Raw genomic sequence first — 57355 nt, 5'->3', positions numbered from 1 at the left:
CATCACCGGCTCGTGGCCATGTTCGATCAGGCTGACGATGTCGCGCACCCACAGGCACCGGCCATCAGCGGTGATTACCCGGTAATCGAGGCTGTGATCCCGTCCGGCGAGCACTTCGTGATCGCAGAAACTCTGTGCGCGGGTCAGGTCCGCCGGGTGGATGATGTTGCGCCAGAAGCCGGGAATCAGCCAATGGGACAGGGGATAACCCAGCAAATCCTCGGCGTGGGGCGATACGTAGCTGTAGGTGAAATCGCTGATTCGTGCTTCCCAGGCAATGGCCGACAGGCTCTCTACCAGCCCGCGATAGTGGTATTCGCTGCTGCGCAGTTCCTGTTCGAGGTCGATGCGCCGGGCGATTTCCGAGCTCAAGCGGCGGTTGATGCGGATCACCACTGCCAGGATGATCACCAGCAACAGCAGGCCTGGCAGGCCATAGATCAGCAGATCCGACCAGAATGTCCGATGATCGAGGACGTTGCCCACCCAGTGTTCCTGGATACTGCTGATCTGCTCCGGGGACATGTCGGCCAGGACTTTATCCAGAATGCCCACCAGCATTTTGCTGTCTCGGGGAACCCCCATTGCCAGTTGATAGCGATAAGGGGTTTCGCCGCTGACATACAGCCCGTCGAGCTTGAGCTGGCGCAGGCTCCAGACACTTGAGGCGAGATCGCCGACCACCGCGTCCACCTCATCGGTCGCCAGGGCCTGCAGTGCCGAGCTGACATTGGGCATGGCAACCAGATTCAGATCGGGATGATGGGTGCGCAACAGTTCATGGGGAGCATAGTTTTCGACGACGGCGATCTTCAACCCGTACAGATCCTCGATCTTTCGCGGTTGCGGCCCGCCGACATGGGCGAGGATGACGATCGGAAAATCCAGGTAAGGGCGGGTGAAGGCCAGGTAGTTCTGGCGTTCCGGGGTGGACATGATGCCCGGCAGCAGATCGATCGTGCCGTTTTTGGCCTGTTCGAGCACGGCTGTCCAGCTCGAGGGTTCGATGGGCGTAAGTTTGATGGCCAGACGCTGGCGGATCACGTCGATATAGTCCGCCGCCAGGCCCTGATAGCGGTTCTGCTCATCGCGAAACTCGAAGGGGGGCCACGATGCATCGACACCCAGGCGCAAGTCCGGGTGAGCCGCCAGCCAGCTACGTTCTTCATCGGTCAGAGTCAGCGCGTCAGCCGTTGCGGTCCAGATCATCAGTGACAGCAAAAAAAGCACGGACGCCAGTCTGGGCATAACGGTCTCGTTATGGCACGGGGGAATGTTTCGAGTGTAGACGGGCTGTGCGCGGGGGAGGGTGGTGCGAGGTATTTAATCTGCCCGATAAAACAAAACCCCCGGCCTGGGCCGGGGGTTCTGGTATTACTCGTCGAGGAACGAACGCAGGTGTTCGCTTCGCGTCGGATGGCGCAGCTTGCGCAGCGCCTTGGCTTCGATCTGACGGATCCGCTCACGGGTCACGTCAAACTGTTTGCCGACTTCTTCGAGCGTATGGTCGGTGTTCATGTCGATACCGAAACGCATGCGCAGTACCTTGGCTTCACGGGCAGTGAGGCCGGACAGCACTTCGCGGGTCGCTTCTTTCAGGCTCTCGACAGTGGCGACATCGATTGGCGACTGCATGGTCGAGTCTTCGATGAAATCACCCAGATGAGAGTCTTCGTCATCACCGATCGGGGTTTCCATGGAGATCGGCTCTTTGGCGATCTTCAATACCTTGCGGATCTTGTCCTCAGGCATCTCCATGCGCTCACCCAGCTCTTCCGGGGTCGGTTCGCGACCCATTTCCTGCAGCATCTGGCGGGAAATGCGGTTGAGCTTGTTGATCGTCTCGATCATGTGCACCGGAATACGGATGGTGCGGGCCTGGTCGGCGATCGAGCGAGTGATCGCCTGACGGATCCACCAGGTGGCATAGGTCGAGAACTTGTAACCACGACGGTATTCGAACTTGTCCACCGCTTTCATCAGACCGATGTTGCCTTCCTGGATCAGGTCGAGGAATTGCAGGCCACGGTTGGTGTACTTCTTGGCGATGGAGATCACCAGACGCAGGTTCGCTTCAACCATCTCTTTTTTCGCGCGGCGGGCTTTCGCCTCACCGATCGACATGCGACGGTTGATGTCCTTGATCTCGGCAATAGTCAGACCGGTCTCGGTTTCCAGTGCGGTCAGCTTCTGCTGGCAACGGATGATGTCCGGTTGCACGCGGCCGATGGCTTCGGCGTACTTGCTCTTGCCTTTGGCCAGGGCGTCGGACCAGCTTTCGTCGACTTCGTTGCCCGGGAACTGGCGCAGGAAGTCGGCACGCGGCATACGTGCATCACGTACGCACAGCTGCATGATCGCGCGCTCTTGCTGACGCAGGCGATCCAGGGCACTGCGAACACGTTCGACCAGGGCTTCGAATTGCTTCGGCACCAGTTTGATCGGCATGAACAGATCAGCCAGGGCCAGCAACTCGGCAACCGCTGCCTTGTTGTGACGACCGTGCTTTTTCAGGGCCTTGCGGGTGATTTCCATCTGGTCGGCCACGGCGCCGAAGCGCTGGGCAGCAATGACCGGATCCGGACCGCTTTCGGCTTCTTCTTCGTCATCGGAAGCTTCGGCGTCATCGTCCTCGGAATCGTCGTCCGCTTTCGCGGCTTTCGCGTCGATCGGCGGTGGCACTTCGGCAGCCGGCGGCGTAATACCGTCGTCCGGGTCGATGTAACCGCTCAGGACGTCGGACAGGCGACCGCCTTCGGTGGTGACCCGAGTGTATTCGGAGAGAATATGGTCAACCGTGCCGGGGAAGTGCGCGATTGCGCTCATCACCTCACGGATGCCCTCTTCGATACGCTTGGCGATTTCGATTTCGCCTTCACGAGTCAGAAGCTCGACCGTACCCATTTCACGCATGTACATGCGCACTGGGTCAGTGGTGCGACCGATATCGGTCTCGACCGCTGCCAACGCGGCGGCTGCTTCTTCCGCAGCGGCCTCGTCGGTATCGGCGTCGGCCAACATAAGGGCGTCCGCATCCGGAGCACTCTCGTGTACGGGGATCCCCATGTCGTTAATCATGCGGATGATGTCTTCCACCTGCTCCGGATCTGAAATATCCTCGGGCAGGTGGTCGTTGACCTCGGCGTAAGTCAGATACTTCTGCTCACGACCCAGTTTGATCAACTCAATAATACGAGACTGCTGTTGCGCTTTTCCGGACATAACACCCTATCCACTGAAGGTCTTGGCGGGCAAAAAACAAGCCGAGGATTATACCTGAGCTATGACCTCACGCGCCAGTTGAGGTCGGGTTTGATGCAGGAACATCCCGTTTGAGCAATTCGAGCAGCAAAGATTTTTCTTCGGTGCTCAGATCGCTTTGACGTGATTTCCTGAGAAGTTGTTCCAGCTTTCGCTCGCGCTGGCGGGCTGACAAGCTAGTTATGGTGTCGAAAAACTGTTGTTCAAGGTTTTCTCCGTTGATCAACCACTCCTTTTCTGCCAGGCGGGTCAGCAATCGACCTTGTTCGGTGCCATGCCATCGCGAGATCAACTGAAAAGAGTTTAGCTGAGGATTCTTTTGCACGGCTTCCAGTGAGGCCACCAGCAGCTGAGTGTTGGTATTGTCTTCGTCCGCAAAATGGCTGGCCGTCTCGACCTTCAGCGCCAGTTGCGGGTGATGGATCACCGTTCGCAGGGCGGCCATGATCGGTGGCTCGACGGGAGCCGGCACTCTCGGGGCGCGCGGTTGGTCGCGATCACCGCTACGCTTGCCGTTCTTGTCCCACGGCTTTTTATCCCATTTCTTGCCGCCGGCGCCGGGTTTCTTTGGCGTCCATTCCTGCTGCGGCACATACATGTCCTGTGCCTGCGGCTGATGGTAGTCGCTGAAGTCCGGCATCGCGTCGTAATCGATGCCGGGGTCGTAGGCGGGCGGCGCTTCCTGCGGTGCGCTCTGGGCCAGCTGACTGACGGTCTCGCTGCTCAGACCGGTGATTTCGGTCAGGCGCTGACGCATCAGGATTCGCAGGTTGGCCCCTGGTACTTTATCGATCAACGGCGCGGCAAGCGTCGCCATGTGCGCCTTGCCTTCGAGTGAGCGAGGGTCGGCCTCTTCGGTCAGTTGCTGGAAGAAATAGTCTGCCAGCGGTTGCGCGTGCTGATTGATCCGCGCACGGAAGGCGTCGGTGCCTTCGGCGCGGATCAAGGTGTCCGGGTCTTCGCCTTCGGGCAGGAACAGGAAGCGTGCGCGGCGACCGTCCTGCAGGCTGCTCAGCGTGGCTTCCAGTGCGCGCCATGCGGCGTTGCGGCCGGCCTGGTCGCCGTCGAAGCAGAACAGCACGTTCGGTACGACCCGAAAAAGGCGCTTCAGATGCTCTTCGCTGGTGGCTGTGCCCAGGGTCGCAACGGCGTTTCGCAGGCCTTGCTGGGCCAGGGCGATAACGTCCATGTAGCCCTCGACGACGATGATTTCGTCGAGGTTGCGGTTGTTCTTGCGGGCTTCATAGAGGCCGTAGAGTTCCTGGCCTTTATGGAATACCGGGGTTTCCGGCGAGTTCAGGTATTTCGGCTTGTCGTCGCCAAGGACTCGGCCGCCGAAGGCGATAATGCGCCCCCGGGTGTCGCGGATCGGGAACATCACGCGATCACGGAAGCGGTCATAGCGCTTGCCGGTTTCGGCGTTCTCGATCAGCAGGCCGGCGTCGATCATGGCTTTCTGCTGCAAGGTGTCGCTGCTCAGGTGCTTGAACAGATTGTCCCAGCCTGGCGGAGCGAAACCGAGGCCGAAGTCCCGGGCAATTTCACCTGTCAGTCCGCGGCCCTTGAGGTAATCCACGGCAGCCTTGCGTGCCGGGTGGCTCTTGAGCGCCTGGCGGTAAAAGTCCGCAGCGGCAGTCAGCAGTGGATAAAGCGGCGAATCGGTCGGCTGTCGCGGTTTGTGCGAGCGGCCACTTTCTTCGCGGGGCACTTCCATGCCGGCGGCTTTGGCCAGGTCCTCGACTGCCTGGGGGAAGTCCAGGTTGTCGTGGTCCATGAGAAAACCGAGCGCGTTACCGCCGGCGCCGCAACCGAAGCAGTAATAGAACTGCTTGTCGGGGCTTACGCTGAACGACGGGGTTTTCTCTTTATGGAACGGGCAGCAGGCGGTGTAGTTCTTGCCGGCCTTCTTCAGTTGCACGCGCGAGCTGACCACGTCGACGATGTCGGTGCGGTTCAGCAGGTCGTCAATGAAGCTCTGGGGAATCAGCCCGGCCATGGCGTTCTCGTCGTCTGCGCTGTAATGAGTCCGATGCGATGGGCGGCCGGACGCGGGTCATGCTTGAAAGCGCACAAAGAGTGCGGCTCGACCGGTGTCGTCTGCGTAATCGCTGTCGGGAAGTGTATCTGCCGAAAATCCACTGACGTTAGTACCTATCAGTCTTCGACTTTATGAAAGTGTTGCGCTGAATCCGCTGACGGCCGGTTGAGGCCTCGGATAGCTCATGAAGCGGGCACGCAAGCAGGTGCCTTGGGCTGATCGTCGTAAGAGGAATCAGTGGGTGTGCTCGTCAGTAGCCTTGAAAGGCTCGTCAGAAAAGACGTGCACCGCTGGCAAAAGAGCCAGGCCTGACGCGGTGAAGCGGATTTGTCTCGGTCGCGTGTGCGGCTTCGACGGTGAAGCATCAAGCGTTTTACGCAAATGCCATTAGCCCGGCTGAGGGCCGGGCTTGGCAGAAGCTTGCTACGATCGTCTGTGTATTAGTACAGACGAACGGCGCGGCGCTGTTCGCGCTGAACTTTCTTGGCGTGACGCTTAACAGCGGCTGCTGCCTTGCGCTTACGCTCGGAAGTTGGCTTCTCGTAAAATTCGCGGCTACGAACTTCAGCCAGTACACCGGCTTTTTCGCAGGAGCGCTTGAAACGACGCAGAGCTACGTCGAAGGGTTCGTTCTCTTTAACTTTGACGGCTGGCATCCAGAGCTACCTTCATTCATTACCGGGGTCAACATCCTCGCGGCAAAAGAGCACTTGAAGACGTCGGTTTTTAAGGGTTGCGGATGTTAACCCCTCAACGCTCGGAATGCAAAGCCTCTGATCGAAAACCGCTGGTCGGGGCATCCAGTGGCGACTATTATGCGCGCCTTCGAATTCAGCCTAAACAAGGCGCAAACCCATGCTAGTACTGGGATTAGAAACTTCCTGCGACGAAACCGGCGTCGCTTTATACGACAGCGAGCGCGGTCTGCTGGCCGACGCACTGTTCAGCCAGATCGACCTGCACCGCGTCTACGGCGGCGTGGTGCCGGAGCTCGCCTCGCGCGATCACGTCAAGCGCATGCTGCCCTTGATCCGTCAGGTGCTGGCCGAGGCTGACTGCGTACCGACCGAGATCGACGCCATCGCCTACACCGCCGGTCCTGGCCTTGTCGGCGCCTTGCTGGTGGGTGCTTCCTGCGCTCAGGCGCTGGCGTTTGCCTGGGGCATTCCGGCCCTTGGTGTGCACCACATGGAAGGCCATTTGCTGGCGCCGATGCTGGAGCCAAAACCGCCGGAGTTTCCGTTCGTCGCTTTGTTGGTCTCCGGTGGTCATACGCAGCTGGTTCAGGTTGATGGCATCGGCCAATACAGCCTGCTGGGCGAGACCCTCGATGACGCGGCAGGCGAAGCTTTCGACAAGACCGCGAAGATGATGGGCCTCAATTATCCGGGTGGTCCTGAAATCGCCAAGCTGGCAGAGAAGGGTGTCGCAGGACGTTTCACCTTCCCGCGTCCGATGTGCGATCGCCCGGGCCTGGATTTCAGCTTCAGCGGCTTGAAGACTTTTGCCCTTAACACCTGGCAGCAGTGCGTCAGCGCCGGGGACGACAGCGAGCAAGCCCGTTGCGACATCGCGCTGGCGTTCCAGCAGGCCGTGGTGGAGACTTTGACCATCAAGTGCAAGCGTGCGTTGAAGCAGGCCGGCATGAAGCGTCTGGTGATCGCTGGCGGCGTCAGCGCCAACAAGGCATTGCGGGTTTCTCTAGAGAAAATGCTCGGCGACATGAAGGGCGATGTGTTCTACGCCCGCCCCGAGTTCTGCACCGACAACGGCGCGATGATTGCGTTTGCCGGTTGCCAGCGTTTGCAGGCCGGCCAGCAGGAAAGCCTGGCGATCAGCGTGCAGGCGCGCTGGCCGATGGAGCAGTTGTCGGCGCTGTGATGAACGGTGCTCACGTACGGTATTTAAAAATGCCGTTCGCGCCCGGCAAACAGGTCGCGTAGATTGCCCCGGTGGCGCCAGACGATCAGCAGCGTGAGCGTGCTCATCGGCAACAGCGCTTCCGGTTCCTGCCAGGCCAGCAATGGCAGGGTCAGGGGGGTGGCAATCAATGCTGCCAGCGAGCTGGTGCGGGTCAGGTAGAACGTCAGCAGCCAGGCGCACACCGCCAGCAGTGCGGCGGGCGGATACAGGCCCAGCAGCATGCCGGCCGCGGTGGCGACGCCCTTGCCACCGCGAAAGCGGAAGTACAGCGGGAACAGGTGACCGATCACGGCGCAGACGCCGATCCACGCCTGATCCTGCAGCGAAAGGCCAGCTGCCGATGCGATCAGTACCGGCAGCAGGCCTTTGCACAGATCACCCAGCAGGGTCAGGATCGCGAGTTTGCGACCGGCCAGGCGCAGCATGTTGGTGGCACCGGCATTACCCGAGCCACTCATTCGCGGATCCGGATTTCCGGTCAGGCGGCTGAGCAAAATGGCGAAGGACAGCGAGCCGAGCAGGTAGGCGAGAATCGCCAGTAACCAAAACATGCTAACTATTCCGGGCGAGGACGCCCTGATTCTAACGGCGCATTGCGCCCTTGTCGTGCAGCGGAGAGAAGTGCTTGGACAGAGTGTTTATCGAGGGCCTGGAAGTCGACACCGTGATCGGTGCCTACGACTGGGAGCGCGGCATCCGACAGTGTCTGCGTCTTGATCTGAGCTTCGCCTGGGACAATCGCCCGGCAGCCGCCGGTGACGACCTGACCCTGGCACTCGATTACGCCAGTGTTTCCACACGGATCCAGGCCTTTGCCGAGCAGGCACAGTTCCAGTTGGTCGAGACCTTCGCCGAGCGTCTGGTCGAAGTGCTGATGGCCGAATTCAAGATCACCTGGGTGCGCCTGAAGCTGACCAAGCCTGGCGCAGTTCCGGCCGCCAAGGGTGGTGTCGGTGTGGAGATCGAGCGCGGATGTCGCTGACTCAGGTCTACCTCGGGCTCGGTAGCAATATCGAGCGCGAAACTCATTTGCGAGCCGGTCTGGATGCCTTGGCCGGTTTTCTGGTGGATATCCGCTGTTCGGCGGTTTTCGAAAGCCAGCCGGTGGGGATCAAGAGCGGCCCGTTCTTCAATTTCGTGGTATCGGCCTACACCGATCTGCCGCTGATGGAGCTGGATCGACGGCTGAAGTTCATCGAGGCGGATAACGGCCGTTATGCCCCGGATCGCAAGGGATTGCCGCTGGACATCGACGTCCTGTTATATGGCGAGCTGGCCGGCAATTTCGACGGGCTGATCCTGCCCCGGGCCGAGATTCTGAAAAATGCCTTCGTGTTGTGGCCGTTGTCGCTGATTGCGCCGGATCGGGTGCATCCAGGTGTGGGAAAAAGCTTTGCCACGCTGTGGTCCGAGGCGCAGATCGATCAGGTGTTGGCACCGGTCGGGTTTGAATGGCGTGGTATTCAGCTCACGCCTCCAGATCTGTTGAACTGACTGACGCCATCGCGACCGGTTCGCGATGGCGTCAGGTGTTCTCAGGACGACGCTGATTCCTTGTAAGCCTTCAACGCCTTGAGCCGTTCGCGCTTGAGCGCTTCGCCCAGTTCCGGGCCCTTGAAACCTTTCTCCAGCAGCGGCTGTACCGCAACGCCCCGAGCAGCGCTGGCTGCACCGCGCAGGTAATCGGCCTGTGGATAACTGCGCTGCTCAAGTCCTTTGCGACCTCGGGCATCCATCTCGCATGCGACGATAAATTCTTCGAAACGCTGCGGCCGGCGATAAACATCAAAGCTCTGCAGCAATTCCAGCAAGGTAGAAGCCTTCAGTTCCAGGGCGCGATGGCCGTGGGTGTGGTACTGACCAACCAGCAGGGCCAGTTCCTGGCAGTCCTTCGGTGCCTTGAAGCGTTCGTTGACCGCTTTGATCAGCTTCAGGCCCTTGTGCTCGTGGGCGATATGCCGTGGCCATTTCTCTTCCGGGGTCAGGCCCTTGCCGAGGTCGTGCAGCAGGCAGGCCCAGCGCACCGTCAATGGTTGCTGGTGCAGGGCGGCTTGCTCAAGCACGCTCAGTGTGTGAATGCCGCTGTCGATTTCCGGGTGATGAACTTCCGGTTGCGGTACGCCGAACAGGGCGTCGACCTCCGGCATCAGCACTTTCAGTGCGCCACAGTCACGCAGTACCTGAATGAACACCTGCGGCTGACTTTCCATCAGTGCGCGGGAAATCTCTTTCCAGCTGCGTTCGGCGGTCAGGGCCTCCAGTTCACCGGATTCGCTGAGCTGGCGCATCAGCTCAAGGGTCTCGGGTGCAACCTTGAAACCGAGTTCTGCGTAACGAGCCGCGAAGCGGGCAACACGCAAGACTCGCAGGGGATCTTCGGCGAACGCGGGGGAAACGTGACGCAGGATCCGGTCTTCGAGATCGCGCTGGCCGTGATAGGGGTCGGTCAGGTTTTGCTGATCGTCCTCGGCCATGGCGTTGATCGTGAGGTCGCGGCGGATCAGGTCTTCTTCAAGCGTGACCTCGGGGCTGGCGTGAAAGGTGAACCCGCCGTAACCGCGACCGCTTTTGCGTTCGGTGCGGGCGAGGGCGTACTCCTCGCCGCTTTTCGGGTGAAGAAACACAGGGAAATCCGCACCGACCGGGCGAAACCCTTTGGTGAGCATTTCTTCTGCGGTTGCGCCGACCACCACCCAATCGATATCGGTGACCGGTTTGCCCAGCAGGCGATCACGTACCGCGCCGCCGACCTTGTAAATCTGCATAAAAAACCTCCGTTGGCCCGACAGGATAACCCTTGCGCCGGACTTTCGGAGGCCAGAACGGGATCAAAGATGAATGACGGCCAGATCGAGCCGACCGTAATCCCCCTCGCCGTGTTCGCTGCGGGGCGGTACATGATGGGTTTTCATGATCTGGTCGCCCTGCAGGGTCTCCAGATGAATGTCGAAACCCCATAACCGGTGCAGATGTTTGAGTACCTCATCGGTGGAGTCGCCCAGCGGTTTGCGGTCGTGCTGCTGGTGACGCAGGGTCAGTGAGCGGTCGCCGCGCCGGTCGATGCTGTAGATCTGCACGTTCGGTTCACGGTTGCCCAGGTTGTACTGCGCGGCCAGGGTCTCGCGGATGATCCGGTAGCCGCCCTCGTCATGGATGGCGGGCACTAGCAGATCGTCCTTCTGGTCGTCATCGAGGATGCTGAACAGTTTCAGGTCGCGGATCACCTTCGGCGAGAGGTACTGCAGGATGAAGCTTTCATCCTTGAAGCTGCTCATGGCGAACTTGATGGTCGACAGCCAGTCGGTGCCGGCGATCTCCGGGAACCAACGACGATCTTCTTCCGTCGGTTCTTCGCACATGCGCCGGATGTCACGGTACATGGCAAAGCCCAGTGCGTAAGGGTTGATGCCGTTGTAGTAGGGGCTGTCGAAACCTGGCTGGAACACCACGCTGGTGTGAGACGTCAGGAACTCCATCATGAAGCCGTCAGTGACCAGACCCTCGTCGTAAAGGTCGTTCATCAGCGTGTAGTGCCAGAAGGTTGCCCAGCCTTCGTTCATCACCTGGGTCTGGCGCTGTGGATAGAAATACTGGGCGATCTTGCGCACGATGCGCACGATCTCCCGCTGCCACGGCTCCAGCAGCGGCGCGTGTTTTTCGATGAAGTACAGGATGTTTTCCTGGGGTTCGGCCGGGAACCGTGCGTTGTCCTTGTCGCTGAACTTGTCCGCGCCTTTGGGAATGGTGCGCCACAGGTCGTTGATCTGCTTCTGCAGGTGCTCTTCGCGATCCTTCTGCCGGCGCCGCTCTTCCTCGGCGGAAATCGGATACGGGCGTTTGTAGCGGTCGACGCCGTAGTTCATCAGCGCATGGCAGGAGTCGAGCAGGTCCTCGACCGCGTCGATGCCGTGGCGCTCCTCGCACTGCATGATGTACTGCTTGGCGAACACCAGGTAGTCGATGATCGAGCTGGCGTCGGTCCAGGTGCGGAACAGGTAGTTGCCCTTAAAGAAGCTGTTGTGGCCATAACAGGCATGGGCCACCACCAGTGCCTGCATGCAGATGGTGTTCTCTTCCATCAGATACGCGATGCACGGGTCGGAGTTGATGACGATCTCGTAGGCCAGCCCCATCTGCCCGCGACTGTAGGATTTCTCGGTGCTGAGGAAGTGTTTGCCATAGGACCAGTGGTGATAGCCCAGCGGCATGCCGACCGAGGCGTAGGCGTCCATCATCTGTTCGGCGGTGATCACTTCAATCTGGTTGGGATAAGTGTCCAGGGCATACCCGGCCGCGATCCGGGCAATTTCGCGGTCGTAGGTCTGGATCAGCTCGAATGTCCATTCGGAGCCGGTGGAAATGGGTTGGCGCTTCTGCTCTTTGGCGGTCATGTCACTAACCTGCGCTGGAAGAGTTCACGGAAGACCGGATAGATATCTCCGGCCGAGACCAGCTGCTGCTGGGCAAAAGTGTCGGAAAAGGCTTCGGCGATGCGTTCGTACTCGTACCACAGAGCCTGATGTTCGCGCGGGGTGATCTCTACGTAAGTGTAGTACTGCACGAACGGCATGATCTGGTTGATCAGGATGTCGCGGCAGATCGGCGAGTCGTCGTTCCAGTTGTCGCCGTCGGAGGCCTGGGCGGCGTAGATGTTCCATTCGTTGCTGGGGTAGCGCTCGGCCATGATCTCCTGCATCAGTTTCAGGGCGCTGGAGACGATGGTGCCGCCGGTTTCGCGGGAATAGAAAAACTCTTCCTCGTCCACTTCCCGGGCGCTGGTGTGGTGACGGATGAACACGACGTCGATCTTGTCGTAGTTCCGCTTCAGGAACAGGTACAGCAGGATGAAAAAGCGTTTGGCGATGTCCTTGGTCGCCTGGGTCATGGAGCCGGAAACGTCCATCAGGCAGAACATGACGGCTTTCGAGCTGGGGTTCGGCTGCTTGATCAGCAGGTTGTACTTGAGGTCGAAAGTGTCGAGGAAGGGCACGCGATGAATGCGCGCACTGAGTTTCTCGATTTCCGCTTCCAGGTTCTGAATATCGCCGAAATTATCCGGTTCTTCGCGTTTCAGGCGTGCCAGTTCTTCCTTGGCCTCGCGCAGCTTGGCGCGGCTGCTGCCGGACAGCGCGATCCGCCGGGCATGGGCCGAGCGCAGGGTGCGGATGATGTTGATCCGGGACGGGTTGCCCTCGTTGCTGATCCCGGCACGAACCGTCTTGAAGGTATCGGTACCGGTCAGATTGCGTTTGACCAGGTTCGGCAGTTCAAGGTCTTCGAACATGAACTCGAGGAATTCTTCCTGGGTGATCTGGAAGACGAATTCGTCCATGCCTTCGCCGGAGTTACCGGCCTTGCCCGGCCCACGGCCTCCGCCACCTCCCGGCGGGCGGGCGATGTGTTCGCCGGCGGTGAATTCCTTGTTGCCGGGATGAACCACGGTCTGCTTGCCGCCACGACCATGGTGAAGCACCGGCTCGTCGATGTCGCGACCGGGAATGCTGATCTGCTCGCCGTGCTCCATGTCGGTGATGGAGCGCCGGCTGACCGCCTCTTCGACAGCCTTCTTGATGTGGTCACGGTAACGTCGCAGGAAGCGCTGACGGTTCACCGTACTCTTGTTCTTGCCATTGAGACGTCGGTCGATCACATAGCTCATGACTGCTCCTTAGAAGCTGTCCTGCAAAGGGCGAGCGGTCATGCAGCGTTTAACCGAATGCCTGGGGACGCAAACGCTCCCCCAAGCGCTTTGGGTGCTGCTTGAACCTCGCTACCGCCTTTCGAACACCTTCCAGAGGCCTGTGTAGCAGAAAATGCGCACACAGGCCTCGGGCTGACGACAACCGGTCTGACCGGCCGCGGTTTACTGTGATTTCCTGACCCGCAGATACCACTCGGAGAGCAGTCGTACCTGTTTGTCGGTGTAGCCGCGTTCGACCATTCGTGTAACGAAGTCGTTGTGTTTCTGTTGATCCTCTTTGCTGGCCTTGGCATTGAAGCTGATGACCGGCAGCAGGTCCTCGGTGTTCGAGAACATTTTCTTCTCGATGACCACCCGCAGTTTTTCGTAGCTGAGCCAGGTCGGGTTCTTGCCGTTGTTGTTGGCCCGGGCGCGCAACACGAAGTTGACGATTTCGTTGCGGAAATCCTTCGGATTGCTGATGCCGGCCGGTTTCTCGATTTTTTCCAGTTCCTCGTTGAGGGCGACGCGGTTGAGGATCTCGCCGGTTTCCGGATCGCGATACTCCTGATCCTGAATCCAGAAGTCCGCGTACAGCACGTAGCGGTCGAAGATGTTCTGGCCGTACTCGCTGTAAGACTCGAGGTAGGCGGTCTGGATCTCCTTGCCGATGAATTCGATATAACGCGGCGCCAGGTACTCTTTCAGGTAGCGCAGATAGCGCTCGCGGGTCTCGGCCTGGAACTGTTCCTGCTCGATCTGCTGTTCCAGCACGTAGAGCAGGTGCACCGGGTTGGCGGCGATTTCGTGCGGGTCGAAGTTGAAGACCTTGGACAGGATCTTGAACGCAAACCGGGTCGACAGGCCGTTCATACCTTCGTCGACGCCCGCCGCATCGCGGTATTCCTGGATCGACTTGGCCTTCGGATCGGTGTCCTTGAGGTTTTCGCCGTCATACACGCGCATCTTGGAATAGATGTTGGAGTTTTCCGGCTCCTTCAGGCGTGACAGAACGGTGAACTGCGCCAGCATCTTCAGGGTGTCCGGCGCGCAATGGGCCTTGGCCAGGGAGCTGTTGAACAGCAGCTTGTCGTAGATCTTCACTTCGTCGCTGACCCGCAGGCAGTACGGCACTTTGACGATGTAGATCCGGTCGATGAAGGCTTCGTTGTTCTTGTTGTTGCGGAAGGTGTGCCACTCCGATTCGTTGGAGTGGGCCAGCAGGATCCCGGTGAACGGAATCGCGCCCAGGCCTTCGGTACTGTTGTAGTTGCCCTCCTGGGTGGCGGTCAGCAGAGGGTGCAGCACCTTGATCGGTGCCTTGAACATTTCGACGAATTCCATCAGGCCCTGGTTGGCCCGGCACAGCGCACCGGAATAGCTGTAGGCATCGGCGTCGTTCTGCGGGAATTCTTCCAGCTTGCGGATATCGACCTTGCCCACCAGCGCGGAGATGTCCTGGTTGTTCTCGTCGCCCGGTTCGGTCTTGGCCACGGCGATCTGGTTGAGGATCGACGGGTACAGCTTGACCACGCGGAACTGGCTGATGTCGCCACCGAATTCGGCCAGGCGCTTGGTGGCCCATGGCGACATGATGGTGTTCAGGTAGCGCCGGGGAATGCCGAAGTCCTCTTCGAGGATCGCGCCATCTTCGGTGGCGTTGAACAGACCCAGTGGAGATTCGAATACCGGTGAGCCCTTGATGGCATAGAAGGGCACTTTTTCCATGAGCTGTTTCAGCTTCTCGGCCAGGGACGATTTACCGCCACCGACGGGGCCGAGCAGGTAGAGGATCTGTTTCTTCTCCTCGAGACCCTGGGCGGCATGGCGGAAATACGACACGATCTGGTCGATGCATTCTTCCATCCCGTGGAAGTCTTCAAAGGCCGGATAGCGGCGGATCACCTTGTTGGAAAAGATTCGCGACAGCCTCGAATTGGTCGAAGTGTCGAGCAGCTCCGGTTCGCCGATAGCCATCAACAGACGCTCGGCGGCGGAAACGTAGGCGCTGCGATCCTTTTTGCACAGTTCCAGGTATTCCTGCAGCGAGAATTCTTCCTGGCGTGTGGACTCGAAGCGTTGTTGGAAGTGGCTAAAGATACTCATGACGTCACCTCGCTCGATACGTGGAGCCGACGCCGGATCACTCAGTCGATGCTGGCAAGCAGCCGCGATGGCAGCTGTTGTTTACCCCCCAGAACCCTTTCGCGATCGACAACCGCGAAAGTCACTCCCGATGACCCGTGCGCCGGTGTACCGGCTCTCCCCTGTTTTGGATGGCCTGGGCTTAAGGATAGTTGGGAATTCGGGAGGTAAAGGCGAGATACGTAATTAGTTGTGGCAGACCGTTCGTCTGCCACCGCGCGAGCCCACGGGAGCCGGGGCTTGCACGTTACAAAAAAATTATTCGGAGGTGCCTTGCGCGGTTTCCGAAGGAAAAGTCGTACGCCACAGCTCGAAGCCGCCGTCCATGCTGTAGACGTCGGAAAAGCCCTGGCTGACAAGATACGCCGCGGCACCCTGGCTCGAATTGCCGTGGTAGCAGACCACGACGGTCGGGGCGTCGAGGTCGGCGCCCTGGATGAAGGCATGCAGGGAATGATTATCCAGATGCTTCGAGCCGCTGATGTGCAGCGCCGCGAATGTGGCTGGGTCACGGACGTCGACGACCACGGCACCTTGCTCGCGCAGGGCCTGGGCCTGTTCCGGGGGGATTCGTTTGAATTCGCTCATGGCGGGTTCCTGTGGCTCGGCTGAAAACGCAGTCTAACGCGGGGCGTCGACTGGCGAGGATTCGGTGATCGGTGGTGCGACGGGAGGCAGGACGCCGCCGTGTTCGTCGCATCTGCACGACAGCCGTTCAAAGCTGTCGACGTTCATCAGGGTCAGGCTGCCGCCCCACACGCAACCGGTGTCGAGGGCCGAGATGCCTGGCTCGTGGACATCGCCCTCAAGTGCTGCCCAGTGGCCGAAAATGATCCGCAGGCCACGGGTCTTGCGCTCCTTGTGCTGGAACCACGGTTTGTAGCCCGGTGGCGCCGTGTCCAGACCTTCCTTGCTCTTGAGGTCGAGCTTGCCTTCGGCGGTGCAGAAACGCATGCGCGTGAAGTAGTTGGTGATGACCCGCAGGCGGGCCACGCCTTTGAGTTCGCTGTCCCACTTCGCCGGTTCGTTGCCGTACATGCCGTCGAGGAAGGCCGGGAGCAGGTTGTCGTCGCGCAGGGCGGTCTCGACTTCTTCGGCGTACTTCAGGGCCTTGCGCAGCGACCATTGCGGCGGGATGCCCGCGTGGGTCATGGCGACTTCACGTTGCTCGTCGTAGTGCATGAGTTTCTGCTGGCGCAGCCACTCCATCAGTTCGGCGCAGTCCGGTGCTTCGAGAATCTCGCGCAGGGTGTCGGACTTTTTCATGCGCTCGATGTTTTTCGCCGCCGCCAGCAGGTGCAGGTCGTGATTGCCGAGGACGCAGACCAGCGACTCGCGCATGCCATAGAGAAAGCGCAGGGTTTCCAGCGATTGCGGGCCACGGTTGACCAGGTCGCCCACCAGCCACAACCGGTCCACTGCCGGGTCGAATGCGACTTGCCTGAGCAGGCACTTGAGCGGTTCGAGGCAGCCCTGAAGGTCGCCGACGGCATACGTCGCCATCAGTGCAGGGCTCCGGGAACGGCGAGGCGGAAGGGTTTGATGATCGCATCGAAATGCTTGCCGTCGCTGGCGACCATTTCATAGCTGCCCTGCATGGTGCCGACCTTGGTGGTCATGACCGTGCCGCTGCTGTAGGTGTGGCTTTGTCCCGCGTCGATCAAGGGCTGTTGGCCGACCACGCCGGCGCCGCGCACTTCTTCGACATGCCCGTCGCCATCGGTGATCACCCAATGCCGGGACATCAGTCGGGCCGGTTGCTCGCCATTGTTCTGCACAGTGATGGTGTAGGCGAAGGCGAATCGGTCGTGCTCGGGTTGCGATTGGTCTGCCAGGTAGTGAGTAACGACACTGACATCGACCTGATAACGAGGATCAGACATGCAAAAGGCCTTAAGGACAAAGCGGGACGCGGGGGGTAGCCGATGGATTGAGTCTAGGCAAGTATCGGGCAGGAGACCAGAGCGGTGTCCTGCCCGAGCGCGATGATTGCCTGTCAGTCGGCTGCAGGTGTTTTCGCGGGCTGTTCGGCGAGCTTGTCGGCCAGACGCACGAATGCGGCCAGATCGAGCTGCTCGGGACGCAGGCTGCCATCGACACCGGCGGCTTCGATTTCAGCGTTGCTCAGCAATTGCTTGAGGGTGTTGCGCAGGGTCTTGCGGCGCTGGTTGAAGGCTTCGCGCACGACGCGCTCCAGCAGGCGGTGATCCTTGGCCGGGTGCGGCAGGACCGCGTGCGGCACCAGACGCACGATGGCCGAATCGACCTTCGGCGGCGGGTTGAAAGCCCCCGGGCCAACGTTGAACAGATGTTCGACCCGGCAGTGGTACTGAACCATGATCGACAGACGGCCCCAGTCGCCGCCACCCGGGCCCGCGGCCAGACGCTCGACCACTTCCTTCTGCAGCATGAAGTGCATGTCGCGAATGATGCCGGCGTTGTTCAGCAGGTGGAAAATCAGCGGCGTGGAGATGTTGTACGGCAGGTTGCCGACCACACGCAGGCTGTTCGGCGCAGCATTCAGGGTGTTGAAGTCGAACTTCAGCGCATCGCCCTGATGCAGGTTGAAGTTGCTCTTGCCGGCGAACTGCTGGTTGAGGATCGGGATCAGGTCCTTGTCCAGTTCCACCACGTCCAGCTGTGCGCCAGAGTTGAGGATGCCGGCGGTCAGCGCGCCCTGGCCCGGGCCGATTTCCAGCATCCGGTCGCCGGACTTGGCACTGATGGAGCGCAGGATGCGGTCGATGACGCCGGCATCGTGCAGGAAGTTCTGGCCAAAGCGTTTGCGCGCCTTGTGTTGGTATTGCTCGGTCATAAACGGGTCTCGGCCATCTGGTAGGCGGTTTCCAGGGCGACCTGCAGGCTGCCGGTGTCGATCTTGCCGCTGCCGGCCAGATCCAGGGCGGTGCCATGGTCGACGGAGGTGCGGATGATCGGCAGGCCCAGGGTCACGTTGACCGCTGCGCCGAAGCCTTTGTACTTGAGCACGGGCAGGCCCTGGTCGTGGTACATCGCCAGCACTGCGTCGCAGTGCTCCAGATATTTGGGGGTAAACAGAGTGTCGGCAGGCAGCGGGCCACGAAGGTCCATGCCCTCGCCGCGCAGGCGCTCTAATGTTGGTTCGATGATGTCGATTTCTTCATGGCCCAGGTGTCCGCCTTCACCGGCGTGCGGGTTGAGCCCGCAGACCAGGATGCGTGGTCGGGCGATGCCGAATTTTTCTTGCAGGTCGGCGTGCAGGATCCGCGTGACCCGTTCCAGCCGCTCCGGCGTGATCGCGTCGGCGATGTCGCGCAGGGGCAGGTGAGTGGTGACCAGCGCTACGCGCAAGCCGCGGGTGGCGAGCATCATCACCACCTGGGCGGTGTGGGTCAGGTCGGCGAGGAATTCGGTGTGGCCGGAAAAAGCGATTCCGGATTCGTTGATCACACCCTTGTGCACCGGGGCGGTGATCATCCCGGCGAAGTGGCCGTTCAGGCAGCCATTGCCGGCGCGGGTCAGGGTTTCAAGGACGAAGGCAGCATTGGCCTTGTCCAGTCGCCCGGCGACCACGGGGGCGCTGAGCGGGGTGTCCCAGACGTACAGGCTGTTGGCAGGCGCCGGGGTGTCCGGCCAGTTGTCAGGCGCCACTTCCAGCAAGCTGACGACCAGCCCCAGCTGCGCGGCCCGCTCTTGGAGCAGGTCGCGGCTGGTGATGGCAATCAGGGGATGTGGCTGGGCTTGCGAGGCGAGCAGCAGGCACAGGTCGGGACCGATGCCGGCTGGTTCGCCGGGTGTCAGCGCGAAACGCTTGGGTTTCACTGCGCTGCCTGGTCTGCACCAGGGAGTTTGATCTCTACGTACGCTTCGTCACGGATCTGACGCAGCCAGGTTTGCAGCTCTTCGTCGTATTTGCGATTGCGCAGTACGGTCATTGCCTGCTGCTCGCGGGCCTGTTCGGTGCTGTCGGTGGCGCGACGGCCAAGGACTTCCAGAACGTGCCAGCCGTACTGGGTCTGGAACGGCTTGGACAGCTGACCCTGCGGGGACTTGGCCATCACCGCGCGGAATTCCGGTACCAGTGCGTTCGGGTCGATCCAGTTCAGGTCACCGCCGTTAAGGGCGGAACCCGGGTCTTCCGAGTATTTTTTCGCCAGTTCAGCGAAATCTTCGCCAGCTTCGATGCGGTTATACAGCGATTGAACCAGTTCCTTGGTCTTCGCTTCGTCACGAACCGGACTTGGCTTGACCAGAATGTGGCGTACATGCACTTCGTCACGCATCTGGCTTTCGCCGCCGCGTTTTTCCAGCAGCTTCAGGATGATGAAGCCACCCGGAGTGCGCGCTGGCTGAGTGATGTCGCCTGGCGACATGGCGCTCAGTTCACGATCGAAAGGTGGTGGCAGTTGAGCAGCTTTACGCCAGCCCATGTCGCCGCCTTCGAGGGCGTTGTCGCTGCCGGATCTGGCAACGGCCAGTTGACCGAAATCAGCGCCTTGCTTGAGTTGCTGGTAAACCTCCATCGCCTGGCGTGCGGCGCTCTGAATCGCTTCAGAGTTGGCGCTTTCCGGGGTTGGAATCAGGATGTTGGCCAGGTGCAGCTCTTCCGACAGTTGCATCTTGCCCAGGTCGGAGGCGAGGAAGTTCTTCACTTCCTGCTCTGATACCTGAATGCGTTCTGCAACACGGCGCTGACGTACACGGCTGATGATCATTTCCTTGCGGATCTGGTCACGGGCGCCTTCGTAGCTCAGGCCGTCGCGAGCCAGTGCCGCGCGGAACTGGTCGACAGTCATGTTGTTGCGCTGGGCAATGGTGCCGACAGCCTGGTTCAGCTCTTCATCGGTGATGCGGATGCCTGAACGTTCGCCGATCTGCAGCTGCAGGTTTTCGACGATCAGGCGCTCAAGCACCTGCTGATCGAGCACGCCCGGAGGCGGCAAGCCGCCACCGCGCTTGGCGATGGTTTGCTGAACTTCGTGGACGCGTTGATCCAGCTGGCTCTGCATGACCACGTCGTTGTCGACGATGGCCACAACCTTGTCGATGGACTGTACTGCGGCGTTTGCCGCAGTACCCAGGAACAGCGCGCCCAGCATCAGCGGGCGCAGACAATCAGAAAGCTTGGTCTTCACGTTGACGATAACCTTGGATGCCTTTGTCGAGGAAGCTCTCAGTCTTGGCGCCGGTGAGGCCGCCGAGTCCTTTCAGGACAATTTGAAGGAAGAGGCCGTGGTCGCCTTTTTCGTTTTGTGGAGCTTCCTGACTGAACTCGTCATAAGAAACCCAGTAACGATTGATCAGGCGAAGTTTCCAGCAGCAGTTGTCGTATTCGAAACCACCGAAGGCTTCCAGTGTACGGTTGCGGTTGTAGTCGTACTGCCAGCGGCTGATGGCGCTCCACTGCGGAACGATCGGCCAGATGACCGAGAAGTCATGCTGCTGGATCTTGTAGTAGTCCTTCACGTAGCCAGGCTGGCCCGGCGTGCCGTAGTCACCGCCACCCACCGACCACTTACCGGTGTTCTGGTCGAACCGGACCTGATCGTTACGATAGCGATAGCCGACGTTGACCACCTTGTTCGGGTTGTCTTCAGGCTGGTAGTGGAACATCGCGCTGCCGGAACGCGGGCTGCGGCTGTCCGGGTCCCAGTTGTAATCGGCTGTGGTGCGCCAGTCGCGGTTCCAGCGGTACTCGTATTCCAGCGCATAAGGCGAAACGTTGGCTTTCGCGTCGTCACGGTCCTTGAATGCAATGCCTGGCAGTTGAACTTCTCGATCCTTGAAGTACAAGGCCTGACCGACACTGATGCGTTGACGTTCGAAACCGTTGTCTTCGATCCAACGGCTGGTCACACCCAGCGACAGCTTGTTCTCGTCGCCGACACGGTCGGAACCGGAGAAGCGGTTGTCGCGGAACAGGGAGGCATAGTTGAAGGTGTATTCACTGGTGTCGAAAACCGGAATGTCTTCCTGGTCTACCTTCGGTACATAGAGGTAGAACATGCGCGGTTCCAGCGTCTGGCGGTAGTTCTTGCCAAAGTAGGAGGTGTTGCGGTCGAAATACAGGCCGCCGTCGATGCTGGCGATCGGTACTCCACGGTTCTGGTTGCTGTCGAACGTGCCGTTGAGCTTGTTCTGTTCGGCGTTCTGCGCAGCGATCTGCGATTTACCGGTACCGTCCAGATCCAGCTGGTACTGGGTGTACTGGTACTTGAGCGATGGCTTCAGGAAGCCATAGGTCCAGTTCATCGGCAGGCTGACGCCAGGCTTCAGGTTCAGTCGGTCGCCGTTGGCGCGGGCCAGGCCCTGGATGTTGTTGTCCAGACGCGGCTCGACAGTGCCATCTTCGTTCGTGAAGTTGCCGTTTTTCAGATCACGATCAAACCGCACGATCTCGGTCTCGTAATCGAAGTTCAGGCCTTGCGGGTGATACGGCAGCTGACCATTGAAGGTGATCTGCGGCAGACGGTCGTACGGCGTGATATTCGCAACAGTCGCCAGTTGATACGCCTGAGCGTTCAGTCGTGCCGTGTAGCTGTCGCCACGATAGGTGACCGAGCCCTGCTGATTCACGTAGTCCTGGCTTTTCACACCGATCTGGTCGGTGGTCAGGTCCTGGAAGTAGTACGGATCGCTGATCTTGGTGTAGTCAACCTGGGTGAACACACGGGAGTCGAGACCACCCTTGTGTTGCCAGTTGTACATGTAGCGGTTTTTCTCGTAATCGCTCTGCTTGCTGCGATCGGTGTCTTCGTCGTTGAGGTACGCGGCGCCGAACTGACCTTCGCTGGACTTGGTCAGGTAGCGGAATTCGCCTTCCATCAACAGACCGCGCTTGCTCATGTAGCGCGGGTACAACGTGGCATCGTAGTTCGGTGCCAGGTTGAAGTAGTACGGTGTGACCAGCATGAAGCCGGTGTCGCTGCCGGTGCCGATGGTCGGCGGCAGGAAGCCCGACTGACGGCGGTCGTCGATCGGGAAGTAGATGTACGGGGTGTACAGGATCGGAATGTCCTTGACCCGCAGTGTCACGTTGGTCGCGGTACCGAAGCCGGTGGCAGGGTTCAGGGTGATGTTGTTGCCCTTGAGCTGCCAGGCGTTGCTGTTCGGTTCGCACGTGGTGTACGTGCCGTCCTTCAGGCGGATGATCGCGTTTTCGGCGCGCTTGGCGTACAGCGCGTTACCGCGGATGCGCGACTTGTGCATCACGTATTCGGCGTTGTCGACTTTCGCTTCACCGGTGTCGAGCTGCACATCGGCGTGGTCGCCGACGATCAGCGCGCCGTTGTCGCGGATGCGCACGTCGCCCTTGAGCTCGGCGCGGCTCTCGGCCTGATAGAGGCTCGCTTCCTGGGACTCGACCTGCATGCTGCCCTGACGCAGGACCACGTCACCGGCCAGCGTGCCGACCTGATCTTCGGTGTTGTAGCGCGAAGCTTTCGCGCCGATGAAGGTCGGGGCGTCACTTTTATTCGTCTTGTCATTCATGCCAGGACGAATCGGTTCGATATAGGAACCAGAGCAGTAAGGACCGGTCTCGGCCAGTTGGGCGGCGGTGAGCTTCTCGCGCGGAACCCAGTCGAGGTGACTGTAGTCTTCGCTACGGGATTTCAGGCCGCGGCCCTTGGACTCGGTGACCAGCACGGGTTTGGGACCGGAGTCCGAAACGCTGCCGTTCTCGGCCGGGGCTTCGCCGGTGGCGCTGACAGCGCTGCCGTCATGCACCGGACGCGGTGGCAATGCAGCCGTCGGCGTCTTCGGCGAACAGGCCCAGCCGCCCGTAGCCGAGACGGCGCAGTCATACTGCTCGGCGGCGACAACGAATGAACTGGCCAGAGGTTGCATAGCCAGCAGACTGCCGGTTACCAACAACGGAAATTTTTTACGAAACGCGGGGGATTTCAATGCCATCTTATTAGTCCGGGCTTCCTGCGTGCCATCTGCCCGCGGTGTGGGCCGCACGCCTCTCGATGGTCTGAAAAAGATGCTGGATAATAAAGCATGACCCGCTTGACGGCTAGCGCCGTCGGAGACCCTTGCAATGCCTGACCAAGATGTACGCTTGCAACACCTGAAAGTTTGGCTCGATGAACAGTTGGCGACCCTTTTTGCCGAACAGGGCTGGGGTGCCGTACCCCCGGCCACGTTGACTGCGGCCAGCAGCGACGCGAGTTTCCGCCGTTATTTCCGCTGGGAAGGTGCCGGTCGCAGCTTCGTCGTGATGGACGCACCGCCCCCCCAGGAAAACTGCAAACCGTTCGTGGATATCGCCTTTTTGCTGGCGAAATCCGGTATCAACGTGCCGAAAATTTATGCGGAAGACCTCGATCGCGGATTTCTTTTGCTCAATGACCTGGGCAACAAGACCTATCTCGACGTGATCGACAGCGAAAATGCCGACGCATTGTTCAGCGACGCCTTGCAGGCGCTGTCGGCATTTCAGCAGTTGCCGATGGTGGCACCGCTGCCGAGCTATGACGTCGCGCTGCTGCGCCGTGAGCTGGAACTGTTTCCCGAGTGGTACGTGAAGCGCGAGCTGGGCATCGAATTCGACGCGACTCAGCAGCAACAATGGCAGCAGGTCAGCGATCTGCTGATCGACAGCGCGCTGGCCCAGCCCAAAGTGCTGGTGCACCGCGACTACATGCCGCGCAACCTGATGCTCAGTGAACCGAACCCCGGCGTGCTGGATTTCCAGGACGCGGTGTACGGCCCGGTGACCTATGACGTGACCTGCCTGTTCAAGGATGCCTTCCTCAGCTGGCCTGAAGAGCGTGTGCGCGGCTGGCTCGAAAGCTACTGGCAGCAGGCGACGGCGCTAAATATTCCGGTACAACCGGATTTCGAAGACTTCCTGCGCGCCAGCGACCTGATGGGCGTGCAGCGCCACTTGAAGGTTATCGGGATCTTCGCCCGCATCTGCCACCGCGATGGCAAGCCTCGATACCTGGCCGATGTGCCGCGTTTCTTCGCTTATATAGACGCGGTGATCGCCCGCCGTCCGGAGTTGGCGCAACTGCAGGCGCTGCTGGTCAGCCTGCGTGCCGGAGTGACGGCATGAAGGCAATGATTCTGGCGGCCGGCAAAGGCGAGCGCATGCGCCCGCTGACCCTGACCACCCCCAAACCGCTGGTGCGTGCCGCTGGCGTGCCATTGATCGAGTATCACCTGCGAGCCCTCGCGGCGGCGGGTTTCAGCGAGATTGTGATCAACCATGCCTGGCTCGGCCAGCAGATCGAAGATTATCTGGGTGACGGCTCGCAATTCGGCCTGAGCATCCGTTATTCGCCCGAAGGCGAGCCACTGGAAACCGGTGGCGGCATTTTCCGCGCCTTGCCGCTGCTCGGTGACGAAGCGTTCCTGGTGGTCAACGGCGATATCTGGACCGATTACGACTTCAGCGTGCTGCACCAGCCGATCAACGGACTGGCGCATCTGGTGCTGGCGGACAACCCGGCCCATCACCCGACCGGTGACTTCAGTCTGATCGGTGATCAGGTACAGGACGGCCAACCGGATTCGGCGACCCTGACCTACAGCGGCATCGCCGTGCTGCATCCGCAATTGTTCGACGGCTGCACGGACGGCGCCTTCAAACTGGCACCGTTGCTGCGCAAAGCCATGGCGGACGGGCAGGTGAGCGGTGAGCGACTGAAAGGTCACTGGGTCGATGTCGGTACGCACGAGCGTCTGGCCGAAGCCGAAACCTTGATAGAAGCGAGTCGCTGATATGTTGTGGCCAGGGACTCTGATTGGAGCCGGAGCGGGTTTTGCTATCGCCAGCATTCCGGGGGCCATGCTTGGGGCTTTGTTGGGGCAGGCGCTGGATCGGCGCCTGCATTTGCAGAGCTGGGGACATTTACGGGAAAAACTCGGCGGCCAGCCGATGCTGCGCAACGACGAGTTGTTGTTCGTCTTGCTCGGGCGTCTGGCAAAGAGTGACGGCCGGGTCACCGACGGCCATATCCAGCAGGCGCGTCAAGAGATGCGCGCGCTGGACATGAGCGAGCCGGCGCAGCGCCGGGCCATTGCCGCGTTCAATCGCGGCAAGTCCGGCGGTGACCGTTTGCGCGGTTATCTGCGGCGTCTGAGCGCTCAACCCCATGCTGCCGAAGGCGTGTTGCGTGCCTGCTGGCGGATGGTCTGGGCCGATGGCCGGGCCGGCAGCAGCGAGCGCGAGCTGCTGGCGCAGTGGGGCAAGTGGCTGGGCTGGACGACTCACCAGATTCAGGCGCTGGCGACGGATTACGAACCGCACAAGCGCCCGATCGTCAGCGCGGCGGTGAGTTATCAGGACGCGATGCGCCTGCTCGGCGTGTCGGCGACCAGTGAACCGGCACAGATCAAACGCGCCTATCGTCGCCTGCTCAGTCGACATCACCCGGACAAGGTGGCCGGGGCGGGGGCGACGGCGGCCCAGGTGCTCGAGGCGACTGAAAAGACCCGCGAATTGCACAATGCGTACACATTGATTCGCGAGCGACGGGATTTCCGCTAGATGAAAAAAAGATCGCAGCCCTGGCTGCGATCTTTTTTTGTGTGGTCGGTCAGTCCGGGTTTTGCGGGTTCAACCAACCGCGCACCCGGCGGAACAATTGCTCCTGCTCGGCCTTGTTGTCGGGCAGCGCCTTGAGCGCAACCTGGCTGAACGATGACGTCTTCAAGCGCTTGCTGGCCTGCAGACGTTCGAGTGCGGCATTGCGATCCAGCGGCTTGTCCATATAGAAGATATCGGCCGTCGGCAGCTTCAGCAGTGGCGTCAGTTCTGCCAGTTCAGGCTTGGCCTTGGGCGGCACTTGCGCGGCGACCATCAGCAGCTTTTCCACTTGCGCGGTCTGCTTTTCGTTGAGGAACCGTGCGGCCCAATAGGCGCCAGTGCCGTGACCCAGCACCACAATGCTGTGTGCGCCTTGCTGTTCGGCGTAGGCAATCGCCGCGTCGATGCGGGCGAAGATTCGCTCGGCGTCGGCCTTGGATTGTTCTTCAGTGGTCTCGGCAACGACTTTGTCAGCCACGTCCGCTTCACCGCCGGCGGCTTGCTCGATCGGTTGGGCGGTGGTCGAATCCTTGCTGCCGGCATCGGCGGATTTCGGCGCTGCAGGTGCTTCGACCACGCGCGGTGCGATGGCATCGCTTTGCAGGTCGGGCAGGGTGATACTCAGGCTGTTCCACTCGACGTCCGGCAATTTACGCCGCAGCGGGCCGATCGCCTGGGGCCAGTCAGCGGTTTCGCCGGCACCGGGGATGAGGATCACCACGCCTTTTGGGTCGGCGGTGTTGGCCGGTTTCCACAGGGCGAGGAAGGTGTCGCTGCCGGCCTGCAACTGTTGTTGTTCCTGGGCCGGGACTTTGCGTTCGAGTGCCGAGGCCTCTTCCTGACTACGCTCAAGCAGTGGCTGGCGTTCGACCGGTTTTTCTTCGGCGGGTTTTTCCGCGGCAGGGGCGGGTGCCGGATCGGCGGCTTCGACGGAAAAGGCACAAGGCAGGATCAGCGACAGGCACAATGCTGGCATTGCCAGGCGAGAGACAGGGGGCATCGGTTATTCCAGGCCAGAAAGTATCCCGGCAGCCTAATGGGTTGGTCAGAATTTGTCAGTGTATGGGATTTCAATGATGCGTTTTTGCTGCCTGTGGGTTATCGGCTGTCTGGCGTTTCCCTTGATGGGCTGGGCCGCGTCTGCCCCGCCGAGTCATGCTGCGCAGCTGTCGGCGAGCCAGCATCAGTGGCTGGTCGAGCACAATGAACTGCGTGTCGGCCTGATTCTGCAGGCGCCGTACGCGCAATACGACCGGCGCTTGCAGCGGTTGTCGGGGGCGAATGTCGAGTTGATGAAGTGGATGGCCAAGGCCCTCGACATCGAACTCAGCTGGCGCAACTTCCCCGATCTGGAGCAACTTGAAGCCGCCGCGCGGGACGGCGAGATCGATATTGCCCCGGGCCTGACCCAGACGCCCGGCTCGCTGCGGCTCTGGCAGTTTTCCGATCCCTACATGCGCGTGCCGCAACTGGTGGTCAGCGACCAGAAAGTCAGCAGTTCAGTTGAACTGGAAAAGCTCGACAGCCAGGCCCGGGTGGCCGTGCGCATGCCCAGCGTCACTGCTGATTATCTGCGCGGCAACTATCCCCATCTGAATCTGCAAGGCGTGCCGCTGGAGCGTCAGGCGTTGCAGTTGTTGCTGAGTCAGCAGGCGTCTTACGCGGTGGTGGACGAAGCGCAATTGGGGCGGCTGTCGACAGAACCTGAGTTTGCCGGGCTGGTGGTGGTTGGCGATATCGGTCTGCCGCAACTGTTGCGAGTCGCCACCCGTCGCGACTGGCCGGAGCTGGCCGGGATCGTCGAAAGCGCCTTGCGGGCGATCCCGGCGAAAGATCTGGAGCGCCTGCACACGCAATGGCTGCAACCCAAATACCCGAGGCTCTCGGAGTCGCCGGGGTTCTGGCAAAACCTGAGCCTGTTGTTCGCTGTGTTGCTGTTCAGTTGTGCAGCGATTGTTTTTTGGCAGCGGCGTCAGCAACGCAGTCTCGAACAACGCCTGCTCGCCGCCCGGGAAGACATCGCCCTGCGCGCGGCCAGCGAAGAAGCCCTGCGCCTGACCCAGTTTTCCATCGACCAGAGCACCGTCGGCATTCTCTGGGTCAACTGGGACAGTCACGTGCGTTACGCCAACCGCGCGGCGGAACACATGCTCGGTTATCCACAGGGCGCGCTGATCGAGCGACCGTTGATCGACTTCGAACCCGGCCTGCACATGGATCGCTGGCTCAATTTGTGGAAGCGCGCCCGGGCCAGCGAGGAAGGGCCGCTCAGTTTTGAGACGAACTGCGTGCGGGCCGATGGCAGTGTGTTGCCGGCGGATGTGTCGCTGAGTTTTTTGCGCTTTCGCGACAGCGAGTATCTGGTGGTCTACCTCACCGACGTGACTGAACGCCGACGCGCCCTGGCCGCGTTGCAGGAAAGCGAAGCGCGCCTGCAAGGCATCGCAGCCAACGTGCCGGGGCTGGTGTTCCGTCTGGAGCGGGCACCGGTGACCGGGCAGATCGACTTTGCCTACATCAGCGAGGGCAGCGAAAGTCTGGTGGGCTACGCACCGGCCGCCATCGCCCATCGCGACATGGGTTTGCGCAGCCTGGTGCATCCGGACGACAAGGCCGGTTATCACCAGACTCAGGACCATGCGCTGGACACCGACAGCGACTGGTCGTGGCAGGGGCGGATCCTGACGCGCCAGGGCGAACAGCGCTGGGCCGAGATCAAGGCCATCACCCGGCAACTGGAGGACGGCGCCTACGTCTGGGACGGCATCGTCTGGGACATCACCGAAAGCAAGCGCATAGAACTGGAACTGGCGGCCTCGCGGGAGCAGTTGCGCGAACTGTCGGCGCATCTCGAAAGCGTTCGAGAGGAAGAAAAGGCGCGCATCGCCCGCGAGGTTCACGACGAACTGGGGCAGATGTTGACGGTGCTGAAACTGGAGACATCGATGTGCGAACTGGCCTACGCGCAACTCGATCCCGGGCTTAACGAACGTCTGAACAGCATGAAGCGCCTGATCGCCCAGTTGTTCCAGCTGGTGCGCGATGTGGCGACGGCGTTGCGCCCACCGATTCTCGATGCCGGGATTGCCTCGGCGATCGAATGGCAGGCCCGGCGCTTCGAGGCGCGTACGCAGATTCCGTGTCTGGTGCAGGTGCCGGACAATCTGCCGCCGCTGAGCGACGCCAAGGCCATCGGCCTGTTCCGCATCCTCCAGGAGGCGCTGACCAACGTCATGCGCCACGCCCAAGCGCATACTGTGGAGCTGACGCTGGCGCTGGAAGGCACCGATTTGTGTCTGACAGTCAGCGACGATGGCGTAGGATTTGTCGCCGCTGCGGGCAGGCCGACATCCTTTGGACTGGTGGGCATGCGCGAGCGGGTGTTGATCATGGGCGGGCAGTTGTCACTCGACAGCGCGCCGGGCGAGGGCACCACACTGAGCGTGCGGGTGCCTCTGGATGAGGAGAAGTAAGTGATCCGTGTACTGGTAGCCGAAGACCACACCATCGTTCGCGAAGGCATCAAGCAATTGATCGGCCTGGCCAAGGATCTGCAAGTCGTGGGGGAGGCGAGCAATGGCGAGCAATTGCTCGAGACCTTGCGCAATGTGCCGTGCGAGGTGGTGCTGCTGGATATTTCCATGCCCGGGGTCAACGGGCTGGAAGCGATTCCACGCATCCGCGCACTGAACAATCCGCCGGCGATTCTGGTGCTGTCGATGCACGACGAGGCGCAGATGGCCGCCCGCGCGCTGAAGGTCGGCGCTGCCGGGTATGCGACCAAGGACAGCGACCCGGCGCTGCTGCTGACGGCAATTCGCAAGGTCGCAGCGGGTGGGCGCTACATCGATCCGGAACTGGCCGACCGGATGGTCTTCGAAGTCGGCCTGACCGATACGCGACCTCTGCATTCGTTGTTGTCCGAACGCGAATTCTCGGTATTCGAACGCCTGGCCCAGGGCGCCAACGTCAACGACATCGCCCAGCAACTGGCCCTGAGCAGCAAGACCATCAGCACCCACAAGGCGCGGCTGATGCAGAAACTCAATATCACCTCACTCGCCGAGCTGGTGAAGTACGCGATGGAGCACAAGCTCCTCTAACGCCCATATCCAATAGCGACAGGCGTTTTTACCGGTTCCTGCGGCTGGAGCTTCAGGGCTGCCACCTGACGTGTCCAAACGCGCCATCCTTGTAGGGCAATCCCTACCCCCGGCCTTCCATCCGGCTGAGGCGATTCTCTCCTGCGCCCCGATTTGCGTGACTGCATGCAGCCACTAGGCTTAATCCCACAGCAGTCATCAATAACAAAGGTGTGGGTATGAGCCAGGTCGAATCAAACGCAGGGGCCAGCGATGTGCTGGTCAGCTTTCGTGGAGTGCAGAAGAGCTACGACGGCGAGAACCTGATCGTCAAAGACCTCAACCTGGACATCCGCAAGGGCGAGTTCCTGACCCTGCTCGGGCCGTCCGGCTCCGGCAAGACCACCAGCCTGATGATGCTCGCCGGTTTCGAAACACCGACCGCCGGTGAAATCCTCCTGGCCGGGCGGGCGATCAACAACGTGCCGCCGCACAAGCGCGACATCGGCATGGTGTTCCAGAACTACGCGCTGTTCCCGCACATGACCGTGGCCGAAAACCTGGCGTTTCCGCTGACCGTGCGTGGCCTGAACAAGAGCGACGTCAGCGACAAGGTCAAGAAGGTCCTGAGCATGGTCCAGCTCGATGCCTTCGCTTCGCGCTATCCGGCGCAGTTGTCCGGCGGCCAGCAACAACGTGTGGCGCTGGCACGTGCGCTGGTGTTCGAACCGCAACTGGTGCTGATGGACGAACCCCTCGGCGCCCTCGACAAACAGCTGCGCGAACACATGCAGATGGAAATCAAACACCTGCACCAGCGCCTCGGCGTGACCGTGGTCTACGTGACCCACGACCAGGGCGAAGCCCTGACCATGTCCGACCGCGTTGCCGTGTTCCATCAGGGCGAAATCCAGCAGATCGCCCCGCCGCGCACTCTCTACGAAGAACCGAAAAACACCTTCGTCGCCAACTTCATCGGCGAGAACAACCGCCTCAACGGTCGCCTGCTCAGCCAGAACGGCGAGCGCTGTGTGGTCGAGCTGGGTCGTGGGGAAAAGGTCGAGGCGCTGGCGGTCAACATCGGCCAGACCGGCGAACCGGTCACCCTGTCGATCCGGCCGGAGCGCGTCAGCCTCAACGGTTCGAGCGACCAATGCGTCAACCGCTTCTCCGGGCGGGTGGCCGAATTCATCTATCTGGGCGACCACGTCCGGGTGCGCCTGGAAGTCTGCGGCAAGACCGACTTCTTCGTGAAACAACCGATTGCCGAGCTCGATCCAGCGCTCGCGGTCGGCGACGTGGTTCCGCTTGGCTGGCAGGTCGAGCACGTTCGCGCGCTCGATCCACTTCTAGAGGCGCACTAAAACGCCCCGCAATACCAACACCAATCCTGCACGTGGAGAGAACAATAAATGTTGAGATCCCTGAAGTTCACAGCCCTGACCCTGGGCCTGATGGGTGCGGCAAGCGCAATGGCCGCCGGCCCGGATCTGACCGTGGTGTCGTTTGGCGGGGCGAACAAGGCGGCGCAAGTCAAAGCCTTCTACGCACCGTGGGAAGCGGCGGGCAACGGCAAGATCGTCGCGGGTGAGTACAACGGTGAGATGGCCAAGGTCAAAGCCATGGTCGATACCAAGAGCGTGTCCTGGGATCTGGTGGAAGTTGAATCGCCGGAACTGTCCCGTGGCTGCGACGAAGACATGTTCGAGCAGCTCGATCCTGCGCTGTTCGGCAAGACCGAAGACTACGTCAAAGGCGCGATCCAGCCGTGCGGCGTGGGCTTCTTCGTGTGGTCGACCGTACTGGCCTACAACGCCGACAAACTGAAAACCGCACCGACCAGCTGGGCGGATTTCTGGGACACCAAGAAATTCCCGGGCAAGCGCGGCCTGCGCAAAGGCGCCAAGTACACCCTCGAATTCGCACTGATGGCCGACGGCGTTGCGCCGAAAGACGTCTACAAGGAACTGGCCAGCAAGAACGGTCAGGACCGTGCGTTCAAGAAACTGGATGAGCTGAAACCGAACATCCAGTGGTGGGAAGCCGGCGCCCAGCCGCCGCAATACCTCGCGTCCGGTGACGTGGTCATGAGTTCGGCCTACAACGGTCGTATCGCTGCGGTGCAGAAAGAATCCAACCTGAAAGTGGTGTGGAACGGCGGCATCTACGACTTCGACGCATGGGCCATCCCGAAAGGCCTGGACAAGGCGCGTGCCGAAGCGGCGAAGAAATTCATCGCGTTCTCGGTGCAGCCGCAGCAGCAGAAGACCTACTCGGAAAACATCGCATACGGTCCGGCCAACTCCCAGGCCGTGCCTTTGCTGGACAAGGCGATCCTGAAAGACATGCCGACCACCCCGGAAAACATCGCCAACCAGGTGCAGATCGACGTCAGCTTCTGGGCTGACAACGGTGAGCAACTGGAGCAGCGTTTCAACGCCTGGGCTGCGAAGTAAGGCGTGATGCATACGCGGCGTCACCCCAAGGGTGACGCCGTCATTCAAAAGATTTGCGGAGTACGTCATGGCTATCGCCGTTCCCCTGAACGAGGGCAACAGCCCCACCTTGAAGCAGCGGCTCAAGCACGCCGAGCGGGTCAACCGCTGGAAGGCCCAGGCGCTGATCGCGCCACTGGTGCTGTTTCTGTTGCTGGTGTTCCTGGTGCCGATCGTGGCGCTGCTCTACAAAAGCGTCGGCAACCCGGAAGTCGTGGGCGGCATGCCTCGCACCGTGACGGCCATCGCCAGTTGGGACGGTCGCGGACTGCCCGCTGAACCGGTTTACAAGGCCGCCGGCGAAGACCTCGCCGAAGCCCGTAAAAACCAGACCTTGGGCGATCTGTCCAAGCGCCTGAACATGGAGTTGGCCGGCTATCGCAGCCTGCTGACCAAAACTGCCCGCTCGCTGCCCTTCGCCAGCGAACCGGCCTCTTATAAAGAAGCGCTGGAAGGTCTCGACGAACGTTGGGGCGATCCGGCCTACTGGCAGGCCGTGAAGCGCAACACCAGCAGCATCACGCCGTTCTATCTGCTGGCGGCGGTGGATCATCGCATCGACGACCTCGGCGAACTGGCCCCGGCGACCCCGGATCAGGCGATCTACCTCGATATCTTCGCCCGGACCTTCTGGATGGGCCTGATCATCACCGTGATCTGCCTGGTGCTGGCCTATCCGCTGGCTTACCTGTTGGCCAACCTGCCGTCGCGTCAAAGTAACCTGTTGATGATTCTGGTGCTGCTGCCGTTCTGGACTTCGATCCTGGTGCGAGTTGCCGCGTGGATCGTGTTGCTGCAATCCGGCGGCTTGATCAACAGCGCGCTGATGGCCATGGGCATCATCGATAAACCGCTGGAGCTGGTGTTCAACCGCACCGGGGTCTACATCTCGATGGTGCACATCCTGCTGCCGTTCATGATCCTGCCGATCTACAGCGTGATGAAAGGCATCTCGCCGACTTACATGCGCGCCGCGATTTCCCTGGGCTGTCATCCGTTCGCCAGTTTCTGGCGGGTGTACTTCCCGCAGACTTACGCCGGTGTCGGCGCCGGTTGCCTGTTGGTGTTCATCCTCGCCATCGGCTACTACATCACCCCGGCGCTGCTGGGCAGCCCGAACGATCAGATGGTCAGCTACTTCGTCGCGTTCTACACCAACACCAGCATCAACTGGGGCATGGCCACTGCGCTTGGCGGTTTGTTGCTGCTGGCGACCGTGGTGCTTTATCTGATCTACAGCTGGCTGGTGGGCGCCAGTCGTCTGCGCCTGAGCTAAGGGGAATTTGAAATGCTGAGTCCTTATATGTCGCCCGTCGAGCGGGTGTGGTTCTACAGCTTGCGGATCCTCTGCGGCTTGATCCTGTTGTTCCTGATCCTGCCGGTGCTGGTAATCGTGCCGCTGTCGTTCAACTCGGGCAGCTTCCTGGTGTACCCGCTGCAGGGCTTTTCGCTGCACTGGTATCAGGACTTCTTCGCCTCGGCGGAATGGATGCGCTCGCTGAAGAACAGCATCATCGTCGCCCCGGCCGCGACCGTGCTGGCCATGGTCTTCGGCACGCTGGCGGCCATCGGCCTGACCCGTGGCGACTTTCCCGGCAAGGCGCTGGTGATGGCACTGGTGATTTCGCCAATGGTGGTGCCGGTGGTGATCATCGGTGTAGCGAGTTATCTGTTCTTCGCGCCGCTGGGGCTGGGCAACAGTTTCTTCTCGCTGATCGTGGTGCACGCGGTGCTGGGTGTGCCGTTCGTGATCATCACGGTGTCGGCGACCTTGCAGGGCTTTAACCACAATCTGGTGCGGGCGGCGGCCAGCCTCGGGGCTTCGCCGTTGGTGACATTCCGTCGGGTGACCTTGCCGCTGATTGCGCCGGGGGTGATTTCCGGTGCGCTGTTTGCCTTTGCGACATCGTTCGATGAAGTGGTGGTGACGTTGTTCCTCGCCGGGCCCGAGCAGGCGACGTTGCCTCGGCAGATGTTCAGCGGAATTCGCGAGAACCTGAGTCCGACGATTGCGGCGGCAGCGACCTTGCTGATTGCCTTCTCGGTGATCCTGCTGCTGACGCTGGAGTGGTTGCGTGGGCGGAGTGAGAAGCTGCGTACTGCCCAAGTTTAGTATCAGGCTCAAGAACCACCCCTCACCCCAACCCTCTCCCCAGAGGGGAGAGGGGGAAAGGGAGCCGATCTCCGTGCTTATCAGAATATTCGGTGGACTTAGGAGCGGGAGCTGATCTGCTTGTTTTCAGAACCTGAGTACGACTCGGAGTCACAGGTCGGTGTATCTCTCCCAGTCACCGCGGTCAGTTCCCTCTCCCTCCGGGAGAGGGCTAGGGTGAGGGCGCTCTTGATCTTGCCTCCACCATTCACAACCTGAATGACAGACAACCCCAATTCCCCAGCTACGCTTGTGCTCAGCTCCCACATCTATAAGAGGCTGCGCACGATGAGTCTTTCCTCGTTCAAGATCGCTCACAAACTGATCACCGGCGCCGGGGCCATCGAGCAACTGGCGGCCGAACTCACGCGGCTGGATATCGATAACCCGCTGATTGTCACCGATGCCGCACTGGTCAAGTCCGGCACGGTGGAGCTGGCGCTGGCGCAGATCGGCGAGCGCGAGTACGAAATCTTCGACCGCGTGCTGCCGGATCCGGAAATTGCCATCGTCGAGGACTGCATGCGCGTCTACCGAGAGGGCGGGCATGACGGGCTGATCGGCCTCGGTGGCGGCAGTGCCATCGACATCGCCAAGAGCGTCGCGGCGTACGCCGGTTATCACGGCGCGCTGGAAGATTTGTTCGGCGTCGACCAGGTGCCGCGCAAAGGCCCGCCGCTGATCGCCATCCCGACCACAGCCGGCACCGGTTCCGAGGTGACCAACGTGGCGATTCTTTCGGACAAGGTCGCCCAGTTGAAGAAAGGCATCGTCAGCGACTACCTGTTGCCGGACGTGGCACTAGTCAGCCCGCAAATGACCCTGACCTGTCCGCGCAGCGTCACCGCCGCCAGTGGTGTCGATGCGCTGGTGCATGCCATCGAGTCCTATCTGTCGCTAAATGCCTCGCCGATCACCGATTCGCTGGCCATCGGCGCGATCAAACTGATCGCCCGGTCATTGCCCAAGGCCTACGCCAATCCGTCCAACCTGCAGGCTCGTGAGGATATGGCTACCGCCAGCCTTATGGCCGGGATGGCGTTCGGCAATGCCGGGGTCGGCGCGGTGCATGCGCTGGCGTATCCGCTGGGCGGGCGCTTCAACATTGCCCACGGCGTCAGCAACGCGTTGTTGCTGCCGTATGTCATGACCTGGAACAAGATGGCCTGCGTCGAGCGGATGCAGGATATTGCCGAAGCCATGGGGGTGAAGACCGCTCATCTGAGTCTCAATGAAGCCGCCGACAGCGCCGTCGCGGCAATGACCGAACTGTGCGCTGCGGTAGAAATCCCGCCGGGCCTGCGCAGTTTCGGCGTGCCCGAAGACGCGATCCCGGCCATGGCCGTAGAGGCCGCAGGCATCGAGCGCCTGATGCGCAACAACCCGCGCAAGCTCAGTGCTGGCGACATCGAGAAGATCTACCGGGCGGCGTACTGAGAACCCGCCGGTCATCGGTCATGGCACAACCCAATCATCGCGGTCACGGTGCGCGCGCGGAAACTTGAGGTATACAATGCGCGCCATCGTGATTTAGCTCAGAAAAGGTGCGTCATGCAGCCCTTCGTTATTGCTCCGTCGATTCTCTCCGCCGACTTCGCCCGCCTGGGCGAGGAAGTGGACAACGTTCTGGCCGCCGGTGCCGACTTCGTTCACTTCGATGTCATGGACAACCACTATGTGCCGAACCTGACCATCGGCCCGATGGTCTGCGCCGCGCTGCGCAAATACGGCATCACCGCGCCGATCGACGCGCACCTGATGGTCAGCCCGGTGGATCGCATCGTCGGCGACTTCATCGAGGCCGGCGCCACCTACATCACCTTCCACCCGGAAGCCACGCTGCACGTCGATCGTTCGCTGCAACTGATCCGTGAAGGCGGCTGCAAATCCGGTCTGGTGTTCAACCCGGCGACCCCGCTGGACGTGCTCAAGTACGTGATCGACAAGGTCGACATGGTCTTGCTGATGAGCGTCAACCCGGGCTTCGGCGGGCAGAAATTCATCCCCGGCACCCTCGACAAGCTGCGCGAAGCCCGCGCGATCATCGATGCCTCGGGCCGTGATATCCGCCTGGAAATCGACGGCGGCGTCAACGTCAACAACATCCGTGAAATCGCCGCTGCCGGCGCCGACACCTTTGTCGCCGGCTCGGCGATCTTCAATGCGCCGAACTATCAGGAAGTCATCGACAAGATGCGTTCCGAACTGGCGCTGGCCCGCCCATGAGCGGATTTGAGCAGCTGTTCCCGGGGCAACTGCCGCGGTTGGTGATGTTCGATCTGGATGGCACGTTGATCGACTCGGTACCCGACCTGGCGGCGGCGGTGGATAACATGCTGCTCTCCCTCGGGCGCAAGCCTGCCGGTATCGAGTCGGTGCGCGAGTGGGTCGGTAACGGTGCGCCGGTGCTGGTGCGCCGCGCCTTGGCCGGTGGCATCGACCATTCCGCCGTGGATGACGTCGAAGCCGAGCATGCGCTGGAGGTGTTCATGGAAGCCTACGGCGCCAGCCATGAGCTGACCGTGGTCTATCCCGGCGTGCGCGACACCCTGAAATGGCTGCACAAGCAGGGCGTGGCCATGGCGCTGATCACCAACAAGCCGGAGCGCTTCGTCGCGCCGCTGCTGGATCAGATGAAGATCGGCCGCTACTTCAAGTGGATCATCGGCGGCGATACGCTGCCGCAGAAGAAGCCCGATCCGGCGGCGCTGTTCTTCGTCATGAAGATGTCCGGCATTCCGGCCTCGCAATCGCTGTTCGTCGGCGACTCGCGCAGCGACGTGCTGGCGGCGAAGGCGGCGGGGGTCAAGTGTGTCGCGCTGAGTTATGGCTACAACCATGGCCGGCCGATTGCCGAGGAATCCCCGGCGCTGGTGATCGACGATCTGCGCAAGCTAATTCCCGGTTGCCTGGATACGGCCGCTGAGATAACGTTGCCCGACGCATCTCAATCCCCTTCTGGAAACGCCATCGTGGTGGTCACCCGCAAACTCTGGATGAAAGTCATCAAGGCCCTGGCCCGCTGGCGTTGGCGCGCCTGACTTGTTCCTCGCCGGCCTGCCGGCGCGTTTGCACACCTGACTGATTTGCACCTCACACCACGAGGCACCCTATGATCCGCGAAGAATTCCTGCGTCTGGCCGCTGACGGCTACAACCGCATCCCGCTGGCCTGCGAAACCCTGGCCGACTTCGACACCCCGCTGTCGATCTACCTGAAACTGGCCGACCAGCCCAATTCCTATCTGCTCGAATCGGTGCAGGGCGGCGAGAAATGGGGCCGTTACTCGATCATCGGCCTGCCGTGCCGCACCGTGCTGCGGGTTCATGATCATCACGTCAGCATCACCGTCGATGGCGTCGAGACCGAAAGCCACGACGTCGAAGACCCGCTGGCCTTCGTCGAAACCTTCAAGGCTCGCTACAACGTGCCGACCATCGCTGGTCTGCCGCGCTTCAACGGCGGCCTGGTGGGTTACTTCGGCTACGACTGCGTGCGCTATGTAGAGAAACGCCTCGGCAAATGCCCGAACCCGGACCCGCTGGGCGTGCCGGACATTCTGCTGATGGTCTCCGATGCGGTGGTGGTGTTCGACAACCTCGCCGGCAAGATGCACGCGATCGTGCTGGCCGACCCGGCGCAGGCCGATGCCTACGAGCAGGGTCAGGCCCAGTTGCAGGAACTGCTGGAAAAACTGCGTCAGCCGATCACCCCGCGTCGTGGCCTGGATTTCAGCAAGCAGCAGGCGGCCGAGCCGGTGTTCCGCTCCAGTTTTACCCAGGATGACTACGAAAAAGCCGTCGACACCATCAAGGAATACATCCTCGCCGGTGACTGCATGCAGGTCGTGCCGTCCCAGCGCATGTCGATCGACTTCAAAGCTGCGCCGATCGATCTGTACCGCGCGCTGCGTTGCTTCAACCCGACGCCGTACATGTACTTCTTTAACTTCGGCGATTTCCACGTCGTCGGCAGCTCGCCGGAAGTGCTGGTGCGGGTCGAAGACAACCTGATCACCGTGCGCCCGATTGCCGGCACCCGTCCTCGCGGGGCTACCGAAGAGGCGGACGTGGCGCTGGAAGAAGACCTACTGTCCGACGACAAGGAGATCGCCGAGCACCTGATGCTGATCGACCTCGGTCGCAACGACACCGGTCGTGTTTCGGAGATCGGCTCGGTGAAACTCACCGAGAAAATGGTTATCGAGCGTTATTCCAACGTGATGCACATCGTGTCCAACGTCACCGGCCAGCTGAAATCCGGCCTGACCGCCATGGATGCACTGCGAGCAATTCTGCCGGCGGGCACCTTGTCCGGGGCGCCGAAGATCCGCGCGATGGAAATCATCGACGAACTGGAGCCGGTCAAGCGTGGCGTGTATGGCGGCGCGGTCGGTTATTTCGCCTGGAACGGCAACATGGACACCGCGATTGCGATCCGCACTGCCGTGATCAAGAACGGCGAGCTGCACGTGCAGGCCGGTGGCGGCATCGTTGCCGATTCGGTGCCGGCGCTGGAATGGGAAGAAACCATCAACAAGCGCCGGGCGATGTTCCGGGCTGTTGCGCTGGCGGAGCAAACCCCGGACTGAGTGACGGGGGATTCAGCCACAAAAAAACGCGGCGCCTGTGAGGGCGCCGCGTTTTTTATGGCCTTCTGATCAGAAGTCGAGACTTACGCCAACATTGACCCCTTGCTGGGTAAAGTCGTCATCCTTGCGAATGTTGTAGCTGGCGCGAAGCGCGACTTCCTTGGTGAGGTAGTGACTGACGCCCAGGTTCAGGCGGTTGAGGTTGGTCTGCGGGGTGTAGCCTTCCAGGGTGTAGCGATTGTTCGGCAGGCTGTTGAGGTTCATCGTCAGATCCTGGGCGTCGTCGTTGTATTCGCGTTCGTGGGCGAATTCGCCGAAGACCTGGGTCTGTGCGGTGATCTGGTATTTGCCCTGGATGCCGAGACCGAGGCGGCGGGAGTTGCGCGACTGGTCATCGAAGGTCAGCGCCGTGGCGTCTGCGCCTTTTTCCGAGTAACCGTCGACTTCGACCTTGCCGAAATCGGCGCTGACGAATGGCGACAGGTGCCATGGGCTGCTGGCTTCTGGCGCGATGTCGTAGCCGACACGGCCGCCGATGGCCAGTACATAGCCGTCGGTATCGCCTTTCTCGCCACGTTCGTTGACCCCGAGCTGGAACTTGCGCTTCAGGCTGTCGTAGTCCAGATGTCCGGCGGTAACGGCCAGGTCACCCCACCAGCGATTCTGCTGGTATTGGGCGAATGCGGTGCCCATGTAGGAATTGAGCTTGTACTCGGAGTCGTTGTCGCCGGCTTCGATTTTCTGGTGGTAGAAACCCGCCGCCACACCCACGCGCCAGGCGTCGTCGAGGCGGTAGCTGCCGCCGATGTTCAGGTTGTAACCGTTGCCGTCGGCGCTTGCTCCTGCGTGCTGGTCATCGAAGTCCTGATGCTGGCCGCCAGCGGAGACAATCGCTCGCCATTGACCGACGCCTTGCCAGTTTTCCCAGTCGGCCAGCCATTGATTGCGCAGTTCATCCTGATGCGCACGCAATGTACCCTGAGCCATCTCCGGCAGGAGGGTCAGCTCCCACGGGGCAGCCAGCAACGAGTAGGCGTAATCGGCGATCAAACGTTGTCCGGCTTCGGTCGGGTGCACCGAGTCGTTGTAAATCAGCTTGGTTGGATCCGGCGTGGCGCTGTTGATCCCGTACCGGGCGTTTTCGGTGCAGCCATCGCCGCTGAAGCAGGTAGCGACCAGATTCTGATCGGTGGCCAGGCCGAACTGTGCCGGATTGGCAAACGCCTCCTTGAGCAGCACCGGAATGTTCAGCGGAATGACGTTGGCATTGACCGTCTGCAACTGGCTCACCAGTTCGGTGTTGAACTGGGCGCTGAGTTGCGACGTGAAGCCTTGCAGCGGTGAGCCGTTGATGGCCGGGGTCAGGCCGATGTCCGGCAGCAGCCAGACCATGATGTAGCGGGCACCCGCACCTTGCAGAGTGCGCACACTGTCGACCAGCCGATCAGCGGCGGCATTGGCCTGAGGCAGGCTGGTGACGCGGCCCTGAAGGAAGTCGTTGCCGCCTCCGGTCAAGTAATACAGGGCATTCGGGTCGGCGCGGAAGCCGTTCGACGGCAGGTAGCCGGCACGGGTGCGTTCACCGCTGGCGGACGTAGTGGTGATCGAATCGAGAATCTGGTCGGTGCGATAGCCACCGACCGCCCAGTTATTGCCATCCGGCAAACCCTGGCCTGCACGTACCGCCGAGTCTGCGGAAGCGGTCTGATTCGGCGTGAAGCCCAGGCGGCCGCCAATCAGTTGGGTGGCGTTGAGCGAGTAGAACTCTCCGCTGCCGTCCTGATAGTTGGGGCCGGTGCGGTTGGTAAACCGTTTGACCGAGCCGGCGGGACCATCCGGATCGGAAAACGTCCCCGCGTCGCTGAGACTGTCACCGAAGACAACGAAATTCGAATAAGGATTGGGTGCGGCGTTCGCCTGGGCGCAGGCCAGCGCGAGCAGGCATCCGGCGAGCGGTACAAACAACGTCTGTTTGATCATGAGCAAGTCCGTTTATTTATTGTTGTATGGAACGAAACGACAGTACCAAAAACTTCCGGCGTTTTGCCATCGGTCGTCAACCCTCCCATAGTTTTCCCCCCCGTCAGGCCCGGCCATATTGCACGCTCTGCCCAGCTAAGTTACTGTGCGGGAACGTATGAACGAGACCTTCCCCGTGTTGATCACCAGCAAACTTCTGGATCAAGTCATCAAGGCACACGCCCGCTGGCGTTGGCGCGCCTGAATCTTTTCTGCCGGCCCCGCCGGATCTGTATCGCTCTGCCTTCCTTGCCCGTTTGAAATGCCGCCTTGCCGTCGCCACTTGCGCGTCCGACTTTGTGCAGCGTCCTGGCAAGTCATCCGAAGGCTGTTTCCAAGTCAGAATTCAAGAGGTTCGAAACGCCATGTTGCTGATGATCGACAACTACGACTCCTTTACTTACAACGTTGTGCAATACCTCGGCGAGCTGGGTGCCGAGGTCAAGGTCGTGCGCAACGACGAACTGAGCATCGCCGAAATCGAAGCGCTCAACCCTGAGCGCATCGTGGTCTCCCCCGGTCCCTGCACACCGACCGAAGCCGGTATCTCCATCGACGCCATCAAGCACTTCGCCGGCAAACTGCCGATCCTCGGCGTCTGCCTTGGCCACCAGTCAATCGGTCAGGCCTTCGGCGGTGATGTGGTGCGTGCCCGGCAAGTGATGCACGGTAAGACTAGCCCGGTATTCCACGAGGACAAGGGCGTTTTTGCCGGTCTGAATCGTCCGTTGACCGTCACCCGCTATCATTCCCTGATCGTCAAACACGAGACCTTGCCCGATTGCCTGGAGCTGACCGCGTGGACTCAGCACGATGACGGCTCGGTCGATGAAATCATGGGCCTGCGTCACAAGACCCTGAACATCGAGGGCGTACAGTTCCACCCGGAATCGATCCTCACCGAGCAGGGCCATGAACTGTTTGCCAACTTCCTCAAACAAACCGGCGGCACGCGCTAAGGACTCTCCATGAATATCAAGACAGCCCTGAGCCGTATCGTCGATCACCTCGACCTCAGCACCGAAGAAATGCGCGACGTGATGCGCGAAATCATGACCGGCCAATGCACCGACGCGCAGATCGGCGCGTTCATGATGGCCATGCGCATGAAGAGCGAAAGCATCGATGAAATCGTCGGCGCGGTGTCGGTGATGCGCGAGCTGGCCGATCAGGTCGAACTCAAGACCCTCGACGGCGTGGTCGATGTGGTCGGCACCGGCGGTGACGGCGCGAACATCTTCAACGTTTCCACGGCTTCGGCCTTTGTCGTTGCCGCTGCCGGCTGCACCGTGGCCAAGCACGGCAACCGTGCGGTGTCGGGCAAGAGCGGCAGCGCCGACCTGCTGGAAGCCGCCGGCATCTACCTCAACCTGACGCCGGTTCAGGTGGCACGTTGCATCGACAACGTCGGCATCGGTTTCATGTTTGCCCAGACCCATCACAAAGCCATGAAGTACGCCGCCGGCCCGCGCCGCGACCTGGGACTGCGTACCCTGTTCAATATGCTCGGCCCGCTTACGAATCCGGCCGGCGTCAAACATCAGGTAGTCGGCGTGTTCACCCAGGCTCTGTGCCGGCCATTGGCCGAAGTCTTGCAGCGTCTGGGCAGTAAACACGTGCTGGTGGTGCATTCGAAGGATGGTCTGGACGAGTTCAGTCTCGCCGCGCCGACTTATGTGGCCGAGCTGAAGAACAACGAAATCACCGAGTATTGGGTCGAGCCGGAAGATCTGGGCATGAAGAGCCAGAGCCTGCACGGTCTGTCGGTCGAGGGCCCGGAAGCCTCGCTGGCGCTGATCCGCGATGCACTGGGCAAGCGCAAGACCGAAAACGGCCAGAAGGCTGCGGAAATGATCGTGCTCAATGCCGGTGCGGCGCTGTACGCAGCTGACCTGGCAACCAGTCTGAAAGAAGGCGTGGCACTGGCCCACGACGCTCTGCACACCGGTCTCGCTCGTGAGAAACTCGAGGAGTTGGGTGCCTTTACCGCGGTATTCAAAGTGGAGAATGAGGGATGAGTGTACCGACGGTTCTGGAAAACATTCTGGCCCGCAAGGTTCAGGAGGTCGCCGAGCGTAGCGCCCGTGTGAGCCTGAGCGAGCTGGAAAGTCTGGCCAAGGCGGCCGATGCACCCCGTGGTTTTGCCCAGGCATTGCTGGCGCAGGCCAAGAAGAAACAGCCGGCCGTGATCGCCGAAATCAAGAAGGCTTCGCCGAGCAAAGGCGTGATCCGCGAGAACTTCGTTCCCGCCGACATCGCCAAAAGCTACGAGAAGGGCGGGGCGACCTGCCTGTCGGTACTGACTGATATCGATTACTTCCAGGGCGCCGATGCCTACCTGCAACAGGCCCGCGCCGCGTGCTCGCTGCCGGTGATCCGCAAGGACTTCATGATCGATCCGTACCAGATCGTCGAAGCCCGTGCCCTGGGTGCCGATTGTGTGCTGCTGATCGTCTCCGCGCTGGATGACGTGAAAATGGCCGAGCTGGCTTCAGTGGCCAAAGGCGTCGGCCTCGATGTGCTGGTGGAAGTCCACGACGGCGATGAGCTGGAGCGCGCATTGAAGACTCTCGACACGCCGCTGGTCGGGGTCAACAACCGTAACCTGCACACCTTCGACGTGAGCCTGGAAACCACTCTCGACCTGCTGCCACGCATTCCGCGCGATCGTCTGGTGATCACCGAGAGCGGCATCCTCAATCGAGCCGATGTCGAACTGATGGAAATCAGCGACGTTTACGCGTTCCTGGTCGGCGAAGCGTTCATGCGCGCCGAAAGCCCGGGCATTGAACTGCAACGTCTGTTCTTCCCTGAGCGCGGCGTTCCGGTGAGCGGTTCGACCCTCGACTGATCGACTCTTCGCAGGCGCCCGTATCCCTGTGGGAGCGGGCTTGCCCGCGAAGGCAGCATAAGATTCACCTCAGGCTCAACGTCCTATGGAAACCTTATGATCCCCACTTCCCTGACCATCGAAGCCGGCCTGCAAGCCGAGCAGGATCTGCTGGCCTCGGTCTGCGCCGGTGATGCCGAATTCGGTCTGCTGTTCTGGCAGCCCAGTGATCGTGCTTTGGTCATGCCTCGCCGTTTGAATCGCCTCCCCGGATTCGATCACGCCTGTGAAGTCTCCGCCGCTGCCGGTTGGCCGGTGTTGCTGCGTGAAACCGGCGGTGAACCAGTTCCGCAATCGGCGTCCACGATCAACATTGCACTGGTCTACGCGCCGCCTCGCAGCGAAGGTGATCTGAACCGTATCGAAACCGGTTACCGGCGTCTGTGTGATCCGATCTGTCAGTTGCTGGATGAGTTGGGCGGCACGTCGTCGCTGGGTGAAATCGACGGCGCGTTCTGCGACGGTCGCTTCAACGTCAACCTCGATGGCCGCAAAATGGTCGGTACCGCTCAGCGCTGGCGCCAGAGTCAGGGTGGGCAGCGTCCGGTGGGATTGGTGCACGGTGCGATGCTGCTGGATGATGAGCGCGAATCGATGGCGGCGGCGGTCAACCGCTTCAACGAGGCGTGCGGCCTGGAGCAACGGGTACGTGCCGCCAGCCACATCGCGTTGCATGAGAAATTCCCGGCGCCCCATGCGTTGGCGCGTCTCGACGAACTCTTTCGTTTGATGCTGGCGCAGATCTACACCGGCTGAGTTTTCGAACTCAGCGAGTGCCGAAGACCACCATGGTCTTGCCCTTCACATCCACCAGGTTGCGTTCCTCAAGATCCTTGAGCACGCGACCGACCATCTCCCGCGAACAGCCGACAATCCGCCCGATTTCCTGACGGGTCACCTTGATCTGCATGCCGTCCGGGTGGGTCATCGCGTCGGGTTGCTTGCACAGCTCCAGCAGGCAGCGAGCAACACGACCCGTGACATCGAAGAACGCCAGGTCGCCGACCTTGCGCGTGGTGTTGCGCAGGCGTTGTGCGATTTGTCCGCTGAGCACGTAAAGAATGTCTGGATCCTGCTGCGACAGTTCACGGAATTTGGCGTAGCTGATTTCCGCGACTTCGCACTCGACCTTGGCCCGCACCCAGGCGCTGCGCTGCTGCTCCTGGCCGGCCTCTTCGAACAGGCCCAGCTCACCGAAGAAGTCCCCGGCGTTCAGGTACGCGATGATCATCTCGCGGCCGTCGTCGTCCTCGATCAGGATCGTGACCGAACCGCGGATGATGAAGTACAGCGTATCCGAGCGATCCCCGGCGCAGATGATGTTGCTCTTGGCCGCATGACGCCGGCGCTGGCAATGCATCAGCAGTTTGTCGAGGTTCTTGATTTTGGGTGTGGGGGTAATACCAACCATGGTTGTATCCCGAAAAGACTGCACGGTTATATTTGGTTTTTATATGAGGCGCTGAGGCGATCGCTACAAATACCGGCTTGGGGCGCCAGTGAATTGGCGCCAGCTTACCAGACACTTCGTCGAAAATTCGAGAAATTACCTACGCAGTAAAGGCATCGGTCCTAGGATCACCGCTCGCGGTCAAACCGGGACCCTGTGCTAAGCTGGCGACCCTTTTTTCTACAGTGGAGTCTTGGCGATGAAGGCACGCATCCAATGGGCTGGCGAAGCCATGTTCCTCGGCGAATCCGGCAGCGGTCATGTCGTGGTCATGGACGGTCCGCCGGACGCCGGTGGTCGTAACCTGGGTGTTCGCCCGATGGAGATGCTCCTGCTGGGCGTTGGCGGCTGCAGCAATTTCGACGTGGTCAGCATCCTGAAGAAGTCCCGGCAGGCCGTTGAAAGCTGCGAAGCTTTCCTGGAAGCCGAACGCGCAACCGAAGATCCGAAAGTGTTCACCAAGATCCACATGCACTTCGTGGTCAAGGGCCGTGGCCTGAAAGAAGCCCAGGTCAAACGCGCCATCGAGCTGTCGGCGGAGAAGTACTGCTCGGCCTCGATCATGCTCGGCGCCGCCGGCGTGGCAATCACCCACGACTATGAAATCGTCGAACTCGGCTGAGCCGACATTCAACTATCATAAAAGCAGTGCAGACTCTGGCGATCCCCCGCTGACGTCTGCATAATGCGCCACTTTTTTCAGGGCCGTGATCAGTCAACCGACGGGTCATCCGCCTGAACAGATAACCAAAATCGCCATCGCGAAGAGGTGTTAACCGTCCTACGCAGGTGCGTTGTTCGCACTTGACGGGCATGCTTGATCACGCGGCCGGGCCGCATACATAGAGAGTTTTTAACGGTGAAAAGCAAACTCAAGCTCCACGGGTTCAATAACCTGACAAAGACCTTGAGCTTCAACATCTATGACATCTGCTACGCGGAAACCCCGCAAGACCAGCAGGCTTACGTCGAGTACATCAATCAAGAGTACAACGCCGAACGCCTGACGCAGATCCTCACGGAAGTTGTCGAAATCATTGGTGCCAACATTCTGAATATTGCCAGTCAGAACTATGAGCCTCAGGGTGCCAGCGTCACGATTCTGATCTCGGAAGAACCGGTCACCCCGACCGAAAGCCAGATCGAAGAGTCCCCGGGTCCGCTGCCGGAAATCATCCTGGCCCACCTCGACAAGAGTCATATCACGGTGCATACCTACCCGGAAATCCATCCGGACGCCGGTATTGCGACGTTCCGTGTGGACATCGACGTGTCGACCTGTGGTGTCATTTCACCGCTCAAAGCGCTCAACTTCCTCATTCACCAGTTCGATTCGGACATCGTGACCGTGGATTACCGTGTGCGCGGCTTTACCCGTGACGTTGAAGGCAACAAGCACTTCATCGACCACGAGATCAACTCGATCCAGAACTACCTTTCCGAAGACACCCGCGACGCGTACCAGATGACCGACGTGAACGTGTACCAGGAAAACCTGTTCCACACCAAAATGCTGCTGAAGAACTTCGAACTGGATAACTACCTGTTCGGTGATGCCACCAGCAACCTGTCGTCCGAGCAACGTGCTCAGGTGACCGAGCGTGTGAAACACGAAATGCTGGAAATCTTCTACGCGCGCAATATGCCGAGTTAAGAAGTCCAGGCACAAAAAAGGCGACTGCTTTGCGGCAGTCGCCTTTTTTATGGGCGTTTTTCAGATCCGGTAAGTGCTCTTGGTCATCACTTTGGCCAACAGGCTCATGCCGAACTTCACCGGTGCCGGGAAGCGGAAGCCGCCAGCCTCCAGCGCACTTTCTGCGTGATGTTCTTCATCAATACGCATCTGCTCAAGAATTGCCCGGGATTTTTCATCCTCGGCCGGCAGTTGTTCCAGATGCTCGTTCAGGTGCTTGCACACCTGATGCTCGGTTGCCGCGACAAAACCGAGGCTGACCTTGTCGCTGATCAGCCCCGCAACTGCACCGATCCCGAACGACATCCCATAGAACAGCGGATTGAGCACGCTGGTGTGACTGCCCAACTGGTGAATGCGCTGTTCGCACCAGACCAGATGATCGATCTCTTCTTCGGCCGCATGTTCCATGGCTTCGCGCACCTGCGGCAGCTTGGCGGTCAGGGCCTGGCCCTGATACAGCGCCTGTGCACAGACTTCGCCGGTATGGTTGATGCGCATCAGGCCGGCGACGTGGCGGGTGTCTTCGTCGCTCATCTGCACGTCGGGCTGCACGATGGCCGGCGACGGGCGGTACGGCTGGCCGCTGAAGGGCAGCAGGGTTCGCATCGCGGCATCGGCTTGCAGCAGAAGACGGTCAATTGGCGAATAGTGACGTTGGGTAGTCATGCTGACCTCCGGGAAAAATCTCGGCGGCCAGTTTAACCGAATCGGCCGGGGAAGGTTTGCGCTGGGTCATGTGGGAGCAGGGCGCTCCCACAGATTTCGAGTCGATCAGCCCGGCGGCCAGTTCATCTGGCGTTGGCCGAGTACGTGCATATGAATGTGGTAGACCGTCTGCCCACCCTTTTCATTGCAGTTCATCACCACCCGGAAGCCTTCTTCGCAGCCCAGCTCCAGCGCCAGGCGCTGAGCGGTGAACAGGATGTGCCCGGCCAGTGCCTTGTCGTCTTCGGTCAGGTCGTTGAGGGTGCGCACCGGTTTCTTCGGGATCACCAGAAAATGCACCGGTGCCTGTGGGGCGATGTCGTGGAACGCCAGAACCTGGTCGTCCTCGTAGATGATCTTCGCCGGGATTTCCCGGTTGATGATCTTGGTGAACAGAGTATCCACAGCTGTTTTCTCCGTTGTGTGAGGTGGGCCGAGTGTACCCACGAGGGATCACCACGCCCAGCCAGTTGCCTGCCGGCCCTTCAGCGCGGGCAGTAAGCTTTGTTGACCATGCCGACGATGGTGCGGTTGAGCCAGCGCGAACCCAGTCGTGGCAGAAAGGCGAACCAGCGGTTCCGGCGCCCGGGAATGATGATTGCCCGGTTTTTTTCCAGGGCGCGCACGGTATACAGCGCGACCTCTTCGGGGCTCATCAGCAGTTTGCTGGCGTTGAGTTTTTCGTTGTTCAGTTGTGCCGTGCGAAAGAACGCCGTGCGCGTCGGGCCTGGGCAAAGCACCGAGACTTTCACCGCGCACTTTTTCAATTCCACTCGCAGCGCTTCGGAAAAATGCAGAACGTAGGCCTTGCTGGCGTAGTAGGTACTCATCCACGGGCCGGGATTGAACGCGGCCACCGATGCCACATTGAGAATCTGCCCGCCACCCTGCAGAGCCATGCTGTTGCCGATCGCATGGCAGAGGCGGGTGAGGGCGAGGATGTTCACCTCGATCAGATCCTGCTCGGTCATCCAGTCTTGGGCCAGGAACGGGCCGCACGTACCGATGCCAGCGCAGTTCACCAGCAGGTCGATCTGCCGGTCGCCTTCTTCAAGCTCCAGCAGGAATCCGGACAGGCGCAGCGGCTCGCCCAGGTCGCAGGCGCGGAACAGTACCTCCACACCGAAACGCTGGGTCAGTTCAATCGCAATGCTTTCCAGCTGATCACGCTGTCGGGCCACCAGAATCAGGCTGCGGCCACGGCGGGCCAGGGCTTCGGCCATGGCCAGGCCAATGCCGCTGGAAGCGCCAGTGATCAGAGCGTAACGGGTCATGCAGTTCTCCATCGCAACAGCTCCGCGCCGTGGACGCAGGTGTCACGGCGGGGAGCGCTGTTCATTCTTTCGCAGAGTCTACAGGGGCGGGTGCAGGTTCGGCTGCATCGTCCACCGGATTCGGCACGGGCTCAACTTCGACATCGACTTCATCGGCGGTCACCGAACCGCTTTCATAACTGCTTTCGAGGCTGGTTTCGTACTCCTGCTGAATGGCGGAAATCCCGCCCAGCATTCCACCGACGAAGAACAGGCCGATGAAGACGATCCACAGGGAGCAGAGCACTTTGACGGCGGTGCTGTTCGGTGGGGGTGGCGGGCCATAGCGATTGGCGCCGGTATTGCCCGGCATGACCATGATCACCAGCGGGAAGAAGCTGCCCACGAACGGTACCAGGGTCAGCAGCCAGAGCCAGCCTGACCAGCCGATGTCGTGCAGACGCTGAATGCTGAACAGGATGCCGACGATCGCGAAGGCCAGGAACAGGAAGAAGGCGAAGATGCCGCCGATGATCAGGCCGCTGGTCGAGTCGGTACTCACCAGCCCCAGACCGATCAGCGCGAAAGCGCCGACGATCGGCAGGGTTACCAGACTCAACACCATTGACCATGCCAGGTAGCGCAGGCGTCCAATCCGGCCTTCCACGCTGAAGGGCTTGAGCGTGGCGAATTCTGCCAGTCGTTCACCGACACTGGCCCGGGGTGGGGCATAGGGGGAGTCAGGTTCTGCCATCGGAGCGGAGTGTTCCTGCACATCGGACAGATTCAGTTCGATGGCTGTTTCCGGTTCGATCCGGGCGTCGATCCCGGTCTTGCCCAGCGCTTGCAGATAAGCCTGGGCATCGCTGTGCGACAGGTCGCGTTTGAGGGCAACGGCACGTCCATTGAACAGGCGTTCGATGGCGGCCACATCGCTCTTGAACAGATCGGCCAGATTGAGTTTGGCTGTGGTGATATCGACACCGGGCTGCAGGGCACCGTCGAAAACGATCTTGTAACGGGTTTCGCTCATGGCCGAGGCATCCTTGTCGCGAAGAAATTGAATTGAGACGTGTCGCAACCACCAAGTGTAAGGCCAGTCAGGCTGCAACTGGCCGGAATTTTCTCAGCGCGGCCAGCGGTTCGGTAGCTGTGCCGCATGTTCCAGGGCCTGGCGATACTCTGCATCGAGGCGCGCCACCAGTTGGTCCACGCTTGGCAGGTCTTCGATCTGGCCAACCCCCTGGCCGGCCGACCACACGGTTTTCCAGGCTTTGGCCTCATCGTTGATCGGCTTGAGTTTGTCACCGAAGTTCACTTCACCCTTGCCTTGCAGTGCTGCCATATCGAAACCGGCAGCCTCCAGGCTTTGGCGCATGAAGCTGGCCGGGACTCCAGACACGGCCGGAGTATGAATGATGTCCGCTGCCTTGGCTGTCAGCAGCATCTCCTTGTAGGCGTCGGGCGCATGACTTTCAGTCGTACCGATGAATCGCGTACCGAAGTAGGCCAAATCCGCGCCGAGCAGCTGTGCGGCGAGAATCTCATGGCCGTGGTTCAAACATCCTGCAAGCAGCAGCGTCTTGTCGAAGAACTGGCGAATCTCGGCGATCAGCGAGAACGGGCTCCAGGTGCCGGCATGTCCACCGGCGCCGGCGGCAACGGCGATCAAGCCATCGACGCCGGCTTCGGCGGCTTTTTCCGCATGGCGGCGAGTCGTCACGTCGTGAAAAACCAGGCCGCCGTAGCTGTGCACCGCATCGACCAATTCCTTCACCGCACCGAGGCTGGTGATGACGATGGGCACCTTGTGCTCGACGCAGATGTTCAGGTCCGCCTCCAGGCGCGGATTGCTCTTGTGAACAATCAGGTTCACGGCATAAGGCGCCGGGTTGTCCAGCGTCGCCAGCCCTGCTTCGATCTGTTCCAGCCAGGCCTTGAACCCGCTGCTTTCGCGTTGGTTGAGCGCCGGAAAGCTGCCAACCACGCCATTGCGACAGCACGCGAGCACCAGTTCAGGATTGGAAATCAGGAACATCGGCGCGGCCACGACGGGCAGACGCAGACGTTGTTCGAGCAGAGCGGGCAGCGACATCGGAAGTACCCCGGAAAGTTGAACCAGTTGAAGTTAGAACGGCTTGACCACGACCAGAATTACGATAGCCAGCAATATCAGAACCGGGACTTCATTGAACCAGCGATAAAAGACATGGCTGCGGGTGTTCTCGCCACGGGCAAAACGTTTTACCTGTGCGCCACACATGTGGTGATAACCGATCAACAGCACCACCAGGGTCAGTTTGGCGTGAATCCAGCCACCGCTGCTGAAGATGCCCGGGTTCAGGTAAATCAGCCAGCCGCCAAAGATCAGCGCGGCGATCATCGCCGGGCCCATGATGCCGCGATACAGCTTGCGCTCCATGACGCTGAAGCGTTCCTTGCTGATCGTATCTTCACTTTGTGCGTGGTAGACGAACAGTCGCGGCAGGTAGAACAGTCCGGCAAACCAGCACACGATGCTGACGATATGCAGCGCTTTGATCCATAGATAGAGCATTTTTGGTTTTTCCCTCATTCACGGTAGGCCGGATAGTAGAGGCTTGAGCGTCCGCACGTCACCTTGACGGTTGTCGCAGGGGCGCGCGGCCCCTATTATCGACGGCTTTCCAGTGGGTTCGTTGAGGGCAGGTTTATGGTCAAGGTCGGTATCGTCGGCGGCACGGGTTACACCGGTGTCGAACTGCTGCGTCTGTTGGCACAGCATCCGCAGGCAGAAGTGGTTGTGATCACTTCCCGATCCGAGGCCGGTCTGGCCGTGGCTGACATGTACCCGAACCTGCGCGGTCACTATGACGGTCTGGCATTCAGTGTGCCTGACATCAAAACTTTGGGCGCTTGCGACGTGGTGTTCTTCGCGACTCCGCACGGCGTTGCCCACGCACTGGCCGGCGAATTGCTGGCAGCGGGCACCAAGGTCATCGACTTGTCGGCGGACTTCCGTCTGCAGGACGCCGATGAGTGGGCCAAGTGGTACGGCCAGCCGCACGGTGCGCCGGAGCTGCTGGATGAAGCGGTTTACGGCTTGCCGGAAGTCAACCGTGAGCAGATCAAGAAAGCGCGCCTGATCGCGGTGCCGGGTTGCTATCCGACTGCAACGCAGCTGGGTTTCCTGCCATTGCTTGAGGCAGGTCTGGCTGATACTTCGCTGTTGATCGCCGACTGCAAGTCGGGCGTCAGCGGTGCCGGTCGTGGTGCTTCCGTAGGCTCGCTTTACTCCGAGACGTCGGAAAGCATGAAGGCTTATGCGGTGAAAGGTCACCGTCATCTGCCGGAAATTCGTCAGGGTCTGCGTCGTGCAGCGGGCAAGGATGTCGGCCTGACCTTCGTGCCGCACCTGACACCTATGATTCGTGGCATTCATTCCACGCTTTACGCGACCGTGGTGGATCGCTCCGTCGATCTGCAGGCGCTGTTCGAGAAGCGTTATGCCAATGAGCCGTTCGTCGACGTGATGCCGGCCGGCAGCCATCCGGAAACCCGCAGTGTGCGTGGCGCGAACGTTTGCCGTATCGCGGTTCATCGCCCACAGGATGGTGATCTGGTGGTGGTGCTGTCGGTGATCGACAATCTGGTCAAGGGCGCGTCGGGCCAGGCGGTGCAGAACATGAACATTCTGTTCGGGCTGGATGAGCGCTTTGGTCTGTCCCACGCGGGCATGCTGCCGTAAGACTGATCTTGCTTGATGAAAAGGCCCGTCTGACGGGCCTTTTTGCATTCTGGGTCGCCGATGGCTTTATTGATATACCGTAACAATAGTTGACCGATTTTCTAGGACAAGCGGATAATGCGCGTCATCACGCATTATGGCGGCGTAACGCCGGGAGATAGTCAGCATGAGCGTCGAATCCTTCACCCCCTCGGCTTTGCAATTCACTCAGGGTGCCGCGCACAAGGTGAAGAGCCTGGTCGATGAAGAGGGGAATGATCGCTTGAAGCTGCGCGTATTCGTTACGGGCGGCGGTTGTTCAGGGTTTCAGTACGGCTTCACTTTCGATGAGGATGTGGCCGAGGATGACACCATCGTCGAGCGCGAAGGCGTGAGTCTGGTGGTTGATCCGATGAGCTTCCAGTACCTGGCAGGTGCCGAGGTGGACTACCAGGAAGGTCTGGAAGGTTCGCGCTTCGTGATCAAGAACCCGAATGCCACCACCACTTGTGGTTGCGGTTCTTCGTTCTCGATCTGATCTCGTTTCACCTTACACAACAAAACGCCGCAGAACCTCACGGTTCTGCGGCGTTTTGTTATCTGCGTTTTATCTCAATTGGGGTAGATGGCGCCGAGTATGCGCAGGCCTTTTGCGCCGGTGACGCTGGGGCGATTGGCTGGGATGCCTTCAAGGCAACAATGGGCCAGCCAGGCAAAGGCCATGGCTTCGACCCAGTCTGGATCGACACCGTGAGACGCTGTGCTGGCGACTTTTGTGTTGGGCAGCAGGTCGGCAACGCGCTTCATCAGGGTGGTGTTGTGGGCGCCGCCGCCGCAGACCAAAAGCTCTTCAGTATTCGATTGGGCGCTTTGCAGCGATTCGACGATGGTCAGCGCTGTCAGTTCGAGCAGCGTTGCCTGTACGTTTTCGGGAGCGAAATCCGGCAGGTGTGACAGTTGCTGTTCCAGCCAGGGCAGGTTGAACACTTCGCGGCCGGTGCTCTTCGGACCTTTGGTCGAGAAGAAGGAATCGCTCAACAATGCCTTGAGAAGGGTTGGTTCAACTTTGCCGCTGGCTGCCCATTGACCGTTGCGATCATAGTTTTCGCCACGCTGTCGATGAATCCACGCATCCATCAGCACATTCCCAGGGCCGCAGTCGAAACCGGCTACAGGCTTGTTCGGCTCAATCAGACTGAGATTGCTGAAACCACCGACATTCAGGACTGCGCGGTTACCGGTACGCTCTTCGAACAACGCTTCATGGAAGGCAGGAACCAAGGGGGCGCCTTGACCGCCGGCGGCCACATCGCGGCTGCGGAAGTCACTGACTACCGTAATGCCGGTCAGCTCGGTCAGCAGGGCAGGGTTGCCGATCTGTACGGTGAATCCGCGTGCCGGTTCGTGGCGAATGGTCTGGCCGTGGCTGCCGATTGCGCGAATGGCTTCGGGTTTGAGCTGTTGCTGTTCGAGCAGGACGTGGATGCCTTTGGCGGCAAGTTTCACCCAGTTCTGCTGGGCGATGGCCGAGCGGGCAATCTCGTCGGGACCGCTGGCGCACAAGCCAAGCAGCTCGGCACGCAGGGATTCAGGCATGGGAATGTAGTGCGTGGCGACCAGGTTGATCGCCGAGGTCTGCTCGATCAGGGCGATGTCCAGACCATCGAGACTGGTTCCGGACATCACGCCGATATAAAGAGCCATGGCTTAACGCTTGCTCGAAGCCAGCATGGTGGCCTTCTCTTGATCCATGCGTGCCATCAACGGCTGGCTCTGCGCCAGGAAGCGCGCGCGCTCGGATTTGGCGATCGGATCAGCCATTGGCAGCTTCTGGCCCAACGGGTCGACGTGAACGCCGTTGACCTGGAACTCATAGTGCAGGTGCGGGCCGGTAGACAGGCCGGTAGTGCCGATGTAGCCGATGACCTGGCCCTGCTTGACGGTACCGCCGGTTTTCACGCCTTTGGCGAAGCCTTGCATGTGGCCGTACAGCGTGCGGTAGGTATTGCCGTGCTGAATGATCACGGTGTTGCCGTAACCACCACGGCGACCGGCCAGCAATACTTTTCCGTCACCGGCAGCCTTGATTGGCGTACCGCGTGGGGCGGCGTAATCGACACCTTTGTGGGCGCGGATCTTGTTGAGGATCGGGTGTTTTCGGCCCATGGAAAACTTGGAGCTGATGCGGGCGAAGTCCACCGGGGTGCGAATGAACGCCTTGCGCATGCTGTTGCCGTCGGCAGTGTAGTAGCTGCTGTTACCTTGCTTGTTGGTGTAACGCACGGCAGTGTAGGTCTTGCCGCGGTTGGTGAACCGGGCGGACAGGATCGGGCCATTGCCGACGGCTTTGCCATTGACCACTTTCTGCTCGTAGATCACGTCGAACTCGTCACCCTGGCGGATATCCTGGGCGAAGTCGACGTCGTAGCCGAATACGCTGGCCATATCCATGGTCAGGCTGTGGGACAGGCCGGCGCGGGCGGCGGACTGGGACAGTGAGCTATTGATCACGCCGTGGACATAGGCGGTACGAACGGTTGGCTTGGCGGTAACGCGGTTGAAGACATAACCCTTGTCGTTCTTGGTCAGGGTGATGGTTTCAACGTCGCTGACCTTGCTGTGCAGGTTGGTCAGTTGACCTTGTGGATTGAGTTCGAATTCGAGTTTCTGGCCGTGTTTGAGCTGGCTGAACTGCTTGGCCTGTTTGTCGCTGGCCAGAACTTCGTGCACGGCAGCGGCGGGGAGGCCAACCTTCTCGAACAATGTCGAAAGAGTGTCACCCTTGGAGACGATCACTTCCCTGTGGCCTGGAGCCTTCTTTTCAGGAGCGACCGGTGCAGGCGCTGGTGCGGCCTGGGCGGTTTCAGGTGTGTCTTCTGCGCTGTTTTCGATTTGTGCGAAGGGTGAGGCTACTGGTTCATTTGTGGCTTGAGCCGCATCAGCAGCGTCTTGATCTTGTGTCAGTTGTTCAGCAGGACTTTCCAGTTCAAGGCTCAGGGTCGTCTTTTTGGCTTCAACATCACTGGAAGGAAATACCAGGAGCGCCAGGCTGAGAAGGGCGGCGATCCCACTTGCGGCAAGCAGGTGGGTCTTCGGGTAAAGCGGTGGCGCTTTAGACGGTTCAGTGGTCATAAGTAGTTTTGACTTTGAAAAGATGAATTGGAAAAGATGAATGACATGATGAAGATGAAATAACTGTATAAAATATAACCAAATCATCTCTGAGGCAAGTCCGCAGGTGTCTCGCCCGTGGATTGGTATCCGTGCGCCGGGCAAAACTTGTAATTGGTGCGCGATCTTGTATGGTTGGTTCCCTTTGAATCTGAGCCTTGCGGGTCTGTTATGAAGTCGGTTGAAGAGCAGCTAGCGCTGATTAAACGTGGTGCGGAAGAACTGTTGGTCGAGTCCGAGCTGATCGAAAAGCTCAAGCGTGGCCAGCCGCTGCGAATCAAGGCCGGCTTCGATCCAACGGCGCCGGATCTGCACCTTGGTCACACTGTGCTTATTAATAAGCTGCGTCAGTTCCAGGAGCTGGGGCATCAGGTGATCTTCCTGATTGGTGACTTCACCGGGATGATCGGTGATCCGAGTGGCAAGAGTGCGACTCGTCCGCCGCTGACCCGTGAGCAGGTTCTGGAAAATGCCGAGACCTACAAGACTCAGGTATTCAAGATCCTTGATCCGGCGAAAACCGAAGTCGCGTTCAACTCCACCTGGATGGATCAGATGGGGCCTGCAGACTTTATTCGTCTGACTTCGCAGTACACCGTTGCTCGTATGCTCGAGCGTGATGACTTCGACAAGCGCTACACCACCAATCAGCCAATCGCCATTCATGAGTTCCTCTATCCGCTGGTTCAGGGGTATGACTCGGTTGCATTGCGCGCGGATGTTGAGCTGGGCGGTACCGATCAGAAGTTCAACCTGCTGATGGGGCGCGAACTGCAGCGTGGTTATGGTCAGGAAGCTCAGTGCATTCTGACGATGCCGCTGCTCGAAGGGCTGGATGGCGTTAAAAAGATGTCCAAGTCGTTGGGCAACTACGTCGGTATCCAGGAAGCGCCGGGTGTCATGTACAGCAAGCTGGTTTCGATTCCGGACGCGTTGATGTGGCGCTACTTCGAGCTGCTCAGCTTCCGTTCGATGGATGAGATCAATGATTTCCGTGCCGATGTAGAGGCGGGCGCCAATCCTCGCGACATCAAGATCAAGCTGGCTGAAGAAATTGTTGCGCGCTTCCATGGGGAGGAGGCTGCTGCCAATGCTCATCGTGGCGCGGGTAACCGTATGAAGGATGGCGAGCTGCCAGATGATTTGCCAGAGGTTGAGCTGACTGCTGCCGAGGATATGCCGATTGCTGCTGTCCTTAATAAGGCTGGCTTGGTGAAGAACTCGGCGGCGGCTCGTGATCTGCTGGCTTCCGGAGGTGTGCGTATAGATGGCGAGGTTGTCGATCGCTCCTTTATATATGTGCTGGGCGCGACTCACGTTTGCCAGGCCGGCAAGAAGGCCTTTGCACGGATTACGCTGAAATCTGAGGAAAGTTGAAATAAAGGGGTTGACGGCGAATTTTAGATGTCTATAATTCGCCCCACTTCCGGCGCAGTCGAAACGGAAAGCTCCTTGAGATTCAATGAGTTAAGTAGGTTTCGAGAGTGGGTCGCTTCAGTTCATCGAAGCCTGGAAGGCGTTGGGAATGCCGGTTTGTCTGGCGCTTTCAACGGTTTGATCTTCTCGATTGAAAGCGGAG

General features: G+C 60.3%; 52 protein-coding genes (1 of these 52 cut by a window edge). 25 read left to right on the top strand and 27 right to left on the bottom strand.

Translation table 11 applies throughout. The features are described 5' to 3' along the window. From M5B98_RS06020 to rpsU, 4 genes are all read right to left on the bottom strand, one after another. Positions 1-1248: the 5' end (the start) of a bifunctional diguanylate cyclase/phosphodiesterase gene (locus M5B98_RS06020; protein WP_248742200.1), read on the bottom strand. The gene continues 2499 nt to the left of window position 1, outside the view; only the first 1248 of its 3747 coding nucleotides appear in the window; the start codon lies at positions 1246-1248; its stop codon lies off the left edge, out of view. A 126-nt stretch (positions 1249-1374) separates the two neighbouring features. Continuing rightward, a complete protein-coding gene (gene rpoD / locus M5B98_RS06015; RefSeq protein WP_085709208.1) occupies positions 1375-3222 on the bottom strand; it encodes an RNA polymerase sigma factor RpoD in 1848 nt (615 codons plus the stop codon). Positions 3223-3289: 67 nt separating this feature from the next. Next, positions 3290-5257, bottom strand: coding sequence for a DNA primase (gene dnaG, locus M5B98_RS06010; RefSeq protein ID WP_248742199.1), 1968 nt, complete (start codon positions 5255-5257; stop codon positions 3290-3292). Between the two features lie 482 nt (positions 5258-5739). Further along, a complete protein-coding gene (gene rpsU, locus M5B98_RS06005; RefSeq protein ID WP_002551877.1) occupies positions 5740-5955 on the bottom strand; it encodes a 30S ribosomal protein S21 in 216 nt (71 codons plus the stop codon). Between the two features lie 199 nt (positions 5956-6154). Here rpsU and tsaD point away from each other — a divergent pair, with 199 nt between their 5' ends. Further along, on the top strand, positions 6155-7180 hold the full coding sequence (gene tsaD / locus M5B98_RS06000; protein ID WP_039768071.1) for a tRNA (adenosine(37)-N6)-threonylcarbamoyltransferase complex transferase subunit TsaD: 1026 nt from the start codon (positions 6155-6157) through the stop codon (positions 7178-7180). 23 nt (positions 7181-7203) lie between these two features. Here the strand turns inward: tsaD and plsY are convergent, their stop codons facing one another. Next, a complete protein-coding gene (gene plsY / locus M5B98_RS05995; protein ID WP_085709211.1) occupies positions 7204-7773 on the bottom strand; it encodes a glycerol-3-phosphate 1-O-acyltransferase PlsY in 570 nt (189 codons plus the stop codon). Between the two features lie 74 nt (positions 7774-7847). On the opposite strand from plsY, the gene folB reads away from it, so the two are divergent. Together folB and folK are read left to right on the top strand one after the other, a co-directional pair. After that, positions 7848-8204: a dihydroneopterin aldolase gene (folB, locus tag M5B98_RS05990; protein ID WP_016772885.1), complete on the top strand. Its 357-nt coding sequence runs from the start codon at positions 7848-7850 to the stop codon at positions 8202-8204. Then, positions 8195-8716 carry a 2-amino-4-hydroxy-6-hydroxymethyldihydropteridine diphosphokinase gene (gene folK, locus M5B98_RS05985; RefSeq protein ID WP_085709213.1) on the top strand — a complete coding sequence of 174 codons (522 nt, stop codon included), beginning with the start codon at positions 8195-8197 and terminating at the stop codon, positions 8714-8716. Before folB ends, folK begins: the two co-directional genes overlap by 10 nt. Positions 8717-8757: 41 nt before the next feature. On the opposite strand, the gene M5B98_RS05980 is transcribed toward folK, so the two are convergent. The 11 genes from M5B98_RS05980 to M5B98_RS05930 all read right to left on the bottom strand — a co-directional run bounded on the left by M5B98_RS05980 (position 8758) and on the right by M5B98_RS05930 (position 22940). After that, positions 8758-9987, bottom strand: coding sequence for a multifunctional CCA addition/repair protein (locus tag M5B98_RS05980; protein WP_248742198.1), 1230 nt, complete (start codon positions 9985-9987; stop codon positions 8758-8760). 63 nt (positions 9988-10050) lie between these two features. Further along, positions 10051-11613, bottom strand: coding sequence for a SpoVR family protein (locus tag M5B98_RS05975; RefSeq protein WP_085709215.1), 1563 nt, complete (start codon positions 11611-11613; stop codon positions 10051-10053). Then, positions 11610-12881 carry a YeaH/YhbH family protein gene (locus M5B98_RS05970; RefSeq protein WP_085709216.1) on the bottom strand — a complete coding sequence of 424 codons (1272 nt, stop codon included), beginning with the start codon at positions 12879-12881 and terminating at the stop codon, positions 11610-11612. The genes M5B98_RS05975 and M5B98_RS05970 overlap by 4 nt, the downstream gene beginning before the upstream one ends. A 204-nt stretch (positions 12882-13085) precedes the next feature. Continuing rightward, positions 13086-15008 (bottom strand): PrkA family serine protein kinase, encoded by a 1923-nt coding sequence (locus M5B98_RS05965; protein ID WP_011336211.1) that lies wholly within the window; start codon positions 15006-15008, stop codon positions 13086-13088. A gap of 297 nt (positions 15009-15305) precedes the next feature. After that, entirely contained in the window at positions 15306-15635 is a 330-nt protein-coding gene (gene glpE / locus M5B98_RS05960; protein ID WP_007959911.1) for a thiosulfate sulfurtransferase GlpE, read from the bottom strand. 33 nt (positions 15636-15668) lie between these two features. Further along, positions 15669-16550, bottom strand: coding sequence for a symmetrical bis(5'-nucleosyl)-tetraphosphatase (locus M5B98_RS05955; RefSeq protein WP_248742197.1), 882 nt, complete (start codon positions 16548-16550; stop codon positions 15669-15671). Continuing rightward, the gene (gene apaG, locus M5B98_RS05950) at positions 16550-16930 is read right to left on the bottom strand and encodes a Co2+/Mg2+ efflux protein ApaG (protein WP_085709218.1); all 381 of its coding nucleotides are present in this window, start codon (positions 16928-16930) and stop codon (positions 16550-16552) included. Before apaG ends, M5B98_RS05955 begins: the two co-directional genes overlap by 1 nt. 113 nt (positions 16931-17043) lie before the next feature. After that, complete coding sequence (rsmA, locus tag M5B98_RS05945; RefSeq protein ID WP_085709219.1) at positions 17044-17862, bottom strand: 16S rRNA (adenine(1518)-N(6)/adenine(1519)-N(6))-dimethyltransferase RsmA; 819 nt, start codon at positions 17860-17862, stop codon at positions 17044-17046. Next, positions 17859-18848, bottom strand: coding sequence for a 4-hydroxythreonine-4-phosphate dehydrogenase PdxA (gene pdxA / locus M5B98_RS05940; RefSeq protein ID WP_248742196.1), 990 nt, complete (start codon positions 18846-18848; stop codon positions 17859-17861). The genes rsmA and pdxA overlap by 4 nt, the downstream gene beginning before the upstream one ends. Then, the gene (surA, locus tag M5B98_RS05935; RefSeq protein ID WP_139831842.1) at positions 18845-20161 is read right to left on the bottom strand and encodes a peptidylprolyl isomerase SurA; all 1317 of its coding nucleotides are present in this window, start codon (positions 20159-20161) and stop codon (positions 18845-18847) included. The genes pdxA and surA overlap by 4 nt, the downstream gene beginning before the upstream one ends. Then, positions 20142-22940, bottom strand: coding sequence for an LPS-assembly protein LptD (locus tag M5B98_RS05930; RefSeq protein WP_248742195.1), 2799 nt, complete (start codon positions 22938-22940; stop codon positions 20142-20144). Before M5B98_RS05930 ends, surA begins: the two co-directional genes overlap by 20 nt. Before the next feature lie 130 nt (positions 22941-23070). Here M5B98_RS05930 and M5B98_RS05925 point away from each other — a divergent pair, with 130 nt between their 5' ends. Genes M5B98_RS05925 through M5B98_RS05915 form a run of 3 tightly spaced genes read left to right on the top strand, consistent with a single transcriptional unit; the run spans position 23071 to position 25527 of the window. Next, positions 23071-24090, top strand: a complete 1020-nt coding sequence (locus tag M5B98_RS05925; RefSeq protein ID WP_248742194.1) for an aminoglycoside phosphotransferase family protein — start codon at positions 23071-23073, stop codon at positions 24088-24090. Further along, positions 24087-24758: an N-acetylmuramate alpha-1-phosphate uridylyltransferase MurU gene (murU, locus tag M5B98_RS05920; RefSeq protein ID WP_248742193.1), complete on the top strand. Its 672-nt coding sequence runs from the start codon at positions 24087-24089 to the stop codon at positions 24756-24758. Before M5B98_RS05925 ends, murU begins: the two co-directional genes overlap by 4 nt. A 1-nt stretch (position 24759) precedes the next feature. Further along, complete coding sequence (locus M5B98_RS05915) at positions 24760-25527, top strand: TerB family tellurite resistance protein (RefSeq protein ID WP_248742192.1); 768 nt, start codon at positions 24760-24762, stop codon at positions 25525-25527. Positions 25528-25576: 49 nt separating this feature from the next. On the opposite strand, the gene M5B98_RS05910 is transcribed toward M5B98_RS05915, so the two are convergent. Beyond that, the gene (locus M5B98_RS05910) at positions 25577-26566 is read right to left on the bottom strand and encodes an alpha/beta hydrolase family protein (RefSeq protein ID WP_248742191.1); all 990 of its coding nucleotides are present in this window, start codon (positions 26564-26566) and stop codon (positions 25577-25579) included. Positions 26567-26639: 73 nt separating this feature from the next. On the opposite strand from M5B98_RS05910, the gene M5B98_RS05905 reads away from it, so the two are divergent. From M5B98_RS05905 to trpE, 10 genes are all read left to right on the top strand, one after another. Further along, the gene (locus M5B98_RS05905) at positions 26640-29039 is read left to right on the top strand and encodes a PAS domain S-box protein (RefSeq protein WP_248742190.1); all 2400 of its coding nucleotides are present in this window, start codon (positions 26640-26642) and stop codon (positions 29037-29039) included. Beyond that, entirely contained in the window at positions 29040-29669 is a 630-nt protein-coding gene (locus tag M5B98_RS05900; RefSeq protein ID WP_085709227.1) for a response regulator transcription factor, read from the top strand. Between the two features lie 218 nt (positions 29670-29887). Next, complete coding sequence (locus M5B98_RS05895; RefSeq protein WP_007959931.1) at positions 29888-31012, top strand: ABC transporter ATP-binding protein; 1125 nt, start codon at positions 29888-29890, stop codon at positions 31010-31012. 48 nt (positions 31013-31060) lie between these two features. Beyond that, positions 31061-32104: an ABC transporter substrate-binding protein gene (locus tag M5B98_RS05890; RefSeq protein WP_085709228.1), complete on the top strand. Its 1044-nt coding sequence runs from the start codon at positions 31061-31063 to the stop codon at positions 32102-32104. Positions 32105-32171: 67 nt separating this feature from the next. After that, on the top strand, positions 32172-33419 hold the full coding sequence (locus M5B98_RS05885; protein WP_248742189.1) for an ABC transporter permease: 1248 nt from the start codon (positions 32172-32174) through the stop codon (positions 33417-33419). A gap of 12 nt (positions 33420-33431) precedes the next feature. After that, positions 33432-34256 (top strand): ABC transporter permease, encoded by an 825-nt coding sequence (locus M5B98_RS05880; protein ID WP_085709230.1) that lies wholly within the window; start codon positions 33432-33434, stop codon positions 34254-34256. Between the two features lie 327 nt (positions 34257-34583). Beyond that, positions 34584-35732, top strand: coding sequence for an iron-containing alcohol dehydrogenase (locus tag M5B98_RS05875; RefSeq protein WP_248742188.1), 1149 nt, complete (start codon positions 34584-34586; stop codon positions 35730-35732). A gap of 114 nt (positions 35733-35846) precedes the next feature. After that, complete coding sequence (gene rpe, locus M5B98_RS05870; RefSeq protein ID WP_003228808.1) at positions 35847-36521, top strand: ribulose-phosphate 3-epimerase; 675 nt, start codon at positions 35847-35849, stop codon at positions 36519-36521. Then, positions 36518-37336: a phosphoglycolate phosphatase gene (locus tag M5B98_RS05865; protein WP_085688443.1), complete on the top strand. Its 819-nt coding sequence runs from the start codon at positions 36518-36520 to the stop codon at positions 37334-37336. Before rpe ends, M5B98_RS05865 begins: the two co-directional genes overlap by 4 nt. A gap of 71 nt (positions 37337-37407) precedes the next feature. Continuing rightward, entirely contained in the window at positions 37408-38886 is a 1479-nt protein-coding gene (gene trpE / locus M5B98_RS05860; protein ID WP_085709232.1) for an anthranilate synthase component I, read from the top strand. A 69-nt stretch (positions 38887-38955) separates the two neighbouring features. Here the strand turns inward: trpE and estP are convergent, their stop codons facing one another. Continuing rightward, positions 38956-40866: an esterase EstP gene (gene estP / locus M5B98_RS05855; protein WP_248742187.1), complete on the bottom strand. Its 1911-nt coding sequence runs from the start codon at positions 40864-40866 to the stop codon at positions 38956-38958. A gap of 404 nt (positions 40867-41270) precedes the next feature. Here estP and M5B98_RS05850 point away from each other — a divergent pair, with 404 nt between their 5' ends. The 4 genes from M5B98_RS05850 to M5B98_RS05835 all read left to right on the top strand — a co-directional run bounded on the left by M5B98_RS05850 (position 41271) and on the right by M5B98_RS05835 (position 44551). Continuing rightward, positions 41271-41864: an aminodeoxychorismate/anthranilate synthase component II gene (locus tag M5B98_RS05850; RefSeq protein ID WP_248742186.1), complete on the top strand. Its 594-nt coding sequence runs from the start codon at positions 41271-41273 to the stop codon at positions 41862-41864. A gap of 9 nt (positions 41865-41873) precedes the next feature. Then, a complete protein-coding gene (gene trpD / locus M5B98_RS05845) occupies positions 41874-42923 on the top strand; it encodes an anthranilate phosphoribosyltransferase (protein WP_085709235.1) in 1050 nt (349 codons plus the stop codon). Next, positions 42920-43756, top strand: coding sequence for an indole-3-glycerol phosphate synthase TrpC (trpC, locus tag M5B98_RS05840; RefSeq protein ID WP_119427656.1), 837 nt, complete (start codon positions 42920-42922; stop codon positions 43754-43756). Before trpD ends, trpC begins: the two co-directional genes overlap by 4 nt. A 96-nt stretch (positions 43757-43852) precedes the next feature. Next, on the top strand, positions 43853-44551 hold the full coding sequence (locus M5B98_RS05835) for a biotin/lipoate A/B protein ligase family protein (RefSeq protein ID WP_248742185.1): 699 nt from the start codon (positions 43853-43855) through the stop codon (positions 44549-44551). A gap of 10 nt (positions 44552-44561) precedes the next feature. On the opposite strand, the gene crp is transcribed toward M5B98_RS05835, so the two are convergent. Further along, positions 44562-45206 (bottom strand): cAMP-activated global transcriptional regulator CRP, encoded by a 645-nt coding sequence (crp, locus tag M5B98_RS05830; protein WP_011336190.1) that lies wholly within the window; start codon positions 45204-45206, stop codon positions 44562-44564. Positions 45207-45444: 238 nt separating this feature from the next. Between crp and M5B98_RS05825 the strand changes: the two genes are divergently transcribed. Next, the gene (locus M5B98_RS05825; RefSeq protein WP_003228794.1) at positions 45445-45867 is read left to right on the top strand and encodes an OsmC family protein; all 423 of its coding nucleotides are present in this window, start codon (positions 45445-45447) and stop codon (positions 45865-45867) included. 237 nt (positions 45868-46104) lie between these two features. Then, positions 46105-46899, top strand: a complete 795-nt coding sequence (speD, locus tag M5B98_RS05820) for an adenosylmethionine decarboxylase (RefSeq protein ID WP_007956315.1) — start codon at positions 46105-46107, stop codon at positions 46897-46899. Between the two features lie 60 nt (positions 46900-46959). Here speD and coq7 read toward each other — a convergent pair whose 3' ends face one another. The 6 genes from coq7 to hemJ form a co-directional block, all read right to left on the bottom strand. Then, positions 46960-47607: a 2-polyprenyl-3-methyl-6-methoxy-1,4-benzoquinone monooxygenase gene (gene coq7, locus M5B98_RS05815; protein ID WP_007956317.1), complete on the bottom strand. Its 648-nt coding sequence runs from the start codon at positions 47605-47607 to the stop codon at positions 46960-46962. Positions 47608-47712: 105 nt separating this feature from the next. Beyond that, positions 47713-48051 (bottom strand): histidine triad nucleotide-binding protein, encoded by a 339-nt coding sequence (locus M5B98_RS05810; protein ID WP_003228789.1) that lies wholly within the window; start codon positions 48049-48051, stop codon positions 47713-47715. 80 nt (positions 48052-48131) lie between these two features. Next, positions 48132-48920 carry an SDR family NAD(P)-dependent oxidoreductase gene (locus tag M5B98_RS05805; protein WP_248742184.1) on the bottom strand — a complete coding sequence of 263 codons (789 nt, stop codon included), beginning with the start codon at positions 48918-48920 and terminating at the stop codon, positions 48132-48134. A 61-nt stretch (positions 48921-48981) separates the two neighbouring features. After that, the gene (locus M5B98_RS05800) at positions 48982-49932 is read right to left on the bottom strand and encodes a DUF805 domain-containing protein (RefSeq protein WP_248742183.1); all 951 of its coding nucleotides are present in this window, start codon (positions 49930-49932) and stop codon (positions 48982-48984) included. Positions 49933-50025: 93 nt separating this feature from the next. Further along, positions 50026-50994, bottom strand: coding sequence for an NAD(P)H-dependent flavin oxidoreductase (locus M5B98_RS05795; RefSeq protein WP_085709240.1), 969 nt, complete (start codon positions 50992-50994; stop codon positions 50026-50028). Between the two features lie 33 nt (positions 50995-51027). After that, entirely contained in the window at positions 51028-51456 is a 429-nt protein-coding gene (hemJ, locus tag M5B98_RS05790; protein WP_248740060.1) for a protoporphyrinogen oxidase HemJ, read from the bottom strand. Positions 51457-51591: 135 nt separating this feature from the next. Between hemJ and argC the strand changes: the two genes are divergently transcribed. After that, positions 51592-52626, top strand: coding sequence for an N-acetyl-gamma-glutamyl-phosphate reductase (gene argC / locus M5B98_RS05785; RefSeq protein WP_096817941.1), 1035 nt, complete (start codon positions 51592-51594; stop codon positions 52624-52626). 166 nt (positions 52627-52792) lie between these two features. Further along, on the top strand, positions 52793-53143 hold the full coding sequence (gene erpA, locus M5B98_RS05780; protein ID WP_248742182.1) for an iron-sulfur cluster insertion protein ErpA: 351 nt from the start codon (positions 52793-52795) through the stop codon (positions 53141-53143). Between the two features lie 74 nt (positions 53144-53217). On the opposite strand, the gene M5B98_RS05775 is transcribed toward erpA, so the two are convergent. Next, positions 53218-54309 (bottom strand): anhydro-N-acetylmuramic acid kinase, encoded by a 1092-nt coding sequence (locus tag M5B98_RS05775; protein ID WP_248742181.1) that lies wholly within the window; start codon positions 54307-54309, stop codon positions 53218-53220. A gap of 3 nt (positions 54310-54312) precedes the next feature. After that, positions 54313-55737, bottom strand: coding sequence for a peptidoglycan DD-metalloendopeptidase family protein (locus M5B98_RS05770; RefSeq protein ID WP_248742180.1), 1425 nt, complete (start codon positions 55735-55737; stop codon positions 54313-54315). A gap of 210 nt (positions 55738-55947) precedes the next feature. On the opposite strand from M5B98_RS05770, the gene tyrS reads away from it, so the two are divergent. Continuing rightward, on the top strand, positions 55948-57153 hold the full coding sequence (tyrS, locus tag M5B98_RS05765) for a tyrosine--tRNA ligase (RefSeq protein WP_248742179.1): 1206 nt from the start codon (positions 55948-55950) through the stop codon (positions 57151-57153). Positions 57154-57355: the final 202 nt, after the last annotated feature.

Origin of the sequence: Pseudomonas sp. MWU12-3088 (genome assembly GCF_023242405.1) — a bacterium.
Lineage (GTDB): Bacteria > Pseudomonadota > Gammaproteobacteria > Pseudomonadales > Pseudomonadaceae > Aquipseudomonas > Aquipseudomonas kribbensis.
Note: the sequence above shows the minus strand (reverse complement) of the source record. Positions and strands in the feature narration are given on the sequence as shown.

Excerpts from the sequence above, each read along its gene's own strand:
- coq7 (WP_007956317.1), bottom strand. The coding sequence starts at position 47,607 with ATGACTACCCAACGTCACTATTCGCCAATTGACCGTCTTCTGCTGCAA.
- M5B98_RS05880 (WP_085709230.1), top strand. The coding sequence starts at position 33,432 with ATGCTGAGTCCTTATATGTCGCCCGTCGAGCGGGTGTGGTTCTACAGC.
- M5B98_RS05825 (WP_003228794.1), top strand. The coding sequence starts at position 45,445 with ATGAAGGCACGCATCCAATGGGCTGGCGAAGCCATGTTCCTCGGCGAA.
- M5B98_RS05835 (WP_248742185.1), top strand. The coding sequence starts at position 43,853 with ATGATCCCCACTTCCCTGACCATCGAAGCCGGCCTGCAAGCCGAGCAG.
- M5B98_RS05775 (WP_248742181.1), bottom strand. The coding sequence starts at position 54,309 with ATGGCTCTTTATATCGGCGTGATGTCCGGAACCAGTCTCGATGGTCTG.
- trpC (WP_119427656.1), top strand. The coding sequence starts at position 42,920 with ATGAGTGTACCGACGGTTCTGGAAAACATTCTGGCCCGCAAGGTTCAG.
- M5B98_RS05795 (WP_085709240.1), bottom strand. The coding sequence starts at position 50,994 with ATGTCGCTGCCCGCTCTGCTCGAACAACGTCTGCGTCTGCCCGTCGTG.
- M5B98_RS05975 (WP_085709215.1), bottom strand. The coding sequence starts at position 11,613 with ATGACCGCCAAAGAGCAGAAGCGCCAACCCATTTCCACCGGCTCCGAA.
- crp (WP_011336190.1), bottom strand. The coding sequence starts at position 45,206 with ATGGTTGGTATTACCCCCACACCCAAAATCAAGAACCTCGACAAACTG.
- argC (WP_096817941.1), top strand. The coding sequence starts at position 51,592 with ATGGTCAAGGTCGGTATCGTCGGCGGCACGGGTTACACCGGTGTCGAA.
- tyrS (WP_248742179.1), top strand. The coding sequence starts at position 55,948 with ATGAAGTCGGTTGAAGAGCAGCTAGCGCTGATTAAACGTGGTGCGGAA.
- M5B98_RS05910 (WP_248742191.1), bottom strand. The coding sequence starts at position 26,566 with ATGCCCCCTGTCTCTCGCCTGGCAATGCCAGCATTGTGCCTGTCGCTG.
- apaG (WP_085709218.1), bottom strand. The coding sequence starts at position 16,930 with ATGTCTGATCCTCGTTATCAGGTCGATGTCAGTGTCGTTACTCACTAC.
- M5B98_RS05925 (WP_248742194.1), top strand. The coding sequence starts at position 23,071 with ATGCCTGACCAAGATGTACGCTTGCAACACCTGAAAGTTTGGCTCGAT.
- M5B98_RS05800 (WP_248742183.1), bottom strand. The coding sequence starts at position 49,932 with ATGAGCGAAACCCGTTACAAGATCGTTTTCGACGGTGCCCTGCAGCCC.
- M5B98_RS05980 (WP_248742198.1), bottom strand. The coding sequence starts at position 9,987 with ATGCAGATTTACAAGGTCGGCGGCGCGGTACGTGATCGCCTGCTGGGC.
- dnaG (WP_248742199.1), bottom strand. The coding sequence starts at position 5,257 with ATGGCCGGGCTGATTCCCCAGAGCTTCATTGACGACCTGCTGAACCGC.
- M5B98_RS05875 (WP_248742188.1), top strand. The coding sequence starts at position 34,584 with ATGAGTCTTTCCTCGTTCAAGATCGCTCACAAACTGATCACCGGCGCC.
- rpsU (WP_002551877.1), bottom strand. The coding sequence starts at position 5,955 with ATGCCAGCCGTCAAAGTTAAAGAGAACGAACCCTTCGACGTAGCTCTG.
- M5B98_RS05770 (WP_248742180.1), bottom strand. The coding sequence starts at position 55,737 with ATGACCACTGAACCGTCTAAAGCGCCACCGCTTTACCCGAAGACCCAC.
- glpE (WP_007959911.1), bottom strand. The coding sequence starts at position 15,635 with ATGAGCGAATTCAAACGAATCCCCCCGGAACAGGCCCAGGCCCTGCGC.
- M5B98_RS05970 (WP_085709216.1), bottom strand. The coding sequence starts at position 12,881 with ATGAGCTATGTGATCGACCGACGTCTCAATGGCAAGAACAAGAGTACG.
- M5B98_RS05965 (WP_011336211.1), bottom strand. The coding sequence starts at position 15,008 with ATGAGTATCTTTAGCCACTTCCAACAACGCTTCGAGTCCACACGCCAG.
- hemJ (WP_248740060.1), bottom strand. The coding sequence starts at position 51,456 with ATGCTCTATCTATGGATCAAAGCGCTGCATATCGTCAGCATCGTGTGC.
- M5B98_RS05890 (WP_085709228.1), top strand. The coding sequence starts at position 31,061 with ATGTTGAGATCCCTGAAGTTCACAGCCCTGACCCTGGGCCTGATGGGT.
- M5B98_RS05895 (WP_007959931.1), top strand. The coding sequence starts at position 29,888 with ATGAGCCAGGTCGAATCAAACGCAGGGGCCAGCGATGTGCTGGTCAGC.
- estP (WP_248742187.1), bottom strand. The coding sequence starts at position 40,866 with ATGATCAAACAGACGTTGTTTGTACCGCTCGCCGGATGCCTGCTCGCG.
- M5B98_RS05955 (WP_248742197.1), bottom strand. The coding sequence starts at position 16,550 with ATGGCGACGTATGCCGTCGGCGACCTTCAGGGCTGCCTCGAACCGCTC.
- M5B98_RS05930 (WP_248742195.1), bottom strand. The coding sequence starts at position 22,940 with ATGGCATTGAAATCCCCCGCGTTTCGTAAAAAATTTCCGTTGTTGGTA.
- M5B98_RS05865 (WP_085688443.1), top strand. The coding sequence starts at position 36,518 with ATGAGCGGATTTGAGCAGCTGTTCCCGGGGCAACTGCCGCGGTTGGTG.
- trpD (WP_085709235.1), top strand. The coding sequence starts at position 41,874 with ATGAATATCAAGACAGCCCTGAGCCGTATCGTCGATCACCTCGACCTC.
- plsY (WP_085709211.1), bottom strand. The coding sequence starts at position 7,773 with ATGTTTTGGTTACTGGCGATTCTCGCCTACCTGCTCGGCTCGCTGTCC.
- folK (WP_085709213.1), top strand. The coding sequence starts at position 8,195 with ATGTCGCTGACTCAGGTCTACCTCGGGCTCGGTAGCAATATCGAGCGC.
- rpe (WP_003228808.1), top strand. The coding sequence starts at position 35,847 with ATGCAGCCCTTCGTTATTGCTCCGTCGATTCTCTCCGCCGACTTCGCC.
- M5B98_RS05850 (WP_248742186.1), top strand. The coding sequence starts at position 41,271 with ATGTTGCTGATGATCGACAACTACGACTCCTTTACTTACAACGTTGTG.
- tsaD (WP_039768071.1), top strand. The coding sequence starts at position 6,155 with ATGCTAGTACTGGGATTAGAAACTTCCTGCGACGAAACCGGCGTCGCT.
- M5B98_RS05885 (WP_248742189.1), top strand. The coding sequence starts at position 32,172 with ATGGCTATCGCCGTTCCCCTGAACGAGGGCAACAGCCCCACCTTGAAG.
- M5B98_RS05915 (WP_248742192.1), top strand. The coding sequence starts at position 24,760 with ATGTTGTGGCCAGGGACTCTGATTGGAGCCGGAGCGGGTTTTGCTATC.
- M5B98_RS05805 (WP_248742184.1), bottom strand. The coding sequence starts at position 48,920 with ATGACCCGTTACGCTCTGATCACTGGCGCTTCCAGCGGCATTGGCCTG.
- rsmA (WP_085709219.1), bottom strand. The coding sequence starts at position 17,862 with ATGACCGAGCAATACCAACACAAGGCGCGCAAACGCTTTGGCCAGAAC.
- trpE (WP_085709232.1), top strand. The coding sequence starts at position 37,408 with ATGATCCGCGAAGAATTCCTGCGTCTGGCCGCTGACGGCTACAACCGC.
- M5B98_RS05905 (WP_248742190.1), top strand. The coding sequence starts at position 26,640 with ATGATGCGTTTTTGCTGCCTGTGGGTTATCGGCTGTCTGGCGTTTCCC.
- rpoD (WP_085709208.1), bottom strand. The coding sequence starts at position 3,222 with ATGTCCGGAAAAGCGCAACAGCAGTCTCGTATTATTGAGTTGATCAAA.
- erpA (WP_248742182.1), top strand. The coding sequence starts at position 52,793 with ATGAGCGTCGAATCCTTCACCCCCTCGGCTTTGCAATTCACTCAGGGT.
- murU (WP_248742193.1), top strand. The coding sequence starts at position 24,087 with ATGAAGGCAATGATTCTGGCGGCCGGCAAAGGCGAGCGCATGCGCCCG.